Source organism: Mycobacterium sp. NPDC003323 (assembly GCF_053589535.1).
In genome coordinates this window covers 341,663-398,388 of the sequence record NZ_JBSFSB010000004.1, presented here as the reverse complement: position 1 = coordinate 398,388, position 56,726 = coordinate 341,663, and the positions used below count along the sequence as shown (strand labels likewise).

52 protein-coding genes and 2 pseudogenes (2 of these 54 running past the window's edge) are annotated in these 56,726 nt (G+C 66.3%); 10 read left to right on the top strand and 44 right to left on the bottom strand.

Features of this window, described 5'->3' with window-relative positions; translation table 11 throughout:
• Nucleotides 1-1,347, top strand: the 3' portion of a protein-coding gene (locus ACWDUN_RS14090) for an AlbA family DNA-binding domain-containing protein (RefSeq protein ID WP_449929516.1). 45 nt of this gene lie to the left of the window's left edge; the window shows 1,347 of its 1,392 coding nt (coding positions 46-1,392); its start codon lies off the left edge, out of view; its stop codon occupies nt 1,345-1,347.
• Between the two features lie 251 nt (nt 1,348-1,598).
• Here ACWDUN_RS14090 and ACWDUN_RS14085 read toward each other — a convergent pair whose 3' ends face one another.
• From ACWDUN_RS14085 to ACWDUN_RS14065, 5 genes are all read right to left on the bottom strand, one after another.
• Nucleotides 1,599-5,087: an SIR2 family protein gene (locus ACWDUN_RS14085; protein WP_449929514.1), complete on the bottom strand. Its 3,489-nt coding sequence runs from the start codon at nt 5,085-5,087 to the stop codon at nt 1,599-1,601.
• Between the two features lie 10 nt (nt 5,088-5,097).
• Nucleotides 5,098-5,511 (bottom strand): TIGR04338 family metallohydrolase, encoded by a 414-nt coding sequence (locus tag ACWDUN_RS14080; RefSeq protein ID WP_449929512.1) that lies wholly within the window; start codon nt 5,509-5,511, stop codon nt 5,098-5,100.
• Nucleotides 5,511-6,260, bottom strand: coding sequence for a DUF2786 domain-containing protein (locus ACWDUN_RS14075; protein ID WP_449929510.1), 750 nt, complete (start codon nt 6,258-6,260; stop codon nt 5,511-5,513). Before ACWDUN_RS14075 ends, ACWDUN_RS14080 begins: the two co-directional genes overlap by 1 nt.
• 66 nt (nt 6,261-6,326) lie before the next feature.
• Nucleotides 6,327-7,379, bottom strand: coding sequence for a hypothetical protein (locus tag ACWDUN_RS14070; protein ID WP_449929508.1), 1,053 nt, complete (start codon nt 7,377-7,379; stop codon nt 6,327-6,329).
• The gene (locus ACWDUN_RS14065) at nt 7,376-8,215 is read right to left on the bottom strand and encodes an alpha/beta hydrolase (protein WP_449929506.1); all 840 of its coding nucleotides are present in this window, start codon (nt 8,213-8,215) and stop codon (nt 7,376-7,378) included. Before ACWDUN_RS14065 ends, ACWDUN_RS14070 begins: the two co-directional genes overlap by 4 nt.
• Before the next feature lie 36 nt (nt 8,216-8,251).
• Here ACWDUN_RS14065 and ACWDUN_RS14060 point away from each other — a divergent pair, with 36 nt between their 5' ends.
• On the top strand, nt 8,252-9,274 hold the full coding sequence (locus ACWDUN_RS14060) for a sigma-70 family RNA polymerase sigma factor (RefSeq protein ID WP_449929504.1): 1,023 nt from the start codon (nt 8,252-8,254) through the stop codon (nt 9,272-9,274).
• Here the strand turns inward: ACWDUN_RS14060 and ACWDUN_RS14055 are convergent.
• Complete coding sequence (locus ACWDUN_RS14055; protein WP_449929502.1) at nt 9,257-9,757, bottom strand: VOC family protein; 501 nt, start codon at nt 9,755-9,757, stop codon at nt 9,257-9,259. The two genes, ACWDUN_RS14060 and ACWDUN_RS14055, sit on opposite strands and share 18 nt — an antisense overlap.
• A gap of 128 nt (nt 9,758-9,885) precedes the next feature.
• On the opposite strand from ACWDUN_RS14055, the gene ACWDUN_RS14050 reads away from it, so the two are divergent.
• Nucleotides 9,886-11,010 (top strand): NDMA-dependent alcohol dehydrogenase, encoded by a 1,125-nt coding sequence (locus ACWDUN_RS14050; RefSeq protein ID WP_449929500.1) that lies wholly within the window; start codon nt 9,886-9,888, stop codon nt 11,008-11,010.
• Between the two features lie 60 nt (nt 11,011-11,070).
• Here the strand turns inward: ACWDUN_RS14050 and ACWDUN_RS14045 are convergent, their stop codons facing one another.
• The 4 genes from ACWDUN_RS14045 to ACWDUN_RS14030 form a co-directional block, all read right to left on the bottom strand.
• The gene (locus tag ACWDUN_RS14045) at nt 11,071-13,872 is read right to left on the bottom strand and encodes a hypothetical protein (RefSeq protein ID WP_449929498.1); all 2,802 of its coding nucleotides are present in this window, start codon (nt 13,870-13,872) and stop codon (nt 11,071-11,073) included.
• A gap of 328 nt (nt 13,873-14,200) precedes the next feature.
• Nucleotides 14,201-14,977, bottom strand: a complete 777-nt coding sequence (locus tag ACWDUN_RS14040; protein ID WP_449929497.1) for an SDR family NAD(P)-dependent oxidoreductase — start codon at nt 14,975-14,977, stop codon at nt 14,201-14,203.
• A 53-nt stretch (nt 14,978-15,030) separates the two neighbouring features.
• Nucleotides 15,031-15,276 (bottom strand): hypothetical protein, encoded by a 246-nt coding sequence (locus ACWDUN_RS14035; RefSeq protein WP_449929495.1) that lies wholly within the window; start codon nt 15,274-15,276, stop codon nt 15,031-15,033.
• Nucleotides 15,277-15,285: 9 nt separating this feature from the next.
• The gene (locus tag ACWDUN_RS14030) at nt 15,286-15,741 is read right to left on the bottom strand and encodes a MarR family winged helix-turn-helix transcriptional regulator (RefSeq protein WP_449929493.1); all 456 of its coding nucleotides are present in this window, start codon (nt 15,739-15,741) and stop codon (nt 15,286-15,288) included.
• Nucleotides 15,742-15,809: 68 nt separating this feature from the next.
• Here ACWDUN_RS14030 and ACWDUN_RS14025 point away from each other — a divergent pair, with 68 nt between their 5' ends.
• On the top strand, nt 15,810-16,571 hold the full coding sequence (locus ACWDUN_RS14025) for a pirin family protein (protein ID WP_449929491.1): 762 nt from the start codon (nt 15,810-15,812) through the stop codon (nt 16,569-16,571).
• Complete coding sequence (locus ACWDUN_RS14020) at nt 16,552-17,856, top strand: PQQ-dependent sugar dehydrogenase (RefSeq protein ID WP_449929489.1); 1,305 nt, start codon at nt 16,552-16,554, stop codon at nt 17,854-17,856. Before ACWDUN_RS14025 ends, ACWDUN_RS14020 begins: the two co-directional genes overlap by 20 nt.
• On the opposite strand, the gene ACWDUN_RS14015 is transcribed toward ACWDUN_RS14020, so the two are convergent.
• Nucleotides 17,849-18,127 (bottom strand): GlsB/YeaQ/YmgE family stress response membrane protein, encoded by a 279-nt coding sequence (locus tag ACWDUN_RS14015; protein WP_449929487.1) that lies wholly within the window; start codon nt 18,125-18,127, stop codon nt 17,849-17,851. The two genes, ACWDUN_RS14020 and ACWDUN_RS14015, sit on opposite strands and share 8 nt — an antisense overlap.
• 160 nt (nt 18,128-18,287) lie before the next feature.
• On the opposite strand from ACWDUN_RS14015, the gene ACWDUN_RS14010 reads away from it, so the two are divergent.
• Nucleotides 18,288-19,388: a phosphodiester glycosidase family protein gene (locus tag ACWDUN_RS14010; protein ID WP_449929560.1), complete on the top strand. Its 1,101-nt coding sequence runs from the start codon at nt 18,288-18,290 to the stop codon at nt 19,386-19,388.
• On the opposite strand, the gene ACWDUN_RS14005 is transcribed toward ACWDUN_RS14010, so the two are convergent.
• The 16 genes from ACWDUN_RS14005 to fadD5 form a co-directional block, all read right to left on the bottom strand.
• A complete protein-coding gene (locus tag ACWDUN_RS14005) occupies nt 19,385-21,568 on the bottom strand; it encodes a hypothetical protein (RefSeq protein WP_449929485.1) in 2,184 nt (727 codons plus the stop codon). The two genes, ACWDUN_RS14010 and ACWDUN_RS14005, sit on opposite strands and share 4 nt — an antisense overlap.
• 129 nt (nt 21,569-21,697) lie before the next feature.
• Complete coding sequence (locus ACWDUN_RS14000; protein WP_449929483.1) at nt 21,698-22,528, bottom strand: SDR family NAD(P)-dependent oxidoreductase; 831 nt, start codon at nt 22,526-22,528, stop codon at nt 21,698-21,700.
• A 9-nt stretch (nt 22,529-22,537) separates the two neighbouring features.
• Entirely contained in the window at nt 22,538-23,218 is a 681-nt protein-coding gene (locus ACWDUN_RS13995; RefSeq protein WP_449929481.1) for a YoaK family protein, read from the bottom strand.
• A gap of 12 nt (nt 23,219-23,230) precedes the next feature.
• Nucleotides 23,231-23,905 (bottom strand): mammalian cell entry protein, encoded by a 675-nt coding sequence (locus tag ACWDUN_RS13990; protein WP_449929479.1) that lies wholly within the window; start codon nt 23,903-23,905, stop codon nt 23,231-23,233.
• Complete coding sequence (locus tag ACWDUN_RS13985) at nt 23,872-24,423, bottom strand: mammalian cell entry protein (protein WP_449929477.1); 552 nt, start codon at nt 24,421-24,423, stop codon at nt 23,872-23,874. The genes ACWDUN_RS13990 and ACWDUN_RS13985 overlap by 34 nt, the downstream gene beginning before the upstream one ends.
• Entirely contained in the window at nt 24,420-25,394 is a 975-nt protein-coding gene (locus ACWDUN_RS13980) for an RDD family protein (RefSeq protein ID WP_449929475.1), read from the bottom strand. The genes ACWDUN_RS13985 and ACWDUN_RS13980 overlap by 4 nt, the downstream gene beginning before the upstream one ends.
• Nucleotides 25,391-26,089: a hypothetical protein gene (locus ACWDUN_RS13975; RefSeq protein WP_083061003.1), complete on the bottom strand. Its 699-nt coding sequence runs from the start codon at nt 26,087-26,089 to the stop codon at nt 25,391-25,393. Before ACWDUN_RS13975 ends, ACWDUN_RS13980 begins: the two co-directional genes overlap by 4 nt.
• A complete protein-coding gene (locus ACWDUN_RS13970; protein ID WP_083061039.1) occupies nt 26,059-27,609 on the bottom strand; it encodes an MCE family protein in 1,551 nt (516 codons plus the stop codon). Before ACWDUN_RS13970 ends, ACWDUN_RS13975 begins: the two co-directional genes overlap by 31 nt.
• A gap of 6 nt (nt 27,610-27,615) precedes the next feature.
• Complete coding sequence (locus ACWDUN_RS13965; RefSeq protein ID WP_083061004.1) at nt 27,616-28,758, bottom strand: virulence factor Mce family protein; 1,143 nt, start codon at nt 28,756-28,758, stop codon at nt 27,616-27,618.
• Nucleotides 28,755-30,398 (bottom strand): virulence factor Mce family protein, encoded by a 1,644-nt coding sequence (locus ACWDUN_RS13960; RefSeq protein ID WP_083061005.1) that lies wholly within the window; start codon nt 30,396-30,398, stop codon nt 28,755-28,757. The genes ACWDUN_RS13965 and ACWDUN_RS13960 overlap by 4 nt, the downstream gene beginning before the upstream one ends.
• 10 nt (nt 30,399-30,408) lie before the next feature.
• Entirely contained in the window at nt 30,409-31,998 is a 1,590-nt protein-coding gene (locus tag ACWDUN_RS13955) for a virulence factor Mce family protein (RefSeq protein ID WP_083061006.1), read from the bottom strand.
• Complete coding sequence (locus ACWDUN_RS13950; protein ID WP_083061007.1) at nt 31,995-33,026, bottom strand: MCE family protein; 1,032 nt, start codon at nt 33,024-33,026, stop codon at nt 31,995-31,997. The genes ACWDUN_RS13955 and ACWDUN_RS13950 overlap by 4 nt, the downstream gene beginning before the upstream one ends.
• Nucleotides 33,027-33,036: 10 nt before the next feature.
• Complete coding sequence (locus ACWDUN_RS13945) at nt 33,037-34,257, bottom strand: MCE family protein (protein WP_449929471.1); 1,221 nt, start codon at nt 34,255-34,257, stop codon at nt 33,037-33,039.
• Nucleotides 34,258-34,259: 2 nt separating this feature from the next.
• Nucleotides 34,260-35,129 carry an ABC transporter permease gene (locus tag ACWDUN_RS13940; RefSeq protein ID WP_449929469.1) on the bottom strand — a complete coding sequence of 290 codons (870 nt, stop codon included), beginning with the start codon at nt 35,127-35,129 and terminating at the stop codon, nt 34,260-34,262.
• Between the two features lie 37 nt (nt 35,130-35,166).
• Nucleotides 35,167-35,904 (bottom strand): MlaE family ABC transporter permease, encoded by a 738-nt coding sequence (locus ACWDUN_RS13935; protein ID WP_276071299.1) that lies wholly within the window; start codon nt 35,902-35,904, stop codon nt 35,167-35,169.
• 340 nt (nt 35,905-36,244) lie between these two features.
• Nucleotides 36,245-37,819 (bottom strand): fatty-acid--CoA ligase FadD5, encoded by a 1,575-nt coding sequence (gene fadD5, locus ACWDUN_RS13930; RefSeq protein WP_449929467.1) that lies wholly within the window; start codon nt 37,817-37,819, stop codon nt 36,245-36,247.
• 152 nt (nt 37,820-37,971) lie between these two features.
• Between fadD5 and ACWDUN_RS13925 the strand changes: the two genes are divergently transcribed.
• A complete protein-coding gene (locus ACWDUN_RS13925; RefSeq protein WP_449929465.1) occupies nt 37,972-38,652 on the top strand; it encodes a GntR family transcriptional regulator in 681 nt (226 codons plus the stop codon).
• A gap of 91 nt (nt 38,653-38,743) precedes the next feature.
• On the opposite strand, the gene ACWDUN_RS13920 is transcribed toward ACWDUN_RS13925, so the two are convergent.
• The 5 genes from ACWDUN_RS13920 to ACWDUN_RS13900 form a co-directional block, all read right to left on the bottom strand.
• Nucleotides 38,744-39,181, bottom strand: coding sequence for an SRPBCC family protein (locus tag ACWDUN_RS13920; protein WP_449929463.1), 438 nt, complete (start codon nt 39,179-39,181; stop codon nt 38,744-38,746).
• Nucleotides 39,182-39,287: 106 nt separating this feature from the next.
• The gene (locus tag ACWDUN_RS13915) at nt 39,288-40,094 is read right to left on the bottom strand and encodes an MBL fold metallo-hydrolase (RefSeq protein WP_449929461.1); all 807 of its coding nucleotides are present in this window, start codon (nt 40,092-40,094) and stop codon (nt 39,288-39,290) included.
• On the bottom strand, nt 40,085-40,651 hold the full coding sequence (locus ACWDUN_RS13910; RefSeq protein WP_449929459.1) for a hypothetical protein: 567 nt from the start codon (nt 40,649-40,651) through the stop codon (nt 40,085-40,087). Before ACWDUN_RS13910 ends, ACWDUN_RS13915 begins: the two co-directional genes overlap by 10 nt.
• A 14-nt stretch (nt 40,652-40,665) precedes the next feature.
• Nucleotides 40,666-41,814, bottom strand: a complete 1,149-nt coding sequence (locus ACWDUN_RS13905; RefSeq protein ID WP_449929457.1) for a zinc-dependent alcohol dehydrogenase — start codon at nt 41,812-41,814, stop codon at nt 40,666-40,668.
• Nucleotides 41,815-41,880: 66 nt separating this feature from the next.
• Nucleotides 41,881-42,312 carry an acyl-CoA thioesterase gene (locus ACWDUN_RS13900; protein ID WP_449929455.1) on the bottom strand — a complete coding sequence of 144 codons (432 nt, stop codon included), beginning with the start codon at nt 42,310-42,312 and terminating at the stop codon, nt 41,881-41,883.
• A 26-nt stretch (nt 42,313-42,338) separates the two neighbouring features.
• Between ACWDUN_RS13900 and ACWDUN_RS13895 the strand changes: the two genes are divergently transcribed.
• Nucleotides 42,339-43,424 (top strand): alcohol dehydrogenase catalytic domain-containing protein, encoded by a 1,086-nt coding sequence (locus tag ACWDUN_RS13895; RefSeq protein ID WP_449929454.1) that lies wholly within the window; start codon nt 42,339-42,341, stop codon nt 43,422-43,424.
• Between the two features lie 9 nt (nt 43,425-43,433).
• On the opposite strand, the gene ACWDUN_RS13890 is transcribed toward ACWDUN_RS13895, so the two are convergent.
• The 4 genes and pseudogenes from ACWDUN_RS13890 to ACWDUN_RS13875 all read right to left on the bottom strand — a co-directional run bounded on the left by ACWDUN_RS13890 (nt 43,434) and on the right by ACWDUN_RS13875 (nt 48,732).
• Nucleotides 43,434-44,957: a phospholipase D-like domain-containing protein gene (locus ACWDUN_RS13890; RefSeq protein ID WP_449929452.1), complete on the bottom strand. Its 1,524-nt coding sequence runs from the start codon at nt 44,955-44,957 to the stop codon at nt 43,434-43,436.
• A 94-nt stretch (nt 44,958-45,051) separates the two neighbouring features.
• Nucleotides 45,052-45,870, bottom strand: a pseudogene (locus ACWDUN_RS13885) (tripartite tricarboxylate transporter substrate binding protein); the annotation flags it as partial.
• Between the two features lie 289 nt (nt 45,871-46,159).
• Nucleotides 46,160-47,856: pseudogene (locus ACWDUN_RS13880) on the bottom strand (acyl-CoA dehydrogenase).
• Nucleotides 47,857-47,865: 9 nt separating this feature from the next.
• Nucleotides 47,866-48,732, bottom strand: coding sequence for a sigma-70 family RNA polymerase sigma factor (locus tag ACWDUN_RS13875; RefSeq protein ID WP_449929450.1), 867 nt, complete (start codon nt 48,730-48,732; stop codon nt 47,866-47,868).
• Nucleotides 48,733-48,818: 86 nt separating this feature from the next.
• Between ACWDUN_RS13875 and ACWDUN_RS13870 the strand changes: the two genes are divergently transcribed.
• Nucleotides 48,819-49,172, top strand: coding sequence for a DoxX family protein (locus ACWDUN_RS13870; RefSeq protein WP_449929557.1), 354 nt, complete (start codon nt 48,819-48,821; stop codon nt 49,170-49,172).
• Here ACWDUN_RS13870 and ACWDUN_RS13865 read toward each other — a convergent pair.
• Genes ACWDUN_RS13865 through ACWDUN_RS13850 form a run of 4 tightly spaced genes read right to left on the bottom strand, consistent with a single transcriptional unit; the run spans nt 49,153 to nt 53,006 of the window.
• Nucleotides 49,153-50,382, bottom strand: coding sequence for a fatty acid desaturase family protein (locus tag ACWDUN_RS13865; protein ID WP_449929448.1), 1,230 nt, complete (start codon nt 50,380-50,382; stop codon nt 49,153-49,155). The genes ACWDUN_RS13870 and ACWDUN_RS13865 overlap by 20 nt on opposite strands.
• 11 nt (nt 50,383-50,393) lie before the next feature.
• Nucleotides 50,394-51,530, bottom strand: a complete 1,137-nt coding sequence (locus ACWDUN_RS13860) for a ferredoxin reductase (RefSeq protein WP_449929556.1) — start codon at nt 51,528-51,530, stop codon at nt 50,394-50,396.
• 49 nt (nt 51,531-51,579) lie between these two features.
• Complete coding sequence (locus tag ACWDUN_RS13855) at nt 51,580-52,356, bottom strand: SDR family oxidoreductase (protein WP_449929446.1); 777 nt, start codon at nt 52,354-52,356, stop codon at nt 51,580-51,582.
• Nucleotides 52,353-53,006, bottom strand: a complete 654-nt coding sequence (locus tag ACWDUN_RS13850) for a TetR/AcrR family transcriptional regulator (protein ID WP_449929444.1) — start codon at nt 53,004-53,006, stop codon at nt 52,353-52,355. Before ACWDUN_RS13850 ends, ACWDUN_RS13855 begins: the two co-directional genes overlap by 4 nt.
• A 140-nt stretch (nt 53,007-53,146) precedes the next feature.
• Here ACWDUN_RS13850 and ACWDUN_RS13845 point away from each other — a divergent pair, with 140 nt between their 5' ends.
• Nucleotides 53,147-53,257 carry a hypothetical protein gene (locus ACWDUN_RS13845; protein ID WP_019514171.1) on the top strand — a complete coding sequence of 37 codons (111 nt, stop codon included), beginning with the start codon at nt 53,147-53,149 and terminating at the stop codon, nt 53,255-53,257.
• 118 nt (nt 53,258-53,375) lie between these two features.
• Here the strand turns inward: ACWDUN_RS13845 and ACWDUN_RS13840 are convergent, their stop codons facing one another.
• From ACWDUN_RS13840 to ACWDUN_RS13825, 4 genes are all read right to left on the bottom strand, one after another.
• Nucleotides 53,376-54,164 carry an ABC transporter ATP-binding protein gene (locus ACWDUN_RS13840; protein ID WP_449929439.1) on the bottom strand — a complete coding sequence of 263 codons (789 nt, stop codon included), beginning with the start codon at nt 54,162-54,164 and terminating at the stop codon, nt 53,376-53,378.
• Nucleotides 54,145-55,185: a taurine ABC transporter substrate-binding protein gene (locus ACWDUN_RS13835; RefSeq protein ID WP_449929437.1), complete on the bottom strand. Its 1,041-nt coding sequence runs from the start codon at nt 55,183-55,185 to the stop codon at nt 54,145-54,147. Before ACWDUN_RS13835 ends, ACWDUN_RS13840 begins: the two co-directional genes overlap by 20 nt.
• Nucleotides 55,182-56,045, bottom strand: coding sequence for an ABC transporter permease (locus ACWDUN_RS13830; protein WP_449929435.1), 864 nt, complete (start codon nt 56,043-56,045; stop codon nt 55,182-55,184). Before ACWDUN_RS13830 ends, ACWDUN_RS13835 begins: the two co-directional genes overlap by 4 nt.
• A gap of 144 nt (nt 56,046-56,189) precedes the next feature.
• Nucleotides 56,190-56,726, bottom strand: partial view of a DUF3159 domain-containing protein gene (locus ACWDUN_RS13825; RefSeq protein WP_449929434.1) — the 3' portion only. 78 nt of this gene lie beyond the right edge of the window; the window shows 537 of its 615 coding nt (coding positions 79-615); its start codon lies off the right edge, out of view; its stop codon occupies nt 56,190-56,192.

Genomic DNA, 56,726 nt, shown 5'->3' with positions numbered 1-56,726 from the left:
GAGCTTGCCGAGCTGGTCCAGGCGATCGTCGCGAGCGACGGGAAGCTCGGCCAGGAATCCCACTGGCTCGAATGGAAAGGCCCGCTGCCCATCGACAAGCAGGAGGGGCACTTTCACATCGCGCGCGCCATTCTCGGATTCGCCAACCGTGACCCGCAGCGCGCAGCGCGGGTGTGCGAAGGCGTCGCATACTTAGTTGTCGGTGCGGCCCCCGCGTCGGTGCCAGGTGTGAAGGCCGTCGATTTCGCTGACCTCTCACAGGGCGTGGACCGGTATGTCCAGGGCGTGCGGTGGACGCCGCAATACGTCGCCCACGACGATAAGACTGTCCTCGTCGTCACCGTCGAGGCGCCGCGCAGCGGCGATCCGATCCACACTCTCCGCAAGGGCACTGACAAGTTCGATGCTGGGACCATCTTCCACCGTGGTGCCGGCCGCACAGCCCCCGCCAACCCGGACGATATCAAGATGCTCAGCGACCGCATCGTTGCCGGACTACGTCCGGCAGGTCTCAGCCTCGATCTCCGTGCCGAAGCTCGCCATCCGCTAATGCGCCTCAACGGCAGCGAGGAAGCCCAGCAAGACTGGCTCGACAAACGCGAGGCTCATCTACGCGCGACGGTGGAGAAGCCAGAACCCGAGCCGAAACAGACAGCGAAGGCATCGCCCGACGACCCGTTTGGTATCCGCAGCATCAACGCGGGCATCTTGGACGCGTTATTCTCTGGTCCAGCTAAGCAGTCGGCATACGACGAGGCTATGAAGGAATATCTCGAGCTGTGCCGTAAGCGGCTGCTGCGCAATGTTGTTCGGGACATAGTGCGAGACGCCAGAAACGCCGTCACGCTCGCGGTCGTCAACGAGAGTGACGAGCCGATCAGTGATCTTGTTGTGACGGCGCGGATCGAGAGGGCGCCTGGAATCCTTGTGTTCACGTCAGCTCCCGATGCTCGACCGATGCCCGAACCTCCCGAGTGGCCGACGCGAGGCGACGCGCTGGCCTCAATCATCGGCATGCACCCGTCCGTGCCCGTGATGCCGATCCCTGCCCTTTCGGGAGCTGGCGGATCACCCTTCGTTGACCCGCGAATGTTCGACAGCACAGTCGTGGATGAGCACGATGACTACTTCGAAGTCAATTGGAGCGTGGGAGATCTGCTCGCAGAGTCCGATGACGAGACGACGTTCTACTTGGCGCTCGGGCCGGCCGCGCCCGAGCAGGTACTAATGAAATTGTATGCCCGGTCTAAGAGTCACCGAGGTGTTGCTCGGAAAACATCTACGCTTTTCGTCGATGCCGATAGTTGTTGGCAGCTCACGGATTGGTTCGACCCGACGGTCGACTGAGAGCGAGGCTGGGATGTCCCTGTCACCCAGGGAGCCATTCACCCCGTCGCTGCCACGTGTCGGAGTGTGCTGTCGGCCGCGACGCAGCTGTGGGGAGACGCAACTCGGCGGCAATCGGTCCACGCTGGCGTTGCGGACGGTGCTGCTGCCTTACGCGTTCACCGACGGTCACGATCGGTTCAACGACACAAGGCTTCGGGTCGCCAACGCTGCACAACGCGATGGCTGACCCGGTTTATACGTCCAATTAACTAATCGAGGCTGATGCCCAACCGCAATGCTGCTTCGGCAATAGAAGCCAGAATCTCCGTTCCGGCTCCTGCGGTCCTGAGTTCTTCGACTCGTTCCTTCAGGTCGATCCACCCCTGAAGCGGAGCCGGCGTCGCGTCGAGTCGCTGCAGAACCAATCGTGCGACCCGTTCAGGATCGCGTTCGACGTGAGTCGCGGAGAGGTCATGAAAGAACAGGTCGTGTATGTCCACCGCAGCTGCCGGAGCTTCGACGATCAAATCGATCGCCTCAGACATCGAATCTGTCAAGAACAGAATCCAATTCGCTAGTGCGCTCGTCTCCCGGGGGTCGAGAGTCCGCGGGACACCCTTGGCGCGATCGGACATGTAGTCGCGAATCCACTGCTGCCATTGCGCTTCGACAGCTTCGGGTTCGAGCGCGGCGAGCTGAAATCTCACTGCCCTCGTCCATGCGACATTTGCCTCGTCGGTCCCAGTGGTGATGATGTCTCGTATCCACGAGCGCAGATCGCCCTCCGCGGTGGTGGCAACCTTCGCCAGGAGGTTCGGTAGATTGCGTCTGCCTTCTTTATCAAGTTGGTCAACGTGGCTTACCGCTGACACCAACCTCGTCAGAAAACCGTCTGAAAGCAGATTGCGGTTCAAGCTGCCGAGCGACAAGAACCCGCTCCAAACTGCCCCGGCGCGAGGGTTGGCCTCCCAGTCGAGGAGTGGAAATAGGTACTGCTCGCACCACTCCTGGTCGGCCTGATGGAAGAAGTGGACGAATCTGCAGAATGCGATCCGCACAGCTTCGCTTCTCGGGGTGTCTTCTGAGATCAATTCGGCGAGGTAGTCGGCCGTGTCCGCTGGGATGCCTCCCCATGACTCGGATCGGCTGCGCCAAAGGAAACCCAAGCGGCTGACCCAAAACTCTCCGATTCGTCCCGCCGGCTGGTTGAACGCTGCTGCCGCATAGCCACTTTCAGCCCATTGGTCCGTTGCGCCTGCGTCGCCGGCCGGGGTCGCATCCCAACACCTCTTTGCGAGAGCCTCACTTTCCGCGACCTCGTGCCACTTCGTAGATTCCGAACCGTTCGATCCGAAGCCACTTAGCATCACGGTCACCCAATCCAGGATGGGCTGTAACTCGAGTTCAGCGACGCGTGTGAGAATCTGCGGGACGGTCTCTGCAGACGGAGCTGACGCCGCCAGTCCTCTCACGACCGCTTGATCTATCAGAGAATTTCCCGATCCGATGGCGTCGAGGAGCCCGAGAGCCAGGGTGGGCCACTCCTGGCTCACTGCAGCGATCGCGCCCGCAAGGGAATCCCAGCGGCGTTCATCGTCCCAGTTCGAGATGGCGGAAGCGCACGCTATCAAAGCCGCCGAAGTAGCACCGAGTTCATCGGTCAGGCTCTGATGGAGTCCGGTTTTGTCCGACGGCGGCGCAGCTGCCCAGATGGCCTCGTTTGGTGGAGGCTCCGGTGGAGAGACGATCACTTCCGGATGCGCCTCAACGAGTGCCGACAACGCGTCTGTTACGGCGGCGGTTTCGGTGACACTAGCGATCATGGTGAGCAGATTGTGTGCGCGGTGCGGTGCGTATGGGTCGTCATCAGAATGGGCGCGGATGTCCTCGACCAGTGCTGAGAGGCTATCGACATCGGCCGCAGGACTTGCGGTTACAACGAGGTTGGTCGTTTCGCTGCGCAGATCGCGGACTTGGAGCCAATTGGAATCCAGAAGCCAGCGCAGTTTCTCCGTCTCGCTCTTGTCGCTTCGAATCGTCCACGCATACACGGCAAGGCGTTTTAACAGCGTCACGTTGCTGTTGGCCCAGGTATTGATCCGCGCGGCGGCGTCCGATGCGTTTGCGGTTACGAGGTGGTCGATGCAGTCGCGGGCGACATCGACAAGGAAACCGAGCGGCCTGTCCAGGCCGTCGTCGGCGACCGAGATCGAAGGCCGCCAGTCACTCGGTAGCCGCCTATCGGAATCGCCTGAAGCAGCGAGTTGAAGATCGGCGCGCCGAATGTGCCGCTCGACGATGTCTATGAACTGCGGCGCGTAGGCGTCCAGTGAGGATCTGTAGGTCTGTTCCCATAGATCCCGAAGTGCTCTGTCGCTATCCCGCATTGACGGCCTGAATGTTGTGGCCAGGAAAGTTGAGTAGCTCCTGGCTGGAAGGATCCTTGGTTCTGACAAGTAGTCGAGCACGAACAGCGCGGTGTCGGGGTCCTCCTTCATAGACGATGCGTTAAGTACCGAGCCTAGAAATGACGCGGTGTAACGATTGTCGCGGTTGTTGGCGATCACGAGTAGCCATCGCCGCATTCTTTCGGATAGAGGCGTTTTGGCGCGCGCAAGTTGGCGTCCGACGTAGAACAGCGCATCGCTTCCGAGGTGACCGCCGACGTCGACGACGATCTGGAACGCGGCGTCCGACACTTCGTCGTCGTTGACGTAGTTGTCGGCGAACCAGATGGCGAGGTGTCGCGTGATCTCCGGATCGACGTTCGTCGAGGGGTGGAACAGCGTCGCGAATTGCGGTCTACTCTCCACCCACTGCAGCCACGCCGGGCCGTGGGCGTATTCGCAGAAGAATCGCACCATGTCCGTATCCCCAAGAACCGTCTCGAGGTACGAGACGGCTTCGGGTACGGGCGAGGGATCCTGGTTTGCGACGAGGTCCTTGATCCGACTTCGACTGCCCATCAGACCCTCCGAGCTGCGGGTAGCCCAGACGCTGAGGGTCTTCGGTTGGTCGCCGTGAGAACAGATGATTGGCGTTATACCAAGGCGTCGCCAAAACGCGGTGTCGTCGTCCGAGGCGGTGAAGGCGTAGCGCCGCTCCGATCGTCCACCGAGCCCTCGGGCGAGGTACTTCATGATCGTGTCGTTGTGGCTGTATCCGACGAAGAGAACGGGATAGCGGAGGAACATCCGGTCGAGGAATCGTGCCGCCCACGCATCATTCAAGTACGCCTTTCCGAAGTCCTCGTCGGTCGCGACCAGCCGACGGGGGTCCTGGTCGACGTGACCATGGATGTACACGAGGCCGGTGAAGTCGTCTCCCATCGGCAAAGCGGGTGCGAGGTACTGCTCATGGTCGCCTCGTTGGTCTAGCAGTGTGGCGAGGTGTCGGTCGTAGTTGGTGGTTATCAAACGGGCGGTGTTCGAGCACGCAAGGTCCGCGATGGCCTTGTGCAGCGGTGTCGGCCGGGAACTACTGCGCGAGCTGATCTCACGAATTCGACGGTGGACGTCGATCTTGTACTCGTCGTTGATCTTGCCGAGGATCTCCTCCAAGGGCTGCTCGTCAAGGTCGGCGTCGGTGATGACGGCAGCAAGATTGCCCTCGTCACGAATCTGCCTTACAAGGTCCTTGAAATTAGGCAGTGACGACGGGGGAGCCATGGAGGCTCCTGCGCCGACAAAGATGATGAGGTTGCCCGACGCATGCGCCTCGATAAGGTTCGCCGGCAGATCGACGTCGCCTAGATACATAACGCGAAGACTACAAATACGAGACTGGGGAGCCGCGCGCGACGCTTAGGTCGAGCGTGTACCGTCGCGTCTGAGCGTAAACAGCTGCGAAGTGTCCGAAGAAGACCACCAGCTCGCGCAGCGCCCAGGTGGTGTGCCGATCGGGTACGGCGATCGTCCCGTCCGCATAGTGCGCGGCGGTGACCCCGCGCCGGGCCCGGACCGTGCACGCGCCGGCATCCGGCCACCGCTCGCGTACCGCCGGCAGCGCCAGGACGTCGTCGACGTAGCGCTGCACGTCCTCGACCGCGCCGAACCGCGCCTCCGGCGGCAGTGTCAGCGCGGTCCCGAAGAAGTCGAGCGAACCCCGCCCGACGGCGCGGTCGAACAGCGTGCGCACGAAATCCTCCGCGGCATAGACCTTTGCGCGCTGCGCATCGCGCATCAGCGCTCCAGTTTGGCCCGCGCCCCGGACAGTTCCGTGGGCGGCCCCAGCCGGGCCCGCCGACCCGCCCGGTCCCCGGCACGGCGAGCGGCCGACGAATAGCCCGCCGTCGCGCTGGTGGCCCGCCACGTTCCGCGCGCCGCCGACGCCTGCCGGTAGAACGAGGTGAGTTCGAGATCCTTGTTGCGCAGCGCCAGCGCGGTTCCGGGGGTGCGGTCGATGCCCTCGGTGGCCGATCGCCGGGCCTCCTCACGGGCCTCGGTGAGCCGCTGGCCCACCCGGGCGCCGAAGGCCAGCTGAAAGTTGATGCGGGCGGTGATCGTCGGCGTCGGCTTGTGGTCACCGGAGGCCAGGTACTCCTTGGAGGCCCGCACCATCTGCATCACCAGACTCGAATAAAGGGCGTGGCTGGCGTCGATGTCCTCGGGGAAGCCGTAGGCGTAGACGAACGTCGAATTCGACGCCACATCGCATTTCACGTCGTTGGCCATGGCGATCACGACGAACAGCTGGACGTAGGTGCGCAACCCCCGGGTGCCCGGCTCCCCGATGCTGATGGTGCGTTGCGCCGGTGCCTGCGCGGCGGTCCGCTGGGTGGAGTGGGCGCGGGCCACCGCGAGATCGATCGATGTCGCGGTGGCCAGGCGTTGCGCGGCGGCCAGGAAGGCATCGGCCTCGTGTGCGTTGTCGGTACCTTCGGCCTGGCGCAGCAGTGCCGCGATGCGGGCCAACATCTTGTCGTTGCTCATGCGCTCACGCTAGGAATCCGAACCGACAGAACCCGACGCTGCCGTCGAAGTTATCCACAGGCGGCCTCATCGGGTGACGAAGGTGTCCAGCGCGGCGATCAGCTGCGGTGACAGCGGGTCCTGATTGGCGTAGTTGGCGACGCTGTCGGTCGGGTCATCGCGCAGCACATGGTTGACGCCCCTGAGCTCCACGACGGTCAGCGCTGTGCGCTTGAGCGCGTCGACCAACGGCCGCACAGCCGGACACGGCGCCTGCCCGTCGGAATCCGAGCAGGTCAGCAGCACCCGCGTGGCCGTGGGCACCTTGACCGCCAGCGCCAACGGATCGATGGCATCGGCCTCGACGACGGCTTTCACGTTGCCCGGGTTCAGGATTGCGCCAAGACCGTCGGGCAGCTGCGCGGGCGCGGTGCCCCGGGTGCGCGCCTCGGCCACCGCCGCGCCCCACGCGTCGAGCACCTGCTGGGCCTGTTCGGGTGTCTTGGCGCCGGCGGTCCTGGCGGCCTCGACATCGGTGCGCACCCGGTCGCTGACGATGTCGAGATAGCGGCCCGGCAGCGGCTGGAAGAGGCCGAGCGAGTGGATCTTCGGCGCATCCGGCTCGATATCGTCGGCCAACGTCATGGCGTGGATGGTTCCTTCACCGAGGGCGTACACCGAGATCCGCTCGGGATCGGTGCCCGGCCGGCCGGCGAGGTAACGCACGGCGGCGCGCGCCCCGGCGGTGTAGGCCGCGCTGCCGACATCGGCGGGATTGGTGGCGTAGGGCCCGAGCCCGGTCCTGCCGGTGCCCACCTTGTCGAAGCGCAGCGAGGCGATTCCCTTGCCGGACAGATACTCGGCGAGTTGGCGCATGTTGCCGACCGGCCCGGCCACGGCGTTGTCGCCGTTGCGATCGGTGGCTCCGCTCTCGGAGATCAGCAGGGCGGCCGGCCCGGGGTCGTCCCCGCGGTGTCGGTAGGTGCCGTGGATGGTCAGGCCGGCGGCGTCGGTGAACGAGACCTCGTCCTCGACCCACCCCTGTTGCGTGCTCGGCTCTCCGGATTCACCGGATGAGCACCCGGCCACCAGCAAGGCCGCCGCCAATACCGCCGCCACCTGCCGGACTACGTTCTTCACAGTCTGGTCTCAATCCACGAAGTGACATCGTCGAGGACCACGCCGCGTTCCGGTTCGTTGAACACCTCGTGGTACAGCTCGGGATACACCTTGAGATTGACATCGGTGGACCCGACACAATCGACCAGGCGCTGCGAACCGGCGACCGGAATCAGCTTGTCCTGGCCACCATGCACCACCAGCAGCGGCGCGGTCAGCGCAGCGGCCCGCTGCGGCATGGTCTCACCGACCCCGATGAGCGCCTTGGCGACACCGGCTGGCAGCTTGCCGTGGTGCACCAGCGGATCGGCCTCGTAGGCGGCGACCACCTGCGGATCACGCGATACGGCGTCGGCGGGCAGGTTCTCCACGGGCAGGCCCGGCAGCACGCTGCCCAGGACCTTGGCAACCCCGATCATCACCGGCGACACCGCGTCGTGCGCGTAGACGGCCGGGCCCGACAGCACCATCGCCGCGTAGTCGTCGGGATGTTCGACGCCGTAGGTGAACACGACGCCGCCGCCCATGCTGTGACCGAGCACCACGCGGCGCAGTTCCGGGTGGGCCGCGGTGGCCAGTCCGACGAGGTGGTGGAAATCGGCGGTGTAATCCGAGATGTCGCGCAGGTAGACGCGTTTACCACCCGAGCGCCCGTGTCCCCGCAGATCCAAGGCGTAGGTGATGAGGCCGGCCTCGCCGAACCGCTGCGCGACGTGGTCGTAGCGGCGGGCATGCTCGGCATAGCCGTGGCAGAGGACGACGACGCCGTTCGGATCGGTGGCGGGTGTCCATACGTCGTAGACGATGCGGGTGCCCCCGACACCGTCGAAACTGCGCTCACTGCGGGTTGTGGCCACGCGACGAGCCTATCGGCTGGCGGCGAGGCCCTGCCCTTGTCGGTGGCCGTGGGTAAGCTCAGCCGGGTGACCGTCCTCTCAGCGGTAGACGACAGATTCGAGTCCAAAGACGCCTTCCTCGCCGATGCCCAGCGGTACCGACGAGAACTGCTCGCGCACTGTTACCGGATGACCGGCTCGGCGCATGACGCCGAGGATCTGGTGCAGGAAACCTATCTTCGCGCGTGGAAGTCCTATGACCGCTTCGAGGGCAAGTCCTCGGTGCGCACCTGGCTGTATCGCATCGCCACCAACACCTGCCTGACCGCACTCGAGGGCAAGCAGCGCCGGCCGCTGCCGTCGGGATTGGGCACCCAGTCGTCGGATCCGCACGCCGATATCTACGAGCGCCATGAGGTGCCGTGGCTGGAACCGCTGCCCGACGCGGATGATCCCACGGATCCGCAGACCGTCGTCGGCACCCGGGAGTCGGTGCGGCTGGCTTTCGTGGCGGCGTTGCAACATCTGTCGCCGCGGCAGCGGGCGGTGTTGGTGTTGCGCGATGTGCTGCAGTGGCGTGCCGCCGAGGTGGCCGACGCCGTGGGTTCGTCGACGGCCGCGGTGAACAGCCTTTTGCAGCGGGCGCGCGCACAGCTGGATGCGGTGGGGCCGAGCGATGAGCAGAAGTTGCAGGCACCCGAGTCCCCGGAGGCGCAGGAGCTGTTGACCCGCTACATCTCGGCGTTCGAGGCCTATGACATCGACAAGTTGGAGAAGCTCTTCACCGACGATGCGATCTGGGAGATGCCGCCGTTCGACGGTTGGTACGTGGGGCCGGCGGCCATCGGCGCGCTGTCGCGGGACAAGTGTCCGGCCGAGCGTCCCGGCGATATGCGCCTGGTGCCCACGACCGCCAACGGGCAGACGGCCGCGGGGATGTATCTGCGCAACCCCGAGACCGGCGTGCACGAACCGTTCCAGTTGCACGTCATGGATGTGACGGACGCGGGCATCACGCACGTGGTGGCGTTCCTGGACACCCGGCAGTTCGCGAAGTTCGGATTACCCGCCCGACTCTGACCGATGGACGGCTGCCAGGCCGGCGATGTCGAATTTACCGACGGTCGCCAGCACGGCGGCGTCCAGCCGCCTGTTCGCCTCCGCGTCGCCGCGGGCCAGCATGTCGTAGTACTCGGTCGGCGTGATCTGCCAGGACAGCCCGTACTTGTCCTTCAGCCATCCGCACGGTTGTTCCTGCCCGCCCTCGACGAGCGCGGCCCACAGCCGGTCCAATTCCTGCTGGCCGGTGACACGCACCTCGAGCGAGACCGCCTCGGTGAAGGTGAAGTGCGGGCCGCCGTTGATGCCGACGAAGACCTGGCCGCCGAGCTCGAACTCGACGACCACCGGGACATCCTGCGGAGCCGGTGAATCGGGATGGGCGGACTGCTTGCGCAGGATTCTGCCGTTACCGCCGAAGGCCGCGATGTAGTGCTCGGCGGCCTCTTCGGCCTGTCGGTCGAACCACAGGTTGGGAATGATGCGGGCGTTGATATCAGTCATGCCGGTATAGACCGGGCAAGCCGGGCGGACTCATCGCAGCGCGCGCTCATGATGCCATGAAGTCTTGAAACCCGCTGTTCACCGCCGATATAACCGGTGATTTGTAACGTGTTCTATTATCGCTGTCCATGAAGACCAAAGGTGCTCTGCTCTGGGAACTCAACTCGCCGTTCCGGGTGGACGAGATCGATCTGGGCGATCCGGTCGCCGATGAGGTGCAGATCCGGATGCATGCCGCCGGCATGTGCCATTCCGACTACCACCTGACCACCGGGGCGACCCCGATCGGGCTTCCCGCGCTCGGCGGTCACGAGGGCGCCGGTGTCATCACCAAGGTCGGGAAGAACGTCACCGGGCTGGCCGAGGGGGACCACGTCATCCTCGCTTTCATCCCGGCGTGCGGGGAGTGCCCACCGTGTCTGAAGGGGTTCCGTTCACTGTGTGATCGCGGTGCGGTCCTGCTCGGCGGTAAGGCCATCGCCGACGGCACCAGTCGCGTCCGTGCGGGTTCGCATGAGGTGTCACCGATGAACCTGCTCGGCACCTTCGCGCCGTACATGACGGTGCACAAGGACTCCGTCGTCAAGATCGACCACGACATCCCGTTCGAGACCGCCGCCATCATGGGATGCGCGGTGCCGACCGGTTTCGGTTCGGCCACCAACGTCGCCGAGGTGAAGCCCGGCGACACCGTCATCATCGTCGGTGTCGGCGGTATCGGCATGAGCGCCCTGCAGGGCGCCGTGATCTCGGGCGCCAAGCAGGTCATCGCGATCGACCCGAACGGGTGGAAGCGCGATCAGGCCATCAAGTTCGGAGCCACCCACGTGTATCCGACGATGGCCGAGGCCATCGCGCCCGTCATCGACGTGACCCACGGCCTGATGGCCGACAAGGTGATCGTCGCCGTCGGCGATATGAAGGGCGAGTACATCGAAGAGGCGATGATCCTCACCGCCAAGACCGGGACCTGCGTGGTGACCGGGATGGGCTCGATGATGGACGCCGATGTGAAGCTGAACCTCTTCCTGTTCACCATGTTGCAGAAGACGCTGAAGGGCAACATCTTCGGTGGTGGCAGCTCACACGTGGAGACACCCCGGCTGGCCGCCCTCTACAAGTCCGGGCTGCTCAACATCGACGACATGGTCACCCGCACCTACCGTCTTGAGGACATCAACACCGGCTATCAAGACATGTTGGACGGCAACAACATCCGTGGCGTCATCCGTTTCGACGAAGCCGACTGGTAAGACCCCGAAACGCAGAACCGCCCACTTCCTGTCCGGAAGTGGGCGGTTCTGTTCATTCACTCAGGCTGCGTTCTGACCACTGTCACCGGAGTTGTTGTCCGAGCCGCTGCCGCCCGCCGGGCTGTCGCTACCCCGGGGTCCGGAAACGGTCTTCGGATCGTCCTTGGCGTCCTCCTTGGCCTCTGCCTCCGCTTCGGCCGCCGCCTCGGCCGCGGCCTCCTTGGCGGCCGCACGCTCGGCGGCACGCTTCTGCGCCTTGGTCAGCGGGGTGACGACCTCGTCCTCGACGACCTCCTCGATGACCTCGTCCTCCGCGACCTCGTCCTCAGCGACCTCATCCTCGACCACCGGTTCGCCCGGCTCCTCGGCAACGGGTTCGGCCGGCTGCGCCGCCGGTTCCTCGACCGGCTGTTCGGTCGTCGATGGCGTCGCGTCCTCGGCCGGTGCGGCCGACCGAGCCGTCCGGGTCATCGACAGCTCGGTGACGGTCACGTCCGCGGTGGACGCACCCTCCCCGGACTCGCCCTCGGTGAGCTGGTCGTCCGCGGCATCGCCGGGCAGGTCGAGCAGCCCACCGAGCACATCGTCGAAGTTGCCGTTGATCAGGTCGCCGACGCCCGACAAAGCGTTCGGCGCGGTGTTGTTGTCCGACGTCATCGCGGTCTGGAATCCATTGGCCAACTGGCGCAGCACATTCGGGAACACCTGGTCCCAGTCCACGTCCGGCATGGTGCCGAACCGGACCGGGGTGGCCGCAGCGTCCAGCGTGCGCTCGTAGGCCCCGGTCTCGGGATTGAAGAACGCATCCGAGTAGCCGAGGTTGACCAGGCTGGTCAGCGCCGGCGACAACGCGTTCGCCAGGCCGTTGACCACATTGGCCACCGGCGCCAGTCCCGCCAACCGCAACACGTCGCCCACCAGATACAGCGGCTCCAGCATCGGCAGGGTGTTGGCCCGAACCGTCAGGTAGATGTTGGTGTTCGGCGAGTTCTGCTCGGTGAGGTCGCCGACCAGATCCTCCAACGCGTCCGTCAGCTGTCCGGCGACCGGGCCGGCATCCAGGCCGCGCAGCATGTACGTCGGCAGGGCCCCGGCGGCCACATTATTCAACAGCGAGAAGGGGTTCGCCCACGCCGCGAAGTCCGACATGAACTGGTACTGGACGGTGGCATCGACCTTGACCGGGACCAGGTTCGCGCCGCCCAGGGACAGGCCGGTGTCACCGATCGGCGTGCCACCGCTGCTGGTGACCGCGACATCCGGTGTCACACCATCGATTCCGAGCATCTGGAAGAAGTCGGCGAACCTGGCCATGAAGCCGCCGTTGGCGCGGCCGGCATTGTTGAGCAGGATCGCCGGCAGGATGGTCAGGCTGCCCAGCAGCGGATTGACACCGGTGTAGTCGACCCCGCCGGGCTGAGAGGACAGCTGAGCCAGCACGTCGCGGTAGGCCGCACCGGCCGAGAAGGCGCCCATGCCGGTGCCAATGACGATCGGGATGCGAACCGAGGCGATCTCCTGATCCGGAATGGCGTCGATGGCACCGTTGACGGCCTCGTTGAGGGCATCCCCGATGCTGCCGGTGCCGCTTTCCACGACACCGTCGACCAGCTCCGCGACGTTGCCCGAGATGCCGTCGTTGAGACTGTTGGCCAAGCTGGTGATCACCGGCGAGATGGCGCTTTGGAGCGCACTTCCGATCGGAATGGTGATGTTCTGCCCGAAAACGCGGACGGTGTAATTCAGCCCGGCCAACGAGCTGTTGATGCTGGTACGCAGATCCGCTTCCAGGGTCGCTGTGGCGTTGTCGACAATGTCGTTGACGATGTTGTTGAGCGCCGGCGTCAGCACCGTGCCAAGGTCGGCCGCGAGCGAGCCGTCGGCGAGCGCATCAGCCAGCGCCGCTGCAAGATTGGTCTTCAACGTCGAGGTGCCGAGGTCCAGGTAGCCGGTGCCGTTGACCGAATCGGCGATCGCGGACTGGGTGCCGGGTACCCACCCCAGGTCGACGCCGGCGAGCAGCCGTGCGAGTGTGAACAGCGGACCGGCCGAGGTGATGGTCAGCGCCCCGCTGTCGGCCAGTGTGCTCAGGTTCAGGCCCACCAGCTCCAGCAGATTGCCGAGCTGGAAGTTGCCCTGCGCATCGGCAAGATCGGCGGCGTTGAACAGCGTGGTCAACAGGTCGGGGAGCAGTGGGGTGAGTTCGGCGGTCAGTTCGTCGGCCGTCGGCAGAATGTCGTTGATGTTGCCGATCACGCTGTCGGCGACAGAGCCGGCTACACCATTCGCGATGTTGTTGATTCCAGAGCTGCCGATGACCGAGGAGAGGGTGACTGTCCGGTTGCCGAGAATCGGCACGTTGACCGTGATGCTCAATGCGTTCAACCGCTGCGCCACCGCCGCGGCGATCGTGGTCCGCAACTCGGCCTCCAACGCGTCGGCGCCGGCACCCGTCGTCGCGGACGCCAGGAAGTCCGTCAGCGCCGAACTGATGGCCTCGGTGACGGCCGCGTTCAGATCCGAACCGGGATCGTTGAGTCCGAGGGTGCTCAACAAGGTGGACACGTTGATCGTGCCGCCATTGGCGTTGAGCAGATCGGTGAGCAGGCTGTCCGGGACCTGCGCCAGCAGGGTGTCGAGGGTCACCCGTGGCTGCGCGCCGAAGGTATCCACGATCGCCGGCAGCACGGTGTTGATGAAGTCCTGCACCTGCTGATAGGGCGTGCTTGCGGCCGTCAGGCCGACGTTGCGCTGCTGCACCGTCAGCTGTTGTTCCTGCGCGAGCAGCGCGGGTGGGGTGGGAACCGGCGCCGTGATGGTCAGCGCCGCCGCCGTCACCGTTGCCGTCGTGAGACCCAGCAACGAGGTCCTGATCGTGTGGCTATTTTTAGCCCGCCGCTTGCCCGCCAATTTGATCGCGCCCCCTCGTTGGGTAGTAATGGAAACCGAAGGGAACTGTACACGTGACTTACCGCACAAAAATGCCATTTGAGCTGGAATATCCAGATCTGTCGGCAGTTGTTCGCACATCGGACATCTTCGGTCCGGGCTCTGCCAGCATTTGTTCAGTTTTGACACAACGGCAAAGTTGACTGTTACTGCCACTTAGCTCGTCTATGTTCGCGGTTTCCGCCACAGACAGCACGAAACCCCCTCGTCACGGCGGACGAGGGGGTTTCGTTTCGGCGTACTACTTGGGTGGCATCCGGATGCCGCCGTCGACGCGCACGACCTCGGCGTTCATGTACGAGTTGGTGAGCAGCTCGATCACCATCGAGGCCAACTCCTCGGGCTTGCCGAGGCGGTGCGGGAACAGCACCGACTCGCCGAGCTTGGCCTTGAAGGCCTCCGAGTGCTCGCCCTCACCGTAGATCGGGGTGTCGATCAGGCCGGGGGCGACGGTGTTGACGCGGATGCCCGAAGCCGACAGGTCGCGGGCGACCGGCAGGGTCAGACCCACGACGCCACCCTTGGACGACGAGTAGGCGGCCTGGCCGATCTGGCCGTCGAAGGCGGCGACGCTGGTCAGGTTGACGATCGCGCCGCGCTCGCCGGTCTCGGTGAACTCGTTGCGGCTCATCGCGGTTGCGGCCAGGCGGATGCAGTCGAAGGTGCCGATCAGGTTGATGGCAAGCACCTTCTTATAGGCATCCAGATCGTGCGCAGAACCGAACTCGCCATCCTTGCCGATGGTGCGCTGGGCCCAGCCGACACCGGCCGAGTTCACCAGGGCACGCAGCGGGCCCAGATCGACGGCCGTCTTGACGGCGTCGATGATCTGGTCGGTGTTGGTGACGTCGACGGTGACGAAGACACCACCGATCTCGTGCGCGAGTTCCTGCCCGCGTTCGGCGTTGAGGTCGGCGACGACGACCCTGGCGCCCTTGGCGGCCAGCTGGCGGGCCGTGGCCGCACCGATGCCGGACGCGCCACCTGTGACGATTGCGCTAGCTCCATTGATATCCACGACGACAGACTAAAACGTCCTGAGCGCCACCGATCCACCGGTCGGTTGGTTGTTCAGAAGTTCTTCACCACCCGCACGCAGGCCCAGATGAAAAGCGTGATGAAGGCCAGCGCGATCGTGCCGGCGAATTCGAACCATGGACTGGCGAGCTCGGGTATCAAGACAGCTGCGGTCGGCAGGAACAACCAGCCGAACAGGAAGACCGCCACGGCAAAGCGCTTGCTCGGCCGTGGCGGAATCTCGTCGTCATCGTCGAAATCCGGGTAGTCGGCATGGTCCTCGTAGCCCGGCTCCCCCATGAGCCGAGGTTAGCCGGTCGCCGAATCGAGCCGCGACAACACGGTCGACACCCAGCGCTGCACCGCACGCAGCTGGGACTCCGACATCTCCTCGAAGACCGCGGTCCGGACCAGTTCGGCGTGCCCCGGCGCGGCGGCCGTCAACGCCTCGCGGCCGGTGGCGGTCAGATCGACGACCGCCGCGCGACGGTCATCGTCGGCACCCCGGCGTGCGATGAGACCACGCCGGCGCATCCTGGTCAGCTGATGCGACACCCGGCTCTGCTCCCAGCCCAGCCGTTCACCCAGATCCGCCATCCGGCATCCCGGCGCCTCGTCCAGAGCCACCAACACGTCATAGTCCGCCAGCGAGAGTCCGCAATCGCGCTGCAGTTGGCGGTTCATCGCCGCCTGCAGACGAGCCGTCATCTGCAGATGGCTCCGCCACAATGTCTGCTCCTGCGCACTCAGCCACACGGAATACATGACACATCATTCAAGTTGAGATGTCCATAGCCGCCACCTAGGCTGGCATCTGAATTCGAGGAGCATTGATGACCCGCACCGCATCCGTGGACATCCGACCCGCCGCCGATCGCGCGGCCACCAAGATCTCCTGGCTGGACTCCAAACACTCCTTCTCCTTCGGTGGACACTACGACCCGGCCAACACCCACTTCGGCCTGCTACTGGTGAACAACGATGATCGCGTGGCGCCGGCCACCGGATTCGACACCCACCCGCACCGGGACATGGAGATCGTCACGTGGGTGATGCAGGGATCGCTGGTCCACCAGGATTCCACCGGCAACTCCGGCGTCATTTATCCCGGCCTCGCGCAACGCATGTCGGCAGGCCGCGGCATCCTGCACTCGGAGAAGAACGACTCCTGGCGGTTGACTGGCAGCGAAACGCACAGCGAGCCGGTGCATTTCGTGCAGATGTGGGTGGTGCCCGATGAGTCGGGTCGTGATCCGGGCTACCAGCAGCTGGAGATCGACGATGAACTGCTGCGCGGCGGACTGGTCACCATCGCCTCGGGCATGCCGGAACACCGCGACGCCTCGGCCATCACGATCGGCAACAAATACGCGGCACTGCACGGTGCACGCATGCAGACCGGCGACACGGTGGAACTGCCGCACGCGCCGTATCTGCATCTGTTCGTGCCGCGCGGCGCGGTCACCCTGGAAGGCGCGGGCGAGTTGCACTCCGGTGATGCGGCCCGGCTGACCGCGACGGGCGGCCAACGCATCACTGCTTCCGAACCATCCGAAATACTGCTCTGGGAGATGCATGCCGGTCTGGCGGGTTAGCCAACGAATCGCGTACGGCCTGGTCGGTGCGGCGCTGGTGGCCGGATGCGCCACCGACGCCGGGAACGATACAGCGCAGACCACCGCCGCCGAGACATCGGCGACCGGTGAGAACCCCTCGGCCCCGCGAACCGCGGAGCTCACCGAGGTCGCGGTGGCCGTGCCCGACGGTATGGGACAAGCACCGTTCGACGAACCCCGCCGGGCACTGGTTCCGGCGGGGTGGACGTTGTCGGTATGGGCGCGCACGGACAAACCACGGCTGGCCGCCTGGGCGCCCGACGGTGCTCTGCTGGTGACGATTCCCAGTACCGGTCAGGTACTTTCGATGCGTCCCGAGGGATCGACAGTGCTATTGGAGGGTCTCACCCAACCGCACGGAATCACCTTCGCCGCCGACAGGCTCTACATCGCCGAAAGCAACCGGGTCAGCTCCTACACCTACCGCGCAGGTGCGGTAACCGAACCTCGGACGATCGCGGACAACCTGCCCGACGCCGGGAGCCCCGATCTGCGCGGTGCGTACTCGCATGCGCTCAAGAGCGTGGCGGTCGGTCCCGACGGCGCGGTGTACTTCTCCATCGGCTCCACCGGCAACATCTCCGAGGAGGACCGCTCCGCCACACCACCACGTGCCACCATCATGCGGGTGCCGACCGAAGGTGGTCCGGCCCAGCCCTTCTCGACTGGTGTGCGAAACGGGACGGGTTTGGCTATCGCACCCGATGGTGCGGTGTGGACGGCGGTCAACAATCGTGACAACGTCGCGGACCCCGCCACCGGCCAGGTCGATCCGAACTATGTCGACGACCATCCGCCGGAGTCGGTCGCCGAACTCACTCCGGGACGCGAACTGGGCTGGCCCTACTGCAATCCCGACGGCGGACCCGCGAACCTGCCGCTGATCCGCGATGTCCAGACCAATGCCGACGGCGCCGCCATGGACTGTGCCGCGCTGCCGCCCATCGAGCAGAGCCTCGCAGCCCATTCCGCCCCGCTGGGCCTGAGCTTCACCGACGGCCAACTCCCAGCACCGTATGGCAGCGGCGCTCTCGTCGGCGTGCACGGCTCCTGGAACCGCCAGAATCCGCAGGCTCCCGAGGTGTCGTTCTTCGCTTGGCGCGACGGCGTACTCGGTGATCAGCAGACCCTTGTCGGAGGTTTCCAGGCCGAGGACGGATCTCGTTGGGGCAGACCGGTCGCCGCAGTCGCCGGGCCCGACGGCTCGGTGTATATCACCGACGACTACGCCGACGCGATCTACCGCCTGACCCCTGCTACCTGACCGTGGTACTGCGCCGGCCGGTCGCTCCGACATAGATGGCGATCAGCACGATGGCCACCACGACGCCGGCCAGGAACGGGATGATGGCGAATCCGCCGTTGGAGTTGGCGTAGCCGATCTGGTAGGTGACCCAGCTGCCGACGAGCGATCCGACGGCGCCCAGCAGAATTGTCATGAGCACGCCGATGTTCTGCTTACCGGGCATGATCAGGCGCGCCAACGCGCCGACGATCAGACCGACGAACAAGGCGCTGATGATGGTTCCGATCATTGTTGCTCCTAGATCGAGTGGCTCAGTCGTTTGACTGGTCCGGCCGGAATACCCAGTTCCACTGACGCTGAAGCCGACAACCCGATGCCCAACCGTGACGGGCTCGTGACGAAAGTTGACAGTGTTGCTGCTGTGATTGAAAGTGATCGATCGCTCGCCCCTGTCCGAAGGAAGAACCGTGCCGACCCTTGTCACCCGTCTGCGGCGCTTAGCCGCTGGTAGCGCAGCACTCGCGGTGACCGCGGCGCTGGCGACGAGCACCGGCGCGCCGGTCGCGGCAGCCGCCGACGGGCGGAGTTTGCTGGCCGCCGCGATCGCCAACACGCAGGGTTCCTATCTGGTGTACAACTTCGGCGGCGGTCATCCCGCACCGATGCTCGACGCCGGCGGTCGCTGGTACGAGATCGCCAACGGGGGACGGGTCATGATCATCAAGGGCGCCTCGCAACGGCTGGCCCCGCGCCTTCTGGTCGATACGCACAACGGCTATCAATCCCGGTGCGAGCGCACGCCCGGTGCGCGCACCGGTGAGGGGCTGGTGCAGGCCTCCGAGATCTACACCCCCATCGCCGCGTGGCAGGCGCTGGGCCAGCCGACCATCGCGGTGAACGCCAACTTCTTCGATATCCGCGGTCAGCAGGGCGGATCGTGGAAGACCACCGGGTGCAGTTCCCCGCTGGGCGCGTACGTCGACAACACCCGCGGTCTCGGCAAGCTCAACGTGCCGCTCACCGGGACCATCGCCTACGCCGGCAAACAGGGATTGTCCGGCGGCAACGAGATCTGGACGCCGCTGGCCACGATGATCCTGCCGACCTCGGGCACACCGTTCATGGTGATGCCGCGCTCGGCTGACGATTTCGACGCCGCCACCCCGGTGATCACCGACCTGATGGGCAAGGGCACCCGGTTCGTGGCGGTCGCCGGCCTGGGCCTACTCGCTCCCGGAGAGACCGGGCAGCTGAATGATCCCGGCCCCTCGGCGGCCCGTACCGCGCTGGCCTATGTGCGCGACCGCGATGAGTTCTACGTCTTCCAGGGCGGTAGCTACACCCCCGACCAGATCCAGGACCTGTTCCGGGGCTTCGGCTCCGACACCGCCATCCTGCTCGACGGGGGTGGTTCGTCGGCCATCGTGTTGCGCCGCGACACCGGAGGCATGTGGGCGGGCGCGGGCGTGCCCAAGGGGTCGTGCGACACCTATCAGGTGCTGTGCGACTCCAAGGAACGCGCGTTACCGAGCTGGCTGGCCTTCAACTAGGCAGCACTTCGGGCGGCCTGTTTGGGTCCGCTCACCCCGGTGGCGCTCCGCTTCGGAGCGGTCCGGGGTACCGGCCGCTGGTATGCCGGCGCCTCCTCGGCCTCTTCCTCGGCGACCTCGTCTTCGGTCACCTCGTCCTCGACGATCTCCTCGGTCACCTCGTCTTCGGCAACCTCGGTGGGCAGCTCTGCTTCGGCGACCTCGTCGGTCACCGGCTCCTCCTCGGCGGCATGCTTGGGCGGCAGCCCCGAATCGGGCGGGATCGGTGCGTCGGGATCCGCCGCATGCTTGCCCGTCGACACGTCGCCGTCCGGGTCGACCGACAGGGTCACCAGGTTGGGATCGGAGTCCGGCAGTTCGCCCGCCGCGGCGGCGAGCGTGCGCTGCGCGTTGGCGGCCGACTGGCCCTGACCGGTTAGGCCGGCCAGCAGATCGTCTATGCCCGCTTGCAGACCGCCGAGATTCAGTCCACCGGTGAGCGTCTGGATCAGCTTGCCGAGGTTGTCCAACACATTCGGCGGAGCCGCGGTCGGATTGCCGCTGAAGAACTCCTTCTGGAAACCGTTGACCAGGGAGTTGAACACATCATTCATGGCCTGTCCCCAGTCGATCTTCGGGAACGACATGAAGGGTGTGGCGGTATCGGCATCGTCGAGGGTACGGGTCCAGGTGCCGTCCTCGTTGCGCACCACATCGGTGTAACCGAGGTTGACCAGACTGGTCAGCGCCGGCGCCAGCGCGTTGGCCAGCCGGTAGGCCACCGTGCCCAGCGTCCCGAAGCTCACGGTGTTCAACACATCGCCGACCAGATACAGCGGCTCCAGCAGTGGCAACGTGGTGGTGGCGAGCGTCAGATAGATGTTGACGTTCAGCGGGTTTCCGAGATCCAGCACATCCGAGACGGTCTCGCCGACCTCGCCCAGAATCTGATCCAGCGCGCTGTCCAACTCCACTCCGCGCAGGATGTAGGACGCGCCGATGGTGCCGGCGAGCAAGTTGTTGAACAGCGACACCGGATTCGGCCAGGCCGCCAGATCGGAGAAGGGCTGATACTGCACCGTGGCGTCGACCTTGATGGGCACCAGGTTGGCCGCGCCCAGCTCGATTCCGGTGCCCAGCACCGGAATTCCGGTGCCCACGTTGGTGGTCGCGACGTCCGGGGTGATGATGTCGATGCCCAGCAGATCGAACAGTGGGTAGAACCGGGCGAGCATACCGCCGTTGGCGCGACCGACGTTGTTGGCCAACACCATCGGCAGCAGGGTCAGGCTGCCGAGCGGGCCTCCGCCGTTGGCACCGATACGCGGCTGGTTGGCGAGATCGTCGAGGGCCTGCTGATAGGCCGAGCCGGCAGCCATCGCGCCGAACCCGTATCCGATGACGATCGGGATGCGCACGTCGATCAGGCTCAGGTCGGGCAGATCGATACCGGCCACCCCGTCGAGCACGGCATCGACAAGCGGTCCGAGCAGCGGCAGTTGGCCGACCGCATCACCGGCAAGTCCGAGCACGGCATCGAGCAACGTCTCGACGCCGACCTTGAGATAGGGCGTCGTGTTGATGGCGTCGGCCACCGCGTTGGCGGTGCCCGGTGTCCAGCCCAGGTCCAGCCCGGCCAGCGCCTTGAGCAAGGTGAACGGCTCACCCGGGGTGATGATGTTGACGCCGGGGATGTTGAGACCGGCGAGATTCAGCGGGTCGGACAGATCCAGACCGAGCAGGCCCAGCACCGCCGACAGCGTGATGTTGCCCTGCGAGTCGGTGATGTTGAGCAGATCCAGGATCTGGATCAGCAGCGGGGTGACGAGGCCGCCGAGGATCGGGGTGAGCACCGGACCGAGTCCGATCGGGATCGCACCGAGGATGTCGTCGAGGAAGGCCGTCGGGATCTGGCTCAGCAGATCCTCGATGTTCAGTCCGAATCCGCCGCCGATGTTGATCCCGGCCAGGGCCCGCTCATAGGACTCGATGAACTCCTGCAGCCTGTCATAGCCGACCCGACCCGCTCCGCCGGTGACATCGCGCAGGCTGCCCGGAGGCCCGAACGGGCTCGCACTGGCGGTCAGACCGACCGGCTGCTCCACCACTCGCAGATAGTGATCCTCAGGACGCGGCGGCGGCGTGGGCGACGCCGCACCGACCGTCATCGCCGTCGCGGTGGCGGTCGCCGCCGTGACCATCGCCACTCGTCTGGTGCGCTCCGCTACCCGGTGTTTTCCAGCCATGTACGCCGTGCCTCCCCGCTAGGTCCTGGCGAAAACTTAGCACCGGCTAAGAGCGCGGCCGATGCTTTTGTCCGGGAACGTCGATCAGGGTTGGCGCATCACGATGCGCAGCAATCGGTCTCGGATGGTTGCCGGAAGCCGTGTCAGCAAAGCGATTTGCATCTTGGGACCGGCACCTACGACGTAGCGGGCGCGCGGACGCGCAGCGGTCAATGCGGTCAGCACCACGGCGGCCACCTTCTCGGGCGCCACTGCGATGCGCTGTGAGACGGGCACCGACTTGCGCATACCGGAGATGTGCCGGGCATACAGTGCGCGGTCCTCGGGTGACAGCGCCTGCTCCACATCGTCGACCATGATGCCCGCGGTTCGCCACATGTCGGTATCGGTCTGCGCCGGTTCGATGAGAACCACTGGAATCCGCCAGGGCCGCAACTCCATTCGCAGCGCGTCGGCAGCGGCCTCGAGGGCGAACTTGGACGCGGCGTAGGCCCCGATGAGCGGCGTGGCCAGCCGGCCGTTGACGCTGGAGATGAACACCACCCGTCCCTGACTCCGGCGCAGCCGCGGAAGGACCGCGCGCGTGACGGCGAGTTGTCCGATCACGTTGACGTCCAACTGTTTACGCCATTGATCGGCGGTCACGGTCTCCATCGGTCCGGCGACGACGATGCCGGCATTGTTGATCACCGCGTCCAGCTGCGCCGGCAGCGCCTCGTCGAGTGCCGCGATGTGCTCGTCCTCGGTCACATCGAGCACCACCACCGAAATCCGCTCGGGGTGAGTGGCTGTCAGCATTGCGCCGTCGACGGTGTTGCGCACGCCGGCGATCACATCCCAGCCGGCCACGGCCAGCTGTTCGGCGATGGTCCGGCCGATTCCCCGACCGGCACCGGTCACCAGGACAGTAGGCATGGGGTCAGACTATCCCGGCTGCGGCGCGGGCGGTCCGAGCGCGAAGATCAACCCCGCTGCGGCCACCACGACCGCCGCCACACCGATCACCGGCGCCACCACGAACAGCGTCATGGTGGCCCCCAGCACCGCACCGGCACACATCGTCAACACCACGGCGTAGCGCAGTTTCTCGCGTTCACCGGTGCCGCCGGCAAGCCTGCTGTCGAACCCGATCCCGACGATGGTCTGGGTCAGCACCGTGGTGGACAGTTCGGCGATCCCGAACTGACGGGCGGCAGAGTTCTGCAGTCCGAATGTCACCGCGAGCCCTGCGATCAGAATCAGTTTGGTGTCGTCGTGGTAGCGCAGCACCCCGGTCCCGGCCAGGACCGCGAGCGTGACCAGTGCGCACACCTCCACCGACAGAGCCACCGTCATCCAGCGGCGCACCGACGGTCCGAGGTGGCGGACCAGCCGCCCACCCGCGACGGCACCGCTGACGAAACTGCCGAAGGCGACCACGGCCGCCCACAGATCCACACCTGAATGTGGCACGAACCAGAAGCCCAGGAAGATGACGTTGCCGGTCATGTTGGCCACGAAGACGTGCCCGAGCACCAACACACTGACCGCGTCGACCAGTCCGGTGGCGAAGGTCAGCAGCAGCAGCGCGGTGACCGTGAGCCGCTGCGAGACAGGCGATTGCATGCCCGGTATCCGCTAGAGCCGTGGCGTGAGGTCGAGCGACGTGATGGCGTTCATCTGGGTGATCAGCCAGTCCGTGCCGCTCTTCTCCATGGTCAGCCGGTAGGACAGATACCGCAGTGACGGGATGTTCTTGGTGACCGGGCTGGTGGCCACTGAGTTGGTGTACACGATTGCCGACGCGTTGCCGGCGTCCACCGATTCCACGGCGGTGCCCAGCACCTGGGTGTTGTTGGTGACCTGCGCCTGCTTGTTGGGGGCGACGATGGCGTCGATGTACTTGCGGTACTCGTTCTGGAAGTCCCCGCCCAGGTACTTGGCGGCGCGGTCCGGCAACGTCTCCATGTCCTCGGGGGTGTAGGTCCACAGTGTGGTGATGGCATCCGCGGCGGTGCCGGCGATGTCGAGTTTGACCTGCACCATGGCCCGGTCGTGCAGGTAGGGAGCCGAGGTGGCGCCGGCGAAGGCGGCCGCCGCGACGAACGCCACGGCGCCGGCCGCGGCGAATACCTTCGCGCGCCGCCCGGGCGGGCGGTGCGCCACCAGCTCCGGACCGGGCGCCTCCTTCGACGCATCCGCATCGTCCGACGGACCCGCCTTGTCTGTGGTGTCCGCCTCGTCCGGGGTATCTGGATCGCTGACCTCGGACTCGGTGGTCAGATCACCTGGATCAGTCGGCTGATCTTCCACTGTTGTCCTTCCTTGATAGCCGTTGCCAGCCAACGGCTCCCGGTCTCGATGGTCTGCTTGCCGTCCGGCGTGGTGCTGGTGCTCTTGGTGGCCACCAGCACGTCGGCGCTGCCGTCGTCGTTCCACTGCTGCACACCGGCCTCCACGACCGCGCCGGTGGTGGGTTCCAACCGCGCCACCTGCAGCACGATCTGGTTCTGCTTCTCGGTGAAGACCTGGAGGAACTCGCCGGTGGCCTGAGCGCGAATCCGATCCGCATAGTCGTTGGCGTTGAACGGATCCAGTGTGGTGTAGGCGGTCATGAAGGCGCGCACATAGCCGAGGGCGTCGGCGTCACGGATCTGGGTCTGCCGGTCCGACTCGTGCACCACGGTGAAGTACGAGGCGAAGCCCAGCGCGACGGCCACCAGCACCGCCGACAGCGCCGCCACCACCGGCAGGCCCCAGCGGACGGGCGGATCAACCGGCGCGACGAAGTACTCCCGCCGGCCGGGATCGATCATGCGCCGCGGGCTCATCCGCCGCTTTCCTGCCGTTGCGGGCGGGTCAGCACCGCCAGGTTCTGCACCTGCCACTGCGCACCGGTCTTGACGAAGTCCACCCGCACGGTGGCGGTGATGAACCGCATGGTGTTCGGATCCGAACCACGCTGGCCCTGCATGGCCAGCAGCATCGACGCGCTCGTCGTGGTCGGTGCCGGCGACTCCAGCACCGCGCTGTTGACCGACCAGTACTCGTTGGACACCAGCGGCGCCTTGCGCAGGGCATCCTGCTGGGCCACCAACTGCGGCCGGTAGTCGTCGGAGGCCAGCGAACGAGCCCGCTCGAAATCCTGATCGGCGGTGTCGGGGGTGTAGCTCAGGATCTTCTCCACGATGCCCGCCCCCTGGGCGGCGATCTCGGCGCGGGCGGTGTCCAGCGCGCGATCGGCCCGGTACACCACCAGATAGCCGGCCGTCGCGGCCGCGGCGCACAACAGCGCCACGGTGATCAACGCGATGGCCGCCGGGCGCCGGACATCCCGCGGGGGTTCACCCACCCGGCGTACCTCGGTGCGCAGCAACAGGTCTGCAAAGGTGCGGCCACGCCGATCCCACAGCGGCCACAGCCAGCCCAGCAGGGCCGGCACGGTGTCGACCAGGTGTGCGATATCGCGCAGGATCAACCGGCCGGTATCGGGATTCGCGCCGCCGCTGCTGCGCACCACCCGGATGCCGGTGACGGCCCGGCCGAGCGTCCAGCCGGTGCGGACCGGCAGCACCCAGCGGTTGCCCATCAGTGCAAGTCCGACCAGGACGGCGAGCACCGTGTAGGTCCACCACAACCAGCCCATCAGGGGTGCGGTCCAGGCCAGCATCGCCAACGTCGCGTTCAGCGCGGCACCGAACAGGACGTCGATACCGAATGCAGCGACCCGTGCTCCCCAGGAGGCCTTGACCGGCTCCGGGCCCGGGTCCAGCTGTGCTGCCTCCTCGAGAACGGCCGTCACGTGGTGACCTGCACGAGGTTGGCAATCTTGTAGGTACCGTCGGCACGCTGCATGGTCACCCGCAGTCGGTAGCCCTGCTCCTGATCGGCGGTCTCACTGTTGGTCACCTTGGTGCGCACGGCGACCAGCACGTCCACCGACCCGTCGTCGTGGTGCCGTTCGACGGCCGCGCGCAGGTCGGAGACCTCGACCTGGACGTTGGCGGCCTGGTAGGCCTCGACCATGATCGAGCTATAAAAGACGGCCTGCGCGCCGAAGTCGCCGGTCGAGCAGTCCACGATCCTGGCCTGCGCCGCGCCCATCGACGCGGTGTCGGGCGCCTGCGTGGCGATGACGCAGTCCTTGGCGGCCTGCAGTGCCACCGCATCGTCGCGGGCGATCTGATCGCTGCGAGCGTTCCACTGCAGCAGCAGGTAACCCACCGCACCCATCCCGGCGGCCAGGGCGATCAGCACGACCGCGATGGCGGCGACCCAGCCACCACCGAGCCGGCCGTGGGACGGCTGCGCGGTATCGGGTTCGGCGAGTGACTCCTGGGGTGCCGCGTCGACCGGGTCCGCGGGCCGCTCAGCGGTATCGGCGTCCTTGTCCTTGGAGTCCTCGGAGTCCTTCACATCCTTGGAGGCCGCGGACCCGGTGGCCTCGATCTCGTCGTCGGTGGGGTTCAGCCGGCCGGTGCCAGCATCTCCTTCCATCCGTCATCTCCTGGATTGCTCGAGTTGTTGACGGAGTACTTGACGCCGTCGGGTCCGACCACCTCACCGCTGGACGGGCTGTACACCGCACCCGGACCTGATGCCGGAGTGTAGATGCACGGATTGGGTTGCTGTCCACTGCAGGTGACCGAGCCCTGGCCAGGCGGGGTGAGCGGATCACTGGTCGGCAGCGTCGTCTGCGGCGGAGGCAACTGACTGGCCGGCAGCGGGTTGGTCCCGTTGTTGATCGACGGTGCCGGTATCACCTGTCCCGGGTTCACCGGGCGGGTGCAGCGGGCGCCCGCGGCCGGGCAGTCGACGATCTGGTTCGGGTCGCCGTACCACGGGTTGGTCCCCAGCGGCACGTACGGCTCTTCGCTGCGGCATTCCCGCGGGGTCGCCGCGCGCTTGCCCGGCACGTCGACACATGGGTAGTTGCGCGCACCGCGCACCGCGTTCGGCGCATCCTTGGGGATCTTGCAGTACAGGCCGGACGGCAACGGCTCGGTCTTGGTGTCCGCCGGCGACCGCCACTGCGAGGCCGGCAGGAAGCCGGTCAGGCACGGCGGCGGCGAGTTGATGCCGAGGCCAAGGTGTAGCAACGCTTGCGGAGCGAATATCGTCGCGGCCTGGCTAATCGAGGCCGCCTGCGGCAGCACCACCAACACCTGCTCGACGTTCTTGTTGTAGCGCTTGAGCATGTCGATGACGATCTCGAGGTTGGCCAGGGTCTGGGGTAGCGACTCACGCACGTCGCCGAATACCGCGTTGAGCTGATCGGCCGTCGGGGCCGCCTGCTGCAGACCGCTGCGCAACGCCGCATCCTTCTCGGCGGTCTGCGAGGCGATCGTGTTCAGGTTCGCCGACCAGCGGGCGATGGCATCCCCGGAGTTCACCTGCGAGTCGATGATGGGGCCCGAGTTCTCGACGATGTCGGTCACCGACGGCAGGTTCTCCCGGAAGTCGCCGGCCAGGTTCTGGGTGGCGTCGACGAGGCGCTGCAATGACGGGCCCAGCCCGCCGACGGCCTTGGCCGTCTCGTCGAGCAGGACGCCGATCTTCTCCTCGGGCAGTGCCGCCAGACCCCGCTGCGCGGCGTCCAGCGCCGGACCGACCTCGGCCGGCACGGTGCCCTTGGTGATGGTGTCGCCGTTGTTGAAGTACTGCGACACGTTGTCCGGCGACACCAGGTCCAGGAACTGCTCACCGACCGCCGACACCGAGTGCACGTCGGCGCTCGCATCGACCGGCACCTTGGTGTCGTCGTCGATGTCCATCGTGACGCGCGCACCGGTCTCGGTCGGCTCGACCTCGATCACCTTGCCGACGGTGGTACCGCGGAAGGTGACGTTGGCCGTCTTGTACAACCCCGCCGAGTTCGGCAGTTCGGCGTAGAGCCGGTACATGCCGATCCCGGCGTAGGTCGGCAGCCGCAGGTAGCCCAGCGACAGCACCACCAGCGCCACCACCGTCAGCGCGACGAAGATGAGCAACTGTGTCTTGATCATTCGGGTCAGCAGCATGACTCACTCCGACCTTTCGATCAGCGGGCCGTTGGGCGCACTGTTCGGATTCGGCGTGAACCGCACGTCCGGGATCATCGTCGCCGGATCGCGGCCCCAGGCCTGTTCCAGTGCCCGCAGCATGCCCGAGATACCGGTTCCCGACAGGAATCCGTTGTCGATGGCGCTCAGCGTTAGGTCGATAGTAAGAGAGACGTTGATGTAGTCACCGCGGATCGCCTTCGACACATTCTCGATGTTGAACGGCGCCGTCAGCAGTAGCTTGAGCGCACCCACCAGGTACGGCGAGGCCTTGGCCAGCTCGCGCAGCGGGCGCTGCAGGTTCTTCAGGTTGGTGTTCAGGTTGGCGTTGGTGTTGCTCAACGTCTCGTCCGCGACATCGCTGAGCCGGCCCAGCGAGGTCACCGCATCCGCGAACAGGTCGCGGGTCTCCGCGAAATGCTGAATCAGCGGCGGGAACTCGGTGAGCACCCGGTCCAGCGTGTCGTTGCGCTGGCTGACGATCGAGAGCAGCCGGTTGGTCGAGTCGATGGCGCGGGTGATGTCGTCGCGCTGCTGGTTCAACTCGAAGGTGAAGGTGTCCAACCGGTTCAGCAATTCCCGGATCTCGTCGGAACGCCCGGTGAGGATGGCGTTCACCTCGTTCTGGATCGTCTCGATGTTCGGGATGCCGCCACCGGTGAGGATGCCGGAGATACTGGCCAGCGTCCGCTCGATGGTCGGGTACGCCGACGAATTCTGCAGCGGGATGGTGTCCCCGTTGCGTAGCGGCTCCGAGGACGGATCCTCCGGCTCGTCGAGTTCGACGTGCTGGGAACCGAGCAGCGAGGTCTGGCCGATGCGGGCGAGCGCATTCTTGGGCAGTTCCACCCCCGGTTCGAGGTCGACCGTCAACAACGGCACCCAGTTCTTCAGCTCGATCTTGCGCACCCGCCCTACGAACACGTCGGCCACCCGCACCCGGCTGTTGGCGTTGAGCGCCAACGTCTCCGGCATCTGGATGTAGATCGTGGTGCTGCCGTTCTGGGTGCCCGGCCCGCCGGGCAGCGGCACGTTGGCGATGCCTCGCCACTGTCCGCACCCGGTGAGCATCAGCCCGGCGGCGGCCAGGGCCACCGTGCGGGTCGCGATCTTCTTCAGGTTCATCGTGCACCTGCCTCGGCGGGCAGCGGCGGCCCGGGCGGGGCCGGCGCCGCGGGAGCGGCCGGTGCGCCGACGGGCACCGCGGGCGGCGGATCCCCGGGGATGACACCCGGTGCGGGCACCGGGGGCGGGCCGGGCTGCGGGTACCACGGCGGCGGCAGCGGATTGTTCTGGTCGTACGCGTTCGGCGGCCCGGGCAGGTTGCCACCGGGGGGCACCCCGAAGGCCGGCGGCGCGGCCGGCGGCACGATATCGGGCCCACCGAGCAACGCGGCCAAGGAATCCGGGGTCAGCATGTTCGCGGTGAACGGCTGCACCTCGACGCCCTGCATACCCGGCGCCACGATCCAGCCCGGCTCGTGGTTGCCGTGTGAGAACAGGGTGTCGCGGGAGAAGATGCCCGGCACGGTGGTGTCCTTGTATCCCGGTGGCGGACGCAGGCGCGGTTCGGAGTACGCGATCTGTTTGGGCAGGGTCATCGCGCCGGCGGCCAGGTTGGCGCCGAACGGGAGGAAGTTGAACTTCATCGCGTCCATCACCGGCGCGAGGTACTGGGCGCAGAGCTCGGCGGACTCCTGGTACCCGAGCCGGCTGCCGGCCTGGATGGAGCTGCAGATGAAGTTCAGCGGATTGGAGAAGTTGGTGACACCGGGCAGCACCGGCAGGCTGACGATGCCGCCCTGGTTGGGCGAGACAATATTGACGACGTTGGCCGCCAGGTTCGGGAAGGCGTGCAGCGCCGTCTCCAGCCCGTCGCGCGGCTCGGGCTGCAGGATCGCCGTCGTCACGTCGGAGAGGTTGTTGATGTTGTTGGTGAGCGGCGTGCCGTTCTCGTCGAGGAACTGCCGGGTGGTGGCCAGCACCTCGTTCAGATCGTCCAGCGCGGTGGCGACCTCGCGGTCGGTGTTGGTGAACGAGTTGGTGAACTGCGCCAGGTCATTGTTCAGCGCCACGAACTGCTGATCACTGCGGTGCAGCGCGTTGACGAACACGGCCAGGCTCTTGACGATCCCGACGAAGTCGCCGCGGCCCTCGTTCAGCGCGGTCAGCGCGTCCGAAAGTCCTTGCAGTGTCTTGTTGAACTGCTCGCCCTTGCCCTCGAAACCGTCGGCGAACGATTCGACGATATCGCCGAACGGGCCCTTGGGCTGCTCGGGGGTGGGGCCCAGATCGGACAGCAGCCTGCTGATCTGGTCGCGCAGTTGGTCGTATTCGACGGGGACCTGGGTGCGGTCCTCGTCGATGACCGCTCCGTCCTTCATCTCCGGACCGCCGGTGTAGGGCGGGGAGATCTGGATGACGCGGGAGGCCACCAGCGACGGGTTGAGGATCGAGGCGCTGGCGTTCTCGGGGACCTTGTACTTGCTGTCCCAGTGCAGCACCACCTTCATCCGGTCGCCCTGCGGTTCGATCGAGTCGATTGCACCGACCTTGACGCCCATGATGAGCACCTTGTCGCCCGGGTAGAGCGCCAGGGTCTGCGGGAAGTACGCGGTCACCGTGGTGGTGGTCAGCTTCTTGTACACGTTCCAGCCGACCGCGGCCGCACCGACGGCGACCACCAGCACGATGGCCGTGAGGATCACCGTCGCCTTGGAGAAGTGCGGCAGCTTGATGTTGCGGACGTTGAAGATCGTCGACATCTGTTCAGCCCTACCCTTCCTGCGAATTGGGCGGGAGGAACGGCGGATTGCCGGGCAGCGGCGGTGTTCCGACCGGCGGCAGCTGCTGGCCCGGCCCCGGCGGCGGGGGCGGTCCGGGCAGCGGCGGCGGCAGCGGCGCGCGACTCGGGATGGGTCCCGGCGGTGCCGGGACCCCGGGCGGACCGACCGGCACGGTGCGCGCCCCCGGCGGACCGGGCACCAGCGGCACCGGGGTGCCCGGCACGTTCGGCGGCAACTGACCGGGGATGGCGGCACTCGGGATGCCCGGTGTCGGGCCGAGCCCGTGCACATTCGGGTCGGAGGTCTGCACGCCGACGGGTCCCTGGTAGTTCGGTCCGTACGGGTTGTCGCCGAACGGGCCGACCGTCAGGTCCGCACATGGCAGCGGATCGTTGGGCCGCGGCAGACCGTCGGCCGGCGGGGTGTAGGAGCACGGCGAACCCTTGGGCACCGCAGGACCCGGGAACTCGGGGGTGCCTTCCAACACCCGCGGCGCCGGCGGGGGTGCCCCGTTCTCGAAGCGCTCCCCATTGGGATCGGGGAACTGGAACGCCGGCAGGCCGGCGTTGCGCCAGAACTGTTCGGGATCGATGCCGCGCTTCTTGAACGCGGCGTCGACGAAGGGCTGCAACAACGTCGGCGGCAACAGGTTGGCCACCATCACTTTGAAATAGGGTCCTGACGCGAACGCATCCGCCAGCGAGGTGATGAATTTCCCTGCGATGGACAGGGTGTCGGCCAGGTCTTGCTTGCGCTCGTTGAGCGTGTCGCTGATGGTGTTCAGCTGGGTCAGCACCTTGTTGAGGTTAGGATTGTCCTCGATCAGGCCGGAGACCTGCGTCGAGACATTCGAGATCCGCTCCAGCAGCATGTTCACCGCGTAGCTGCGCTCGTTGACCGCGGCCAGCAGGGTCTGGGCGTTGACCAGCAGCGCGTTGACCTGGCCGCTGCGGTCGCCGAGCACGGTGGCGATCTTGTTGGCGTTGGCGAGCAACTGCTTGAGCTGCTCGTCGCGCTGACCGAGGGTGTCGGAGAACCGCTGCACACCTTCCAGTGCCGCGCTGACATGCGGGTAGGTCTGATCGACGGTCTCGGACAGCACGTTCAGCGACTGCTTGACCGCCTGGGTGTCCCAGCCGGCCGTCCCCTGCGTCACGTCCAGGAATGCGTCGTAGATCTGGTACGGCGTCTGGGTCTGCTCCACCGGCAGAAACTCGCGCGGTTTGAGCAGCTCGTTGCCGCGCGGTTCGACCTCGATGTTCTTGCGGCCCAACACCGTATCGGTGCGGATGGCCGCGCGGCTCTCGGTGCCGATCTGCATACCGCCCAGGGTGTAGCCGATCTCGACCTTGTCGCCCTTGATCTCCATGCTCTGCACGGTGCCGACGTCGACACCGGCGATGCGCACCTTGTCGCCCACGTTCAGGCCACCGGTGTCGTTGAACTGGGCGTAGTACTCGGGCACCGCGAACAGCATCGGCACGCTGGTGATCGAGGATCCCACCCCGATGACGAGCGCCACCGTCACCACACCCATCACACCCTTGCGGATGCGGTCATTGCCCTGGATGGTTCTCATTGCGGTGTGCACCTCCCGGTCGGCTGGGATGTGAGCCGCACGTTACGGACCGGTCCGCCCGGCTGCAGGCCGTTGAGCTGGAGCGAGAGATCGCAGGCGTAGAAGTTGAAGAAGTCGCCGTAGATGCCACCGGAACGGCCCAGAATCTTCAGCGAGGCAGGGATCTTCTGCACGATGTCGTTCACCTGGTCGAGCTGATCGATCAGCGGTTGCTGGATGGTCTCCAGGTAGCCGAAGGTGTCTCGCAGCAGCGGCCGGTTGTCGGCCAGCAGATCCGACAGCGATCCGGCGGCGTTGCTGATATCGGCCACCGACTCGCCGATCGGGTCGGCGCGGTTCTTCAGGCCGGTGATGAGTGTCTCGAAATTCACCAGCGTCTCGTCGAACTGCTTCTGGTGCTTGACGGTGGTGTCCAGCACGGTGTTCAGGTTGGTGATGACCTCGCCGATCGCCTGATCACGGTCTGCCAGAGCCGATGTCAACTCGGCGGTCTGGTCGAGGATGTCGTTGATGGTGCCACCTTGGCCCTGGAAGATCGTGATGATCGAGGTCGCGATGTTGTTGACCTTGTCCGCGTCCAGCGATTTGAACAGCGGACGGAAACCGCCGACGAGGGCGTCGAGGTCCAGCGCCGGTTCGGTGCGTTCCAATGGGATGGTGGCACCCGCCGGCAGCACGGTGTTGCTGTCCCCGCGGCGCAGCTCGACGTAGCGGTTGCCGATCAGATCGAGATAGCGGATGGCAGCGGTGCTCTCGGAGAACAGCTGCAGGTTGCGTTCGACCTCGAAGTCGACGCGCACCCGCTCGCCGCCGTCGATCAGCGTGACGCCCTCCACCTTGCCGACCTCGACGCCGTAGGCGCGCACGAACTGTCCGGTGCGCAGACCGCTGGCGTTCTCGAAGATCGCCGAATAGCCGGTGGTCCGGTCGAAGCGCAGCTGGGCGAACACCACGAAGATCAGCGCGGTGAAGGTCAGCAGCACCGCGGAGATGGCCCCCAGTTTGAAGAGCGTGCCCTTGATACTCATGATGCGTTACTCATGGGTTGATCGTGTTCTCCCCCACCTGGCGTCCCCAGACGTATTCCTGCATGATCGGCTGCCCGAGTTCGAAGTGGTTGTACGGCGCAATGCTGGCGCCGGTGTCCATCACCAGATACGGCATCGGCCAGAGGTCGCGGGTGATCGGCTGCCAGCAACCCGGGCGCCCGCCCGGCCCGCCGGTGGCGTTGACGCGCGGTAGGTTGTCCGGGAACACGTACGGGTTGCCCGCGCCCAAAATAGAACTGCGGGCGAGAAGCGAGTACCCGTTACCACCCAGCGCACCGGCAAGTTTAGGTGCCACACCATGAAAATTACGAATCGTACAGACCAATTGCGGACTGTAATAGTCCAGCAGCTTCGAGGTGGGCAGCAGATCCTGCGCGCCGCGCACCAGATACGGGCCGCCGCGCTCGAAGATGTCGGCGCCGGTGTTGCCGAACCCGACGGCGGCCATCAGCGCCTGGTCGATGTTGCCCTGCTCGGCGTTCAGCGTCTGCGCGGTGGTCACCGCGTTGGCCAACCCGTCGAACAGGTCCGGCGCCGCCTCGGAGTAGACCTCGCCCAGATCGGCCAGGCCGGTGATGTCGCGGCGGATCTGCGGCATGCGCGGATTCAGTTCCCCGAGAATGTCGTTGCCGTCGACCAGGGACTGGCCGAACTTGTCGCCGAGCCCGTCGAGGGCCTGGGCGGCCGCGGTCAGGGTCTGGTTCAGCTTCACCGGGTCGATCTGCTCGGAGATCTTCATGATCGTCTCGAACAGGGTGTTGAACTCGGTGGTGGTGCCGCTGGCCTGGATCGTGGCGCCGCTGCTGAGGCGTTCCGAGGACGGATTCTCCGGAGACAGGAACGAGATGTACTTGTTGCCGAACACCGTGGTGGCCCGCAGTTCGGCCTGCACGTTGGACGGGATGAGCGACAGGTACTTCGGGTCGACGTCGAGGGTCAGCTTGGCCTGCGGCACATCACCGACGGTGACGACACCGGCCTCGGCGAGCCGCCCGATCGGCACCCCGTTGAAGGTGACCTTGGAGCCGCGGTCCATGGCCAGACCGGCGCGCTCGGCCATCACCGTCAGCTGCACACGCTTTTCGAAGTAGCCGCGGAACTGCAGCCAGGTCAGCGTCAGGATGAGCGCGCTGACGAGCAGCAGGATGAGCCCGGCGACCTTGTACGGCGGCGTCTTCGGCTTGACCAGGGGTGCGGAGGGCTGCGTCATGGCTACACCGTCAGGTTGAAGTTCGGGTCGGTGCCGTAGAGCGCCAACGAAGCCAACAGGACGACCAGCACGATGGCGATCAGCGAGGTGCGCATCGACCGGCCGACGGCCTCGCCCACGCCGACCGCGCCGCCGCTGGCGAAGTATCCGAAGTAGCAGTGGTTCAACATGATGATGATCGACATGATGATCACCTCCAGGAAGGACCACATCACGTCATCCACCCGCAGGAAGGTGTGGAAGTAGTGCTCGTAGGTGCCGACCGATTGCGAGTAGAAGACGGTGGTGACCAGCTGCGCCGACAGGAACGACAGCAGGATCGCCATCGCGTACAGCGGCACGATCACGATGGCGCCGGCCATCAGCCGGGTCGACACCAGATAGGAGATGGACTTGATGCCCATCACCTCCAGGGCGTCGATCTCCTCACTGATGCGCATGGCGCCGAGCTCGGCGGTGGCGCCGGCGCCGACGGTGGCCGCCATCGCCTGGCCGGTGACGACCGGTGCGACGACGCGGATGTTGGCCAGTGCGGCGAAGAAGCCGGTGAATGCCTCGACACCGATGTTGCCCAGCGAGGCGAAACCCTGAATGGCGATCAGCGAACCGGCCGACAGCGTGACGAACCCGATGATGGCCACGGTGCCGCCGATGACGGCCATCGCGCCGGTGCCCATACCGATCTCGGCGACCAGGCGCAGCGACTCGCGGCGGTAGTGCTTGAAGGCGTGCGGCAGGTGCCCGACGGCCTGGACGACGAACCACGCGACATGCCCGATGCTGTCGAGGAACCGGCCCGGCGCCCCGGCGTATCCGCGGGTGCGGTCGAAGGCGCGGGGGAAGCGGGTCCGCAGGACGGCAGATGTGCTCATGCGCAATCCGCCTTCGGCTTCTTGCCAAACGTCACGTTCAGCCTCCCGTTCCGAAGCGCACACCGATCGTCGTCAGCACCACGTTCACGGCGAACAGGGCGACGACGCAGAGCACCAGGGTCTCGTTGACCGCGGTGCCCACCCCCTTGGACCCGCCGGCCACGGTGAGTCCGCGGTAGCAGCCCACCAGCCCGGCGATCAGGCCGAACAGGGTGGCCTTGATGACCGAGATCATGACCTCGGGGAAGCCGGTGAGCAGGGTCAGCGTGGAGACGTAGGCGCCGGCGTTGACGTTCTGGATGTAGACGCCGAAGAAGTAGCCACCGACCAGGCCGATGGTGATCACCGCGCCGTTGAGCAGGAACGCCACGAAGGTGGCCGCGACCACGCGGGGCGCCACCAGCCGCTCGATGGGATCGATGCCCAGCACCTCCATGGCGTCGATCTCTTCGCGCACGGTGCGCGCACCCAGGTCGGCGCAGATGGCGGTGGAGCCGGCGCCGGCGACGACCAGCACCGTGACCAGCGGTCCGAGCTGGGTGACCGCGCCCAGCGCCGCCCCGGCGCCGGACACGTCGGCGGCACCGAACTCGGCAAGCAGGATGTTCAGCGTGAAGATGATGAGCACGGTGAGCGGGATGGACACGGCCAGCGTCGGCAGGAAGGCCACCCGGATCAGGAACCAGCTCTGAAGGATGAACTCCTTCCACTGGAAGGGCCGCGTGAGCAGCGCTTTGCCGGTCAGCACCGACATTTTGAAGAAACCGCCGACCATGGTCAGCGGTTTGTCCAGCTGGTCCTTGACGTAGTCGACCAGACCGTTGCCCGCTGTCACAGGCCTACCTCCGGGACGAGATCTTCGCGCAGCAGACTCAGCTGTCGCACGCCCCCTCCTCTACTGTTCGGAGCCCCGTCTCCATTGCGTGTGATCGTGCTCTACCTACCGGTCGGTAGTAACTCGGACCACAGGACTGTACCCGATCCGTAACCGGCCCGGTGCGGCATCGGGATTTATTCATATCGCAACTGTCAGCAAACCCGCCCGGATCGCGTCCGGGCGGGGTCTGTGATAGGAAACCTTGCCCCAGTGCATCTTTCGCCGGCGTCAATGGCGCTCAAGCGCCGAACATGGTGCGGAGCTCGGTCTTGAGCACCTTGCCGGAGGGATTCCGAGGCAGCGCGTCGACCACTTCGAGGGCCTTGGGGTGCTTGTAGCGAGCCAACCGTTCGGTGAGGAATTCGTCGAGTTCGGCAAGCGTGAGCCCGGCAGCGGAGAGCGCAACGACGGCCACCGGCACCTCGCCCCACTTCTCGTGCGGCCGGCCGATCACTGCGACCTCGGCAATGGACGGGTGAGCAGCCAGAACGTTCTCGACCTCGGCGCAGTAGATGTTCTCTCCGCCGGAGATGATCATGTCCTTCTTACGGTCGACGACCCAGATGTAGCCCTCGTCGTCCTGGCGCACCAGGTCACCGGAATGGAACCAGCCGCCCGCAAACGAATCGGCGGTCGCCGCCGGGTTGTTCCAGTACCCCGCCATCAGGGTCGGCGCCCGATAGACGATCTCGCCCACCTCGCCGACCGGCACGTCGTTCATGTCCTCGTCGACGATGCGCGCCGACACCGTCGGGATGACCTTGCCGACCGAACCGAGCTTGCGAATCGCGTCCTCGCCCAACAACATACAGGTCACCGGAGACATCTCGGTCTGCCCGAAGGCGGCCAGGATGTTGGCGCCGGGGAAGGTCTGCGCCATTTCCTTCAGCAACGTATCCGAGGCCGGCGCCGCACCCCACGACAACACCCGCAGCCTGAGGTTGCGGGGCTGGGCGCGCTGCGCTGCGCACACCGCCTGCCACTGGGCGGGCACCAGGAAGATGCCGGTCACCACCTCGGCCTCCAGCACGTCGAGCAGGGCACCCGGCTCGAAGGCGCCCAGCGGATAGACCACGGTGGGCCTGCCCAAAAGCAGCCCCGGGATCATGTTGCCGATCCCGGCGATGTGGAACAGCGGGACACCGATGAAGCCGACATCGTGGTTGAGGTCGGCGCCGTTGGTGAACAGGAAGGTTTGCGCCTGACCGCTGATGTTGGTGTGGGTGAGCACCGCCCCCTTCGGCCGACCGGTCGTGCCCGAGGTGTACATGATGAGCGCGGGTGAGTCGTTCGGGATGTCCACCGGCTCCGGGGACGGGTTCTGCTCGGCAAGCAGGTCGTCGTAGCCGAGCACGCCGTCCTCGGTGTTGCCGCCCGCGACGATGACCGTGGTCAAGCTCGAGTCCAGGTCGCGGACCGCGGTGGCCACCGGCGCCAGCACCGCCTCGGTGACGACCACCCGCGCGGCGCAGTCGCTGACCAGGAATGCGATCTCCGGCGGCGTCATCCGGAAGTTCACCGGCACCGCGATGGCGCCGAGCCGGTTGGCGGCCAGGAAGGTCTCGATGAACTCGTTGCGATTGAGCATCAGGATCAGCACCCGGTCGCCGAACTCGACGCCACGGCGCTGCAGCGCACCGGCCAACGCATCGACCCGCCGATCGAGCTCGGCCCACGTGGTGGTCTGCCCGAGGAAGCGCAGCGCGGTCTTCTCCGGCTGCATCAGGGCGTGCCGGGAGAGCTGGTTCGACCAGTTCTGCTGCCGGGCGAGATACGGCTGTTCGGTGCGAGACGGGGCGGTCTGAACGGTCAACGCAGCACTCTTTCGTCAGGGGATACCGTGCGCTCTTGCGCATGTTCAAATTTTGAGCAAGGTTTATATTTGATCAAACCCTGTGTCGTCCCGGTCACACTATGACGACACCGCCCCCGGGACAAGCCTCCCGACAGCACAGCAAGGACCACATGAACGCATCCGTCCGGCTGCAGCCGGCGCGTCGGCGCGAGCAGCTCTCCGACGAGGTCGCCGGCCACCTACGGGTGGCGATCATGTCCGGTTCTCTGCGGCCGGGAACCTTCGTCCGCCTCGACGAAACCGCCGCTGCGCTCGGCGTCAGCATCACCCCGGTGCGCGAGGCGCTGCGCACGCTGCGCGGTGAGGGCATGGTGCAGCTGGAGCCCAACCGCGGACATGTCGTGTCACCGTTCACCCGCGACGACATCGCCGACATCTTCTGGTTGCAGGGCGCCATCGCGGCCGAGTTGGCCGCCACTGCCGCGCAGCGGGCCACCGATGCCGATATCGACGAGCTCGAGCGGCTGACCGATGATCTCGACACTGCGGTTCAGGCCGGTGAGGTGGAGGCGATCGCGCTGGCCGAGTTCAGATTCCACCGGGCGTTCAACCGGACGACCAATCGGATGAAGCTGGCCTGGTTCCTGCTGAACGCCGCGCGCTACCTGCCGCCACACATCTACGCCTCCGATCCGCAATGGGGTGTGGAGGCGGTGGCCAATCACCGCCAACTCGTCGCCGCGATGCGCCTCCGCGACGCCGCCGAGGTGGTGCGGCTGACGCGCAGTCAGTTCGACGACGGAGCCCGCCGGCTCACCAGCCTGCTCGACGACCTGGGCCTGTGGACCTGACACCCCTTCTTCACGCCCAATCGAACAAACGGGCGCCGAAGTGCGAGTGGGATCCGACCAAACGTCGATCTCGGTATCAGGGGATCCCAGCCTAGGCCAGTGCCTCGGCGCGCTTCTTCAGATTTCCGGCCAGGTGCTCCAACGCATCGTTGACGACCTTCTTCACCATCATCGACGGCACGCCCGGCATGTCCACCTCGACGTCCATGTCGACGGTGAGCAGGCTGGTCGGGCCCATGTCCACGACGGCGAAGAGCTGCTCCTGTTTGGAGAACACGTTGCCCTGCTGCATCACGGTCTGGATCTGGTTCTCCGCGGGGTAATAGACGGCCTGGATGTAGGTGCCTTCCATACCCTGCACCTTGGTGTCCAGGCGCAGCTGGCTGGGCCGGCCGTCGTCGTAACGGGCCAGGATCCAGGCGCCGACAACCTCTTCGTTCCACTGCGGGTACGCCTCGAAATCCGCAACGATCGACATGATCGTGGCGGCGGTGGCGGACACCTCGACGGTCTTGCTGACGATCGGCATCCGGCGAGCATATCGACCCGGCACAGCGCGTCGACGCTGGCGGTGGCGGCGCATGCCACTCTCACTTTGCCGCCCTGCGCGCAGAGTCAACGGGAAGGGGCCGGCGTCAGATCTGGACCGTCTCGCCGCGGCCCAGTTCGACGATGCGGTCATCCATCTGACGACGGGTCATCACATCGCGGAACTCGCTCAGCGGCGAGGCGAAGACGCCGTAGTCGTCGAAGTGCACCGGGATGACCTTCGGCAGGTCCAGTGCCGCGACGGCTGCGGCACCCTGTTCCCCGTCCATCGTCACGGTGAGGCCGAACGGCAGCTTGCCGCCCGCGGGCAACCGGGTACCCCCGAGATGCACGATGCCCGCCTCGATGGAACTGAACCGCACCGGTATCTCCTTGAGGTCCTCGATGTAGAGCGTGTCCCCGGAGATGTAGAGCCGACGCTGCACCGGGTCGTCGACCGTGCCGAAGTCGAGCATCGACCCCATCACCGGCGGCAGCAGGCGCTGGGTCCAGGTCGGCGCGTGCCGACCGGGTAGCGCCGTGACGCGCAAGGTCGTGGAGCCCTTGACGATATCGCGCGATTGCCAGGTCAGCAGGCCGCGCGCACCGTCGAATCCTCTGCGCACCAGTCGTTTCGCGGCATGTGGTGTGGTCAGCACCCGCAGCGAATGGTCGAGGTCGCGCTGGGCGACGCGGTCCCAGTGATCCCCGTGCATGTGCGACAGCACGATGGCGTCGATGGGCGGCAGTTCATCGATGCTCAGCGCCGGCGGATGCCGCCGCCGCGACACCAGCCCATATCCCAGATAGGCGTGTTGCCCTTGGTGCAGGAAGTTCGGATCGGTCAGCACCGTGATCCCGCCCGCCGAGATCAGCGTCGTGGCGTTGCCGACGAACGTGACGCTCAAATCCATCGGCGCGCCGTCCGCCGGGCGGCCTTGGCCGCCAGAACCCCGGCCAGCACCCACGGCCCGGCGACCAGCAGCGGATCCATCCAGGTGTGCGCGTTGTCCACGCGGGTGGTGCCGACCCGGGATCGCCAACCGTGGTGGGTGAATTCGCTTCTGATCCCGGTCTGGGTGATGGGGTTGTCCGGGCGCAGGGTGAACATCGACGCGAGGTGGCTCTCGACGGCGTCGATCCGATCACCACCGATCAACAACAGCCAGTGCGCCGCCCGACCCTCGCTGTAACGATAGGCGAACCGGCGCACCATGCCGGACAGTCCACGCAGCGGTGTCGACGTACCGAAAACCGGTGTCAGCCTGGCGTGTTCGATGGACCGTTCACGGGGTCGCTGCTCAGGCTGCTGCTCCGGGAGATCCCAGTGCGCGCCGGAGGCGGTCTTGTCGAACCGCATCCGCGGCACGGCCGGCCGGTCGGCGGGATCGAGATCGACGCCCCAGCCCGGGATCCGCGCCCGCAGATCGTCGCTGTCGGGTACCGGAGGGTGATCAGCGGTGTAGACCATGGTGTGTGCTCCTGTCAGCCGGCCGAGGTCAGGACGATCGGCTTGATGCAGTCGTCGAGCTTGGCGGAGAAGATGTGGTAACCATCGGCAATGTGTTCCAGCGGGATTCGGTGGGTGACAAGGTCGTTGGGTTTGAGGTAGCCGTTGCGGATGTGGGAGAACAGCCGCGGCCACTGCCGTTTCACCGGGCACTGGTTCATCCGCAGTGTCAGCCCCTTGTTCATCGCGTCGCCGAATTTGACCGCGCTGAACATCGGGCCGTAGGCACCCATGACCGACACCGTGCCGCCCTTGCGCACCGAGTCGATGGCCCAGTTCAGTGCGATCGGCGATCCGCCCTGTAGTTTGAACTTGGCAGCCGTGACGTGTTGCAGGAAGTTTCCGTCCGCTTCGGCGCCGACACAGTCGATCACCGCGTCGGCACCGAGCCATCCGGTCGCCTTCTTCATCTCCACCACGATGTCGTCGAACTCGGCGAAGTTACGGGTTTCGGCGTGCGCGAAAACACGGGCCTTCGCCAGCCGGTTCTCCAGATGATCGATCACGATCACCCTGCCGGCGCCCATCAGCCACGCGGATTTCGCGGCGTACAGCCCGACCGGTCCGGCACCGAACACCGCGACGGTGTCACCTTCGGCGATATCGGCCAGCTGCGCACCGAAGTAACCGGTGGCCAATGCGTCGGTGCACAGCAGCGCATCCTCGTCGTCCATCCAGTCCGGGATGATCGAGGGCCCGACATCGGCGAACGGCACCCGCACGAACTCGGCCTGTCCGCCGTCATACCCCCCGCAGGTGTGCGAGTACCCGTAGATGCCGCCGACCGCAGTGGCGTTCGGATTCACGTTGTGGCAGTTGGAATACAGCCCGCGCGCACAGAAGTAGCAGGAACCGCAGTAGACGTTGAACGGCACCATGACACGGTCACCGCGTTTCAGGTGGCGGACCGACGGTCCGACCTCTTCGACCACGCCGATGAACTCGTGGCCGAACGTCATACCGACCCGGGTATCCGGCATCATCCCGTGGTAGAGGTGCAGATCGGAACCGCAGATGGCGGCCATCGTGACGCGGACGATCGCATCGTTGGGATGTTCGATCGTGGGCATCGGTTTCTCTTCGACCCGCACCTTGTACGGCCCGCGGTAGACCATTGCGCGCATGCTGCCTCCTCAAGTGGCGGACGCACGGCGGCTACCCACTTTGGTGGGGCGGAAACGAGCGCTCGGTCAGGGAGTCGTGTCGTGGACTGCGGTACCCAGCAGGCTGCGGATTTCGTCCGGGATGCGAATCGGGCGTCGGGTTTCGCGGTCGACGTAGACGTGCACCCACGAGCCGACCGCGGCCACCTGGCCGCCGACGGCCCACAACCCGGTGCGGTAGGTGACGCTGCTGTTGCCCAGCCGGGTCACCGCGAGACCGACCACGAGATCGGACGGGAACTGCAATTCGGCGAAGTAGCGGCAACTCGATTCGGCCACCACGCCGAGCCAGGGGACGGTCATCGGGTCGACGTGGGCTGCGGTGCCGATCCAGGCGTTGATCGCCGTGTCGAACAACTGGTAGTAGACGGCATTGTTGAGATGACCGAACATGTCGTTGTCGGTCCACCGCGTCTGCACCGGCCAGTGCACCCCGAAGTCCGCGCTCGTGTACTCCATGCCGGCAAGCATGTCAGGCTTGAACCATGTTGATTCGCGGTGCGGTCCTGGAAACCATCGGCGCAGCCCGTCCGTACTCCGCGTCGCGGCCCCTGGCCGTGACGGAACTGCAGCTCGACGATCCCGGTGACGGTGAGCTGCTGGTGCGGATCGAGGCGGCCGGCCTGTGTCACTCCGATCTGTCCGTTGTCGACGGCAACCGGGTGCGGCCGGTGCCCATGCTGCTGGGCCACGAGGCCGCCGGGATCGTCGAGAAGACCGGCGGCGGTTCGGATCTGACGGTCGGGCAGCGGGTGGTGATGACGTTCCTGCCGCGGTGCGGACAGTGCAGCGCGTGCGCGACCGACGGTTTGGCGCCGTGCATCCCGGGCAGCGCGGCCAATGGCGCGGGCACCCTGCTCAGCGGGGCGGTACGCCTCGGCGGCGGCGTGCTGCACCACCTCGGGGTGTCGGGGTTCGCCACCCATGCGGTGGTGGATCGGCGTTCGGTGGTGCCGGTGGACGATGACGTCCCCCCGGTGGTGGCATCGCTGCTCGGCTGCGCGGTGCTCACCGGCGGCGGCGCGGTGCGCAACGCCGGACGACCGCAGCCGGGTCAGACGGTCGCCGTGGTCGGGGTCGGCGGCGTCGGGATGGCCGCCGTGCTCACCGCGCTCGCCTATGACGATGTCCGGGTGGTCGCGGTGGACCGGATGCCGGACAAGCTGGCGTTGGCCGAGTCGTTGGGCGCGCATGAGACGTTCACACCCGAACAGGCCGACGGGCTCAAGGCCGAGGTGGTCATCGAGGCGGTGGGGCATGCCGCCGCCCTGGAGACCGCCATCGGGCTGACCGCGCCCGGTGGCCGCACCATCACGGTGGGACTGCCCGCCCCCGACGCCCGGATCTCGGTGTCGCCGTTGGGGTTGGTGGCCGAGGGCCGCTCCCTGATCGGCAGTTACCTGGGCTCGGCCGTGCCCGCGCGTGACATCCCGGCATTCGTCGAGCTGTGGCGCGCCGGGCGGCTGCCGGTGGAGCGGCTGGTATCGGCGACCATCGCGCTCGACGACATCAACACCGGTATGGACGAGCTCGCCGACGGCCGGGCGGTCCGGCAGATCATCGAGTTCTGAGCCTCGCGCTCAGACGGTCAGGCCGACGCGCTCGCCGGCGGCCCGCACCACCGACCACAGCCCCGGCGCTCCCTTGGCCAGCGGCCAGGTGATCACCGAGACGGCCACCGCGCAGACGCTCACCGCGATGGAGGCCGGCACCCGGACCGGGTCCATGAGGTCGTTCTCGGCGAACGGCCCGGCGTCGGCCGAGACCATCAGCGGGGTGAACTTACGCAACGAGCGGCCCGCGCCGCGCAGCGAGTCGACCGCGGCGACCACCGAGCCGCTCTTGGCGATCTCGGCGCGCAGCGCGTCGACGGGCAGGCCGAGATGCTCGGCCAGCAGACCATCGCGCATGTCCGCGATATGCGTGCGCACATCCTCGCGACCATCCGGATCATCCAGCGCCACATCGCATTCGCTGTCGAAGCCGAGCGACCGGTTGTTCAGGTTGGAGGATCCGATCCGCAGGAACCGGTCATCGGCGACCACGATCTTGGAGTGGATGTACAGCGACTGGCCGCCGGGCACCGCCGGCCAGTAGACACCGAGCCGGCCGTGCTGATCGGCGTCCCACAGCAGCTCGAGCATCCGCGCCCGCGCGCTGTCCATCGACTCGCGCTCCAGCGGGCTCTCCGACGTGCGCGGCAGGACGATGACGACCTCGGGGCCGTCCGGTTCACGCAGCCGATCCGCCAGCGCCTCGCAGATCCCCCGCGCGGCCAGGTACTGGTTCTCCAGATAGATGACGGCGCGGGCGGCGGCGATGGCGGCCAGGTTCAGGGCCTCGACCTCACGGACCTCGTCGCGCTCCGGTAGCGCCGGCAACGTGCGGGCGATGCCGACCGGCACGTGGCGCAACGCCGGCTCGCAGTGCCTGGGCCAGACGCTTGCTCCGGGCCCCACCGGCGGCAATGCCCGACCGGTCGCCATCTCCCACCGGTCGCGGGCCACCTCGGCCAACGACCGCGCGGCCTCGCCGTCCATCACCGCCGCCACCTCGTGGCGGGGACCGTAGGTCTCGCCGGCGGCGCGCCGACCGGGGTCCTGGGCGTCATGCGAGCGGGTGTCCCAACGGCCCAGTGTCAGGTCGATTCCGCCGCAGAAGGCCACGGCGTCATCGATCACCACGATCTTCTGGTGGTGCACCGCACCGGTGGGATGGGCTCCGTCGACTGCCAAATGCATGCGCTGCGAGGTGATCCGGTTGAGCCACTGCACCGGCACGATGCTGTACCAGTACCGCTCGAACACCGGCAGCAGGCGCAAGTTCGACTTGAGAACGTAGACCTTCAGGTGCGGGCGCCGCCACAGCAGCCAGAACAGGAACGGCCCCAGCTGGTTGGGGCCGGGCAGCGTCGCGCGGCCGGGCTCGAAGGTCATCCTGGCGTCGAAGTCCCATCCCACCAGCAGGATCCGGTTCTCGGCGCCGAGCATCGCCGACTTCACCTGCCGCAGATAGTCTGCGCCGTCGATGACGGGGGCGTACCGATCGGCCTCGACGGTCCGCCAGCACGTCTCACCCGGTGACAACAGCCCGGTGCCGATCATGGTCATCTCCTTCGAACCCACTCGACTGTTGAGTCGGCTGATCGCGTGCGTTTTGCACGCACATGAGATGCGAAACACACCGCCGCGAGCGGTGTCAGCCCACGTTGTGCAGGTCGATGCCTCCCTGGGCGACCATATCGGCGTAACGCTGCTGGTCGGCGGTCAGCTTCGCCACCACCTGATCACCCGGTATCTCCATCGGGGTCAGGCTGTTCTGCGCGTTGAACTTCTGGTACGCCTCGGTGGCGAATGTCGTCTGCAGCCCGTCGACCAGCGTGTCGGTCACCTCGGGCGGTGTCCCCTTCGGCACCGTCATGAACCGGTACTGGGTCACCACGATGTCGTATCCCTGTTCCCTGGCCGTCGGCACATCCGGCAGATAGCTGACCCGTTCCGGACTGAACACCGCCAGCGGCATCAGCTTGCCGGACTGGATGTTCTCGATCGCCTCGCCGACATGGATGACCGAGACGTCGACCTCACCGGCCAGGACGGCAGCCAGGTTGGGAGCACCGCTGGCGAACGGGACGCTCTCGGACAGCACACCGGCGCCCTTCATCAGCAGGGCGCCCGACAGTTGTGCGCCGGTGCCCACTCCGGTGGTCCCGTAGCGGATCGGCCGATTGGCCGTCTTCATGTCCTCGACGGTGCGCAATCCCTTGTCGGGGTTGGCGACGAGCGCGTAGTTCTCGCTCGAGATGCCGTGCACGACGTCGAAGTCCTCGATGCGGGTGACCTCGTCGGGACTCACCGCCAGCGGGGTGATCGCGAACAGCGAGGCGTTCTGGATGGCGATGATGGAGCCGTCGGCCGGCGCCTCGGCGATATCCGCCGCGGCGACAGCGCCGTTGCCGCCCTCGCGGTTGGTCACCCGGAACGGCGCGTCCAGGTCGGCGGTGAGGCCCTTGGCGATGGCACGGCTGATGACGTCACTGGATCCGCCGGTGGCGTAGCCGACCAGCATCTCGACCCCGCCGGACGGCCAGCTGCCGCCGGCGGTGTCGGTGGTCTTCGGTTCCGGGGCGCCCCCGCAGGCGGTGACCACCAGCGCGGCGGTGGCCGCAAGCGCGGCCCGGGGACGGAGATGGGAGGCCGCGATCGCCATGAAGATATCTTTCCTGTGTGCCGACCGCCGACTGCCTGACGGTTCGCCTGGAGATCCTACGCGGCCGTCAGCAACCGCGTGCCCGATCGGGCCGCACTCAGAACCAGCTGTCCTGCATGTCGAGTGTCGTGCGATCCATCTTCTCCAACAAATCAAGTTGCGCAGTCGTTCTCGGCAACTCATAGCGGAAGAAGAATCGGGCGCCTGCCGCTTACCTTCGTAGAAATCACCATCTTTGGCAAACGCGGCCAGGTATTGCTCGAGCCACACCCACGCGATGACGATGTGTCCGAACGCCTCCAGGTAGATCGCGCTGTTGGCCATGGCCGCCTCGAGGTCTCCCGAGGCGAACAGGCCCGCGGTCACCGACAGCAACCGCTGCCAGGACGCATCGAGTTGTCTGCCCAGCGGGTCATCACCGGCCCGGGCGACGGTCGCCGCGATCCGCTCGCCGAGCGCGGCGAGGCTCGCCCCGCCGTTCTGGGTGACCTTGCGACCCAGCAGGTCCACACTCTGGATGCCGTGCGTGCCCTCGTGGATGGGGTTGAGCCGGTTGTCGCGGTAGTGCTGCTCGACGTCGTACTCGCGGGTGTAGCCGTAACCGCCCAGCACCTGGATCGCCAGGCTGTTGGCCTCCAGACACCACTGCGACGGCCAGCTCTTGGCGACGGGCGTGAGGATGTCGAGCAGCGCGTGCTCACCGAGATCGGTCAACCGTGCGCAGTACAACGCCAGGCCGAGCGCACCCTCCACATAGGCCTTCTGCGACAACAGCATCCGCTTGACGTCGGCATGCTCGATGATCGGGACCTGCGGTGTGGTGGGGTCCTTGACCCGACGCCCCTGCGGCCGCTGCCGGGCGTAGTCCAACGATTTGAGGTAGCCGGTGTATCCCAGGGCCACCGCACCCATCCCGACACCGAGGCGGGCCTCGTTCATCATGTGGAACATGTAGGCCAGTCCGCGATGCGGCTCACCCACCAGGTAGCCCTCGGCTCCGTCGAAGTTGAGCACCGTGTTCGTGATCCCGCGTTGGCCCATCTTGTGGTTCAGCCCGGAGATCGCCACCGCATTGCGTGCGCCGTCGGCGGTGAACTTGGGCACGATGAACAATGAGATGCCCTTGGTGCCCGCGGGCCCACCGGGGATCTTCGCCAGCACGAGGTTGACGATGTTCTCCGAGAGTTCGTGCTCGGCGCCCGAGATCCACATCTTGGTGCCGAAGAGCCGGTAGCTGCCGTCGGGTTGGGGTTCGGCGCGGGTGGTGATATCGGCCAACGACGAACCGGCCTGCGTCTCCGAGAGCGCCATCGTCCCGGTGAACCGGCCGGCCAGCATCGGCTTGACGAACGTCTCGATCTGTTCGGGGCTACCGAACTCCGCGATCAGGTTCGCGTTGGCCATGGTCAGCATGAGATAGCCCGAGGTGCTGGTATTGGCCGCCGAGATCCACGCGAACCCCGCCTGGGCGATGGTCACCGGCAGCTGCGCACCGCCCAATTCGGCATCGAAGGTCATGCCCAGCAGATCGGCCTTGGCGAACGCCTCCAGGGCCGCCTTCACCTCGGGGATGACCGTCACCGTGGTGCCGTCGAAGGTGGGCTCGTTGGCATCGCTGAGCTTGTTGTGCGGGGCGAAATAGCGTTCGGCCAGTTGTTCGCACAGATCGAGCACCCCATCGAAGGTCTCCCGCGAATGCTCGGCGAACCGCGGCTGCGCGATCAGATCTTCTACGTTCAGCCATTCGTAGAGCAGGAAGTCCAGGTCGCGGCGGGACAGGATGGTCGACTTCATGGCGTCAGGTTAATCCTCGACCGGCGGCGGGTCGGGCAGTGCCAGTTGTGCCAATCGCGCTGGATCGAGGATCGACAAGACCGCGGTCAGGCGGCCGTGCTCGACTGTGCAAGCCATCAGGCCGAGCGGTCGTCCGGTCGGTCCCCAGACCGCGATGCCCGGCTCACCGTTGACCAGGACGCGCCGGGCCGTCACCCGCGCGTCCTGACCACGCCGGACGGCGTCGAGGACAGCCTCGCGACCGGTGCCTGCGGTGAGCCCGTGTGCGGTGTACCGCTGCCAGCTCAGGTCGGGATCGAGCACGCGCAACAGCGCGGTGAAATCACCGTCGCGGGCGGCGGCCAGGAAAGCATCGACGACCTCACGTTGCTCCTTGCGGCGACGGGGATCGGGAACCGGCACATCGCGAACGCGACGGCGCGCCCGGCTGGCCAACATCTTGGTCGCATCGGCGCTTTTGTTCAAGATCTCGGCGATCTCGGCGAAGGGCACGGCGAACATATCGTGCAGCACGAAGGCGAGCCGTTCCTCGGGACGCAATGAGCCGAGTACCACCAACAGTGCCAGTCCGACCGAATCGGCGAGCACCGCGACCTCCTCCGGTGTCTCGTCATCCTCGGCGACGACGAGTTCGGACAGTTCCGGCGTCAGGGCGACTTGCGCGCCGGCCGAACGCGCGCGCAAAACGTCGATACAGACACGGCCGAGAACCGTCGTGAGCCAGCCGGGCAAGTTGTCGATCGCCTCGGCGTCGTGCCGGTTCAGCCGCAGCCAGGTTTCCTGCACCGCATCCTCGGCGTCGGCTCGTGAACCGAGCAGGCGGTGGGCCAACGCGAGCAGCCGTGGGCGCTGCTGCTCGAACGTCATCGCAGTCATCGGTTACCTCTCGTCGCGCGCATCCGTCATACCCATGACGAGTCGGGACCCACCGACGTAACCACGAAACGGAGACCGCCTTGAACATGACGCTGTGGATCGTCGCCTGTGCCGCGGCCGTCGCCTATCTGGCCGGGGGACTCAGCCTGCTGTTGATGTCCCGCGACCGGTACCGGTCGCTGGCCGACAGCCAGCGCTGGGTCGACGACTTCTCCGACGGCCACCTCAAAGCCATCGCGGCGATCAAGCTGACCGGCGCCGGCGGGCTGCTGGTGCCGGCCCTGGTCCCGCTGGCCGCCTGCGGTATGGCGCTGTTCATGGCGGGCGCGGCGACGACGCGTTTCCGCCGTAGCGAATGGAATTATCTGGCCGGCGATATCGCCTTCCTGGCGATGTTCGTGTTCTTGGCCTGGGGACGATTCATGCTGCCGGTGCGTTGAGCTGGCGCAGCGCGGTCCGCAGACCCCGGCGCTTGCCGGTGGCAGGGTCGACTTCGAAGGCTTCGCGCATACCCTCGCGGATCCGGAACTTCAGCTCGGAGTTCGTCTCGGGGGCGTCGTCGGAGCCGGATTTGAGGAACCTGTTGGGCAGGGCCAGCTTGGCGATGGTCCACCACGACTGACTGTACTGTCGCGCAAGCGATCCCGTGGTGTAGGGCAGGTCGTACTTGTCGCACAGCGCCTGTACCCGGGCGGCGATCTCGGCGTAGCGGTTGCTGGGCAGATCGGGGAACAGGTGGTGCTCGATCTGGTAGCACAGGTTGCCGCTCATGAAGGCCATGACGGGTCCGGCGTGAAAGTTGGCCGAGCCCAACATCTGTCGCAGATACCATTCGCCGCGGGTTTCCCGCTCGAACTCCTCCTTGGTGAACTTCTCCGCCCCGTCGGGGAAGTGCCCGCAGAAGATCACCACATACGCCCAGTAGTTGCGGATCAGGTTGGCCACCGCGTTGGCGGCCATGGTGTGCTTCCAGTTACGGCCGGCCAGCGCCGGGAAGATCACGTAATCCTTGCCGACCTGTTTGGCGACCTTGCGGCCGATCACCCGGAGGTCCTTGCGGACCTCGGCCATCGACTTCTCGCCCTTGCGGTACTTGGTCGTCTCCAAACCGTGTGCGGCGACACCCCATTCGAACAGCGTCCCCAACAGGAAATTGTAGAGCGAGTTGCCGATCATCCACCGTTCCCAGGGCTGGTCGCGGGTCAGCCGCATGATGCCGTAACCGATGTCGTCATCGAGGCCCACGACGTTGGTGTACTTGTGATGGATGTAGTTGTGCGACTTCTTCCAGTGCACGGCCGGGGAGGTGGTGTCCCACTCCCATTCGGTCGAGTGGATCTCGGGGTCGTTCATCCAGTCCCACTGGCCGTGGATGATGTTGTGCCCGAGTTCCATGTTCTCGATGATCTTGGCCAGCGCGAGCATTCCGGTGCCCGCGGCCCACGCGATCTTGTTGCGGCTGTTGAACAGAGCGATGCGTCCGCCGACGGCCAGTGCGCGTTGCAACTGGATGGACCGGCGAATGTAGCGGGCGTCCCGTTCTCCGCGGGAGTCCTCGATATCGGTGCGGATGGCGTCGAGTTCGCGTTCGAGCTGTCGCACGTCCTCGGCGGTGAGGTGGGCGTATGCCTTGATGTCGGTGATGGCCATGTCGATACCTCCTAGACGTTGATGGTGCAGTTCCCGGACGCTGCCGAGATGCAGGTTTGGATGCGGTCACCCTCGCCGTGTTCGGTGCCCGAGCGGAAATCACGCACGTGCCCGGATTCCAATGGCAGGACGCAGGTTTGGCAGATGCCCATGCGGCATCCGAACGGCATCTGGATGCCCACCTGTTCGCCGGCCTCCAGCAGCGAGGTGGCGCCGTCTACCTGCACGGTCTTGTCGGAGATGGCGAAGGTCACGGTGCCGCCCTCACCACCCTTGTCGGTGCGGGCGATGACGAAACGTTCCATGTGCAATTGGCTTTCGGGCACGCCGGCGGCCGTCCACACCTGCTCGACGGTGTCGAGCATCGCCGGTGGCCCGCATGCCCAGGTGGGGCGTTCGCGCCAATCGGCAACGATCTTGTCCAGGTCGTCGAAGTCCAGATGCCCCATCCGGTCGGTCATCTGCAGGTGCAGGCGGTAATCGGCCCGCCGATCCTGCAACGCAACGAGTTCGTCGTGGAAGATGACGTCCTGCGGTGACGGCGCGGAGTGGATGTGCACGATATCGGCGGTCTGGCCACGCTGCTCGATCGACCGCAGCATTGCCATCACGGGGGTGATCCCGCTGCCCGCGGTGACGAGCAGCATCTTCGTCGGCGGCGGGTCCGGCAGGGCGAAGTCGCCTTTGGGCGCGGCCAGGCGAACGATCGTTCCCGGCTCGACGCCGTTCACCAGGTGGGTGGACAGAAATCCCTCCGGGGTCGCCTTGACGGTGATCGAGATCTGCTTGCCGTCGCGCTCGGGCACCGAGGTCAGCGAGTAGGAACGCCAGTGCCAGCGCCCGTCGACCCGGAGGCCGATGCCGACGTACTGGCCGGGTTGATAGTCGACCGAAAAACCCCACCCGGGTTTGATCACGACGGTGGCGGAATCCTCGGTCTCCCGGCGCACCTCGACGATCTCGCCGCGCAGCTCACGAGCCGTCCACAGCGGGTTGAGCATCTTGAGATAGTCGTCCGGCAGCAGCGGCGTGGTGACGCGGGCCGCCAGCCCGCGCAGCAAGTTGATCTTCGGTGTGGTCGCGGTGGCGACGTCGCGTGCGGGTGCTTCACTCCAGCGCACTAGCCCGCGGAAGTTAAGTGAACACATGTACACCCAACTACCCACGTGCGGCGGATCTCACACCTGGATTTCGTGATCAGCGGATGGTGCTGACTCCACCGTCCACCGGGATCACCGTGCCGGTGACATAACTGCTGGCACGGCCGGCCAGGAACACCGCGATACCGGCCATGTCATCGGGCTGACCGACACGACCCAGCGGCAGCGCCGCGCCCACCGCATCCTCCCCGGCGGCGAGCAGCACCTTGGTCATCCGGGACGGAAACAGGCCCGGCGCAATGGCATTGACCAGGATGCGCGGGGCGAGCTCACCGGCCAGGTGCTGAGTCAACGCGTGCACGGCGGCCTTGCTGGCGGCGTAGGAGAAGTTGTTGCGGCCACGCTCGGGGATGTGGAAACCGTCGACGCTGCCGGTGTTGATCACTCGGGCAGGGTCGTCGTCGGTGGCCCCGGCGGTCAGTAGCGGCACCAGCGCCCGCGTCAGCATGAAGACGCCCTTGACGTTGACGTCGAAGACCCGGTCGAAACCGGACTCGGGGAAGGTGTCGAACGGTTCACCCCAGTTGGCGCCGGCGTTGTTGAACAACGCGTGGATGGCATCCTCGCGCTGGGTCAGCGCGGCGGTGAGGGCCTGCACTCCCTCGGCGGTGCCCAGGTCGGCGGGGATGGCCTCGACGGCACCCAGCGGCGACAGTTCGTCGACCGCGGCGGCGAGTTCGGCCTCCTTGCGCGCCGACAGGTACACCTTGGCCGCACCGGCCTGCAGGAGTCCGCGGGCGATCATCACGCCGATGCCGCGACCGCCGCCGGTGACCACGGCGACCTTGCCGTCGAGTCGGAACAGATCGGTCATCTGTCGGCGCCACCGAGGGGCTGCTCATTGCGGACCGTTTCATCGCGGATCAGGCCGCGCAGCAGCGCGGTGCTGAACTCGACGGCGATCTCCTGGGCGGTGCGTCGGCCGTGCGGCCGCAGCCACCGGTAGGCGCCGAGGGTCATCCCGATATAGCCGAGCGCCAGCACGTGGGAGTCGCAGTCGTAGAACTCGCCGCTGGCGATCCCGCGGTCGATGACGTCGCGGACATGCTCGTACACCGTCGCCTCCGCCTTGCGGATGTAGCCGACCTGCTCCTCGGTGAACCACTCGGAGATGTAGGGGCCCTCCTGGAAGTAGACGGCGGCGGCCTCCAGGTCATTGGCGATGCCGGTGAGCAGGCGCCGGGTGAAGTGATAGATGGTTTCGCGCGCCGAGGCGGTGGGATCGTCGTGCAGCGCGTCGACGGTGAAGTCGGCGGTGCGCTTGTAGATGTCCCACAGGATCAGCGACTTGCTGGCGTAGTAGTGGTAGACGGTGGCCTTGTTCAGTCCGACCGCGTCTGCCACGTCATCCATCCGGGTGCCGTGGTAACCGCGCGCGGCGAACAGCTTGGCGGCGACGGCCAGCAATTCGTCGCGCCGCGTCGAGCCGTTGGACACCCCGGGGGATGCGGATTCGGTGGACATGGCTACTCACTATCTGCAGACCGGGCGTGCCCGGTACCAATCAACTGGTTGGCCAGTGTAGGCAATGAGATGGTTTGGCTGTCCCGGGATCGGCTACTGGGACTAGACTCCTGCCAAACAGGGCTGCTGCGGAGGCGACTATGGATCCTAATCCCGATTACGACATCAGTGACGAGGGCGAGTTCTTCTTCAGCTGGTTGGCCTGGGGTTTGCGCGGGGTGTACCCGCCGCCGGCCTACCCGCCGGTCTAGCGAACCTGCAACAAAAGGCACCCGCGTACGGGTGCCTTTTCTTTTCCGCGAGCGACCGTGTCTGGACATCGACACGCCGGGATCGATGACCGTTTGCGGTCACTCGCGGGCCAACCGATCAGGCCGCGGCGGCCTTGACCGCCTCGCCGACCTCGTTCTTCAGCCGCACGAACTCCGGAGATCGCCGCAACTCGTCGGCGCCGACACCGGTGCGCGGCAGCTCCGAGGGCAAGTCCAAGGCAATCTTGCCGGGGCGCCGGGTCAGCACCACGATGCGCGACCCGAGAAATGCCGCCTCGTCGGCACTGTGCGTGACGAAGACGGTCGTACGACCCGACTCGGCACTGACCTGACGCACGTCCTCCTGTAGCCGCTCCCTGGTCAGGGCGTCCAACGCGGCGAAGGGTTCGTCCAGTAGGAACAGCGGTGTCTCGGCCGCCAGCGCCCGGGCGATCGCCACGCGCTGTTGCTGCCCGCCGCTGATCTCCCAGATCCTGCGGCCCGCGGTGCCCTGCAGTCCCACCCGCTCGAGTAGCTGATCGCGGCGCTCGGCGCGCTGCTCGCGCGGCACCCCCGCATACTTGAGGGCCAGATCCACGTTGCCGCCGACGCTGCGCCACGGGAACAGCCGCGGCTGCTGGAAGACGACGCCGGAGGTCACCCCCGGCGTGGGCGCCGATCCGCCGACGTGCACCTGCCCTTCGCTGGGTGACTCGAATCCGGCGATCAGCCGCAGCAGCGTGCTCTTGCCGCATCCCGATGCACCGACGAGGACCAGGAACGCGCCGGGCTCCACATCGAGGTCCACCGGGCCCAGCGCGGTCACCTCGTCGGCGCCGCTGCCGTAGCGGTGGGCGACGTTGGCGATCCGCAGGCCGCGTCGTCCGTCAGCTGCCGGTGATCGCATCGGGAAGTCCCTTCACGTAGATGGCGTCCTGGAACGTCTTCAGATCGGCCGCCCCCGGGATCTGCTTCTGGTCGGCCAGGAACTGTGACGCACTCTGCAGGTTGGTGGCGATATTGCCGGGCGCGCCTTCGGATCCCAGCCACTCGGGCGAGCCCACCTCGGCCGGCGTCAGGTACACACCCTGCTTGAGCTGGCCGGTCACCTCGCTCTCCGGCAGGCCGATCTCGGCGGCGATCGCCCTGGCGGCAGCCGCCGGATCGTCCTTGATGATGTCCAGCGCGCGGGCCTCCTGTTCGCGCCAGGTGTCGACCACCTCCGGATGCGCCTGCGCGAACTCATCGGCGACAACACCGAGGTCCAGGGTCGGCTTGCCGTCAGAGGCCAGTCGGCGGCTGGTGATCAGGTCTTTGCCGGTCTCGCGTAGCTGATCAAGTGTCGGCAGCCAGGTGTAGGCGGCATCGATGTCACCGCGGTCCCAGGCCGCCAGGATGGCCTGCGGCTGAAGGTCGATCAGCTGAACATCATTGGGAGACACACCATTCTGTGACAGCGCAGCCAACAAGCTGTAGTGCGCGGTGGAGGCGAACGGGGTTGCGATCCGCTTGCCGCGCAGCTCCGCAATGGTGTTGACGTCAGCCTCGTTGCGCACGATCAGCGCCTCGTTGTCACCGGCGACGTCCAGCACGAAAGCGACCTTGTACGGAATGTTCAGCGGAGCGGACAGACCGCGGGCCACCGGACTGGAGCCCAGCGCACCGAAGTCGAGTTCCTTGGCGATGAACGCGGTGTTGACGTCGGCGCCCGAGTCGAACTTGATCCACTTGATGTTGAAGTCCGGCAACGCTTCTTCCAGCCACCTGTTGTTCTTGACGATCAGGTCGCCGCTGGGGAAGGTCTGGTAGCCGATGCGCAGGGTGGGCTTGTCGGCATCGCCACCGCCGTCGGACCCGGAGTTGTCCACTGCGCAACCGGCGACCGCGAGAACGCTTGCCGCAGCGATCAGTAGAGACCTGAACTTCATATCTTTCCTCTCCAAGGGACGGCACGCCGTTCCAGCGCCCGCAGTAATCCATCGATGACCAGGCCCGAGAACCCGATGGCGAAGATCCCGACCAACACAACCGGGGTGTTGTTGTAATTACTTGCGTCCTTGACCAATCCGCCGACACCGGGGATGCCGTTGAACAACTCCGCCGCGACCACCGACGAGTAAGCCATGCCGACCGCCAACCGGATCCCGGTGATGGTCTCCGGCAGCGCCGAGGGCACCACCACATCGCGGATCACCTGGGTGCGGGTCGCCCCCAACGCACGGGCGGCCTCCTGCAGACCGACCGGGGCCGCGACGACGGCCGCGGTGGTCGCGACAGCGGCCGGCGGCAGCGCGGCCAGCGCCAGCAGGGTGATCTTGGGGGCCTCGTCGATGCCGAGCCAGATGACCAGCAGGAAGAAGTAGGCCAGCGGCGGCAACGCCCGCAAGAAGGTCAGCCAGGGCTCCAAGACGCTGCGCAGCCAGCTCACCGATCCCATCACCAGTCCGAGTAGGACGCCGAGAACCACACCGATGATGACGCCGGCCAGCACCCGGCGAAGCGTCATGTAAAGGTGCTCGTGCAGCAGGTATCCGGCGTACCCGCGCACGCCGTCGTGGGTGGTGGAGACGTCGACGAACGCGCGCCACACGGTGCTGGGGTAGGGAACGAAGGTCTGATTCCAGATTCCCGCTGCGGCGACCGCCTGCCAGACGGCGAAGAAGACGAACACCGACAACAGCGGCAGCCCGGCCTTGATGAGCATGGCGCGAAACCGGTTGCGGGGCGAGGCGGGACGCGGCGAGTCGGTGGACGACTCACCGGGCGCTATATCGACGAAGACAGACACGGCTGCCCGACTTTCTGTTGCTGGGTTGCGGCTGACGGGAGACGTTCAGCAGCAACAGCACTCGAGGTCGGCCCGCGTTCGGTTCACCCGGGTATTGCTACCGGGGCGCGTGCCGGCGGTGAAGATCTGAAATCGCCGTGAGTCTTATGCCACGGTCCGCGGCATGACCCGGATGGCGTACCGGACCGCGATCACCAGCGCCGCGGAGGTCACCAGGAACAGCGGCCACCCCATCGCCAACCGTGCGACGGCCAGCAGTTCGGCCTGGTCACTGTCGTACAGGTGGTACTGGACGACGAACCGCGACCAGGACACCACCGCCATCACCGCCGTCACCACATCGAAGGCCAGTCGTACCCGCGGCACCCGGCGCCAGCTACCGTCGCGTCCGGTCATCCAAGCCCAGACCAGGCCGACGAGCGGGCGGCGCAGCAGAATCGAGGTGGTGAGCGCGACCGCCACGACCAGCGCAATCCAGATACCGGGCAGGTAGAAGTCCTTCGCCTCGCCGGTGACCAGAGCCAGCCCGGCGCAGCCCGCGACGCCGACGAACCCGAACAGCGCCGGCCGCAGGGACTCTCGCCGCACCAATTGCCAGACGAGGACCGCGGCCGCGACGCTCACCGCGGCAACGACCGCCGGCACCCGTCCGGCCAGGGCGGCGGTGACGGCATAGACCGT

Bases quoted from the DNA above. Each gene is read 5' to 3' on its own strand.
- ACWDUN_RS14085 (WP_449929514.1), bottom strand. From the start codon at position 5,087: ATGTATCTAGGCGACGTCGATCTGCCGGCGAACCTTATCGAGGCGCAT.
- ACWDUN_RS14080 (WP_449929512.1), bottom strand. From the start codon at position 5,511: ATGCGCGATGCGCAGCGCGCAAAGGTCTATGCCGCGGAGGATTTCGTG.
- ACWDUN_RS14075 (WP_449929510.1), bottom strand. From the start codon at position 6,260: ATGAGCAACGACAAGATGTTGGCCCGCATCGCGGCACTGCTGCGCCAG.
- ACWDUN_RS14055 (WP_449929502.1), bottom strand. From the start codon at position 9,757: ATGACTGATATCAACGCCCGCATCATTCCCAACCTGTGGTTCGACCGA.
- ACWDUN_RS14050 (WP_449929500.1), top strand. From the start codon at position 9,886: ATGAAGACCAAAGGTGCTCTGCTCTGGGAACTCAACTCGCCGTTCCGG.
- ACWDUN_RS14035 (WP_449929495.1), bottom strand. From the start codon at position 15,276: ATGGGGGAGCCGGGCTACGAGGACCATGCCGACTACCCGGATTTCGAC.
- ACWDUN_RS14030 (WP_449929493.1), bottom strand. From the start codon at position 15,741: ATGTATTCCGTGTGGCTGAGTGCGCAGGAGCAGACATTGTGGCGGAGC.
- ACWDUN_RS14025 (WP_449929491.1), top strand. From the start codon at position 15,810: ATGACCCGCACCGCATCCGTGGACATCCGACCCGCCGCCGATCGCGCG.
- ACWDUN_RS14020 (WP_449929489.1), top strand. From the start codon at position 16,552: ATGCCGGTCTGGCGGGTTAGCCAACGAATCGCGTACGGCCTGGTCGGT.
- ACWDUN_RS14015 (WP_449929487.1), bottom strand. From the start codon at position 18,127: ATGATCGGAACCATCATCAGCGCCTTGTTCGTCGGTCTGATCGTCGGC.
- ACWDUN_RS14005 (WP_449929485.1), bottom strand. From the start codon at position 21,568: ATGGTCACGGCGGCGACCGCCACCGCGACGGCGATGACGGTCGGTGCG.
- ACWDUN_RS14000 (WP_449929483.1), bottom strand. From the start codon at position 22,528: ATGCCTACTGTCCTGGTGACCGGTGCCGGTCGGGGAATCGGCCGGACC.
- ACWDUN_RS13995 (WP_449929481.1), bottom strand. From the start codon at position 23,218: ATGCAATCGCCTGTCTCGCAGCGGCTCACGGTCACCGCGCTGCTGCTG.
- ACWDUN_RS13985 (WP_449929477.1), bottom strand. From the start codon at position 24,423: ATGAGCCCGCGGCGCATGATCGATCCCGGCCGGCGGGAGTACTTCGTC.
- ACWDUN_RS13975 (WP_083061003.1), bottom strand. From the start codon at position 26,089: ATGGAAGGAGATGCTGGCACCGGCCGGCTGAACCCCACCGACGACGAG.
- ACWDUN_RS13965 (WP_083061004.1), bottom strand. From the start codon at position 28,758: ATGAACCTGAAGAAGATCGCGACCCGCACGGTGGCCCTGGCCGCCGCC.
- ACWDUN_RS13960 (WP_083061005.1), bottom strand. From the start codon at position 30,398: ATGTCGACGATCTTCAACGTCCGCAACATCAAGCTGCCGCACTTCTCC.
- ACWDUN_RS13955 (WP_083061006.1), bottom strand. From the start codon at position 31,998: ATGAGAACCATCCAGGGCAATGACCGCATCCGCAAGGGTGTGATGGGT.
- ACWDUN_RS13950 (WP_083061007.1), bottom strand. From the start codon at position 33,026: ATGAGTATCAAGGGCACGCTCTTCAAACTGGGGGCCATCTCCGCGGTG.
- ACWDUN_RS13945 (WP_449929471.1), bottom strand. From the start codon at position 34,257: ATGACGCAGCCCTCCGCACCCCTGGTCAAGCCGAAGACGCCGCCGTAC.
- ACWDUN_RS13940 (WP_449929469.1), bottom strand. From the start codon at position 35,129: ATGAGCACATCTGCCGTCCTGCGGACCCGCTTCCCCCGCGCCTTCGAC.
- ACWDUN_RS13935 (WP_276071299.1), bottom strand. From the start codon at position 35,904: ATGGTCGGCGGTTTCTTCAAAATGTCGGTGCTGACCGGCAAAGCGCTG.
- ACWDUN_RS13925 (WP_449929465.1), top strand. From the start codon at position 37,972: ATGAACGCATCCGTCCGGCTGCAGCCGGCGCGTCGGCGCGAGCAGCTC.
- ACWDUN_RS13920 (WP_449929463.1), bottom strand. From the start codon at position 39,181: ATGCCGATCGTCAGCAAGACCGTCGAGGTGTCCGCCACCGCCGCCACG.
- ACWDUN_RS13915 (WP_449929461.1), bottom strand. From the start codon at position 40,094: ATGGATTTGAGCGTCACGTTCGTCGGCAACGCCACGACGCTGATCTCG.
- ACWDUN_RS13910 (WP_449929459.1), bottom strand. From the start codon at position 40,651: ATGGTCTACACCGCTGATCACCCTCCGGTACCCGACAGCGACGATCTG.
- ACWDUN_RS13905 (WP_449929457.1), bottom strand. From the start codon at position 41,814: ATGCGCGCAATGGTCTACCGCGGGCCGTACAAGGTGCGGGTCGAAGAG.
- ACWDUN_RS13900 (WP_449929455.1), bottom strand. From the start codon at position 42,312: ATGGAGTACACGAGCGCGGACTTCGGGGTGCACTGGCCGGTGCAGACG.
- ACWDUN_RS13895 (WP_449929454.1), top strand. From the start codon at position 42,339: ATGTTGATTCGCGGTGCGGTCCTGGAAACCATCGGCGCAGCCCGTCCG.
- ACWDUN_RS13890 (WP_449929452.1), bottom strand. From the start codon at position 44,957: ATGATCGGCACCGGGCTGTTGTCACCGGGTGAGACGTGCTGGCGGACC.
- ACWDUN_RS13875 (WP_449929450.1), bottom strand. From the start codon at position 48,732: ATGACTGCGATGACGTTCGAGCAGCAGCGCCCACGGCTGCTCGCGTTG.
- ACWDUN_RS13870 (WP_449929557.1), top strand. From the start codon at position 48,819: ATGACGCTGTGGATCGTCGCCTGTGCCGCGGCCGTCGCCTATCTGGCC.
- ACWDUN_RS13865 (WP_449929448.1), bottom strand. From the start codon at position 50,382: ATGGCCATCACCGACATCAAGGCATACGCCCACCTCACCGCCGAGGAC.
- ACWDUN_RS13860 (WP_449929556.1), bottom strand. From the start codon at position 51,530: ATGTGTTCACTTAACTTCCGCGGGCTAGTGCGCTGGAGTGAAGCACCC.
- ACWDUN_RS13855 (WP_449929446.1), bottom strand. From the start codon at position 52,356: ATGACCGATCTGTTCCGACTCGACGGCAAGGTCGCCGTGGTCACCGGC.
- ACWDUN_RS13850 (WP_449929444.1), bottom strand. From the start codon at position 53,006: ATGTCCACCGAATCCGCATCCCCCGGGGTGTCCAACGGCTCGACGCGG.
- ACWDUN_RS13845 (WP_019514171.1), top strand. From the start codon at position 53,147: ATGGATCCTAATCCCGATTACGACATCAGTGACGAGGGCGAGTTCTTC.
- ACWDUN_RS13840 (WP_449929439.1), bottom strand. From the start codon at position 54,164: ATGCGATCACCGGCAGCTGACGGACGACGCGGCCTGCGGATCGCCAAC.
- ACWDUN_RS13835 (WP_449929437.1), bottom strand. From the start codon at position 55,185: ATGAAGTTCAGGTCTCTACTGATCGCTGCGGCAAGCGTTCTCGCGGTC.